36 protein-coding genes and 2 pseudogenes (2 of these 38 cut by a window edge) are annotated in these 50000 nt (G+C 40.1%); 22 read left to right on the top strand and 16 right to left on the bottom strand.

What is annotated here, in order from left to right; genetic code table 11:
• The 4 genes from CLV95_RS00245 to CLV95_RS00230 all read right to left on the bottom strand — a co-directional run.
• A protein-coding gene (locus CLV95_RS00245) for a long-chain fatty acid--CoA ligase (RefSeq protein WP_002731899.1) crosses the window boundary here: on the bottom strand, nt 1-1924 show its 5' portion. It extends 14 nt beyond the left edge of the window; the window shows 1924 of its 1938 coding nt (coding positions 1-1924); the start codon lies at nt 1922-1924; its stop codon lies off the left edge, out of view.
• 5 nt (nt 1925-1929) lie between these two features.
• The gene (gene argC, locus CLV95_RS00240; protein WP_002727366.1) at nt 1930-2946 is read right to left on the bottom strand and encodes an N-acetyl-gamma-glutamyl-phosphate reductase; all 1017 of its coding nucleotides are present in this window, start codon (nt 2944-2946) and stop codon (nt 1930-1932) included.
• 125 nt (nt 2947-3071) lie between these two features.
• Nucleotides 3072-4175, bottom strand: a complete 1104-nt coding sequence (gene recA / locus CLV95_RS00235; RefSeq protein ID WP_002727388.1) for a recombinase RecA — start codon at nt 4173-4175, stop codon at nt 3072-3074.
• A 222-nt stretch (nt 4176-4397) separates the two neighbouring features.
• Nucleotides 4398-5132, bottom strand: coding sequence for a hypothetical protein (locus CLV95_RS00230; RefSeq protein WP_243406605.1), 735 nt, complete (start codon nt 5130-5132; stop codon nt 4398-4400).
• Nucleotides 5133-5694: 562 nt separating this feature from the next.
• On the opposite strand from CLV95_RS00230, the gene CLV95_RS00225 reads away from it, so the two are divergent.
• The 8 genes from CLV95_RS00225 to CLV95_RS00190 all read left to right on the top strand — a co-directional run bounded on the left by CLV95_RS00225 (nt 5695) and on the right by CLV95_RS00190 (nt 19426).
• Nucleotides 5695-6084: an HIT family protein gene (locus tag CLV95_RS00225; protein ID WP_002731877.1), complete on the top strand. Its 390-nt coding sequence runs from the start codon at nt 5695-5697 to the stop codon at nt 6082-6084.
• Nucleotides 6085-6116: 32 nt separating this feature from the next.
• Nucleotides 6117-6494, top strand: a complete 378-nt coding sequence (locus tag CLV95_RS00220) for an LIC11742 family lipoprotein (RefSeq protein WP_002722589.1) — start codon at nt 6117-6119, stop codon at nt 6492-6494.
• Nucleotides 6495-6544: 50 nt separating this feature from the next.
• On the top strand, nt 6545-7930 hold the full coding sequence (locus CLV95_RS00215) for a TldD/PmbA family protein (protein ID WP_002722556.1): 1386 nt from the start codon (nt 6545-6547) through the stop codon (nt 7928-7930).
• Entirely contained in the window at nt 7927-9261 is a 1335-nt protein-coding gene (locus tag CLV95_RS00210) for a TldD/PmbA family protein (RefSeq protein WP_002722579.1), read from the top strand. Before CLV95_RS00215 ends, CLV95_RS00210 begins: the two co-directional genes overlap by 4 nt.
• Before the next feature lie 148 nt (nt 9262-9409).
• The gene (locus CLV95_RS00205) at nt 9410-15286 is read left to right on the top strand and encodes an alpha-2-macroglobulin family protein (protein WP_002731732.1); all 5877 of its coding nucleotides are present in this window, start codon (nt 9410-9412) and stop codon (nt 15284-15286) included.
• A 7-nt stretch (nt 15287-15293) separates the two neighbouring features.
• Complete coding sequence (gene pbpC, locus CLV95_RS00200) at nt 15294-17375, top strand: penicillin-binding protein 1C (protein ID WP_002722535.1); 2082 nt, start codon at nt 15294-15296, stop codon at nt 17373-17375.
• Between the two features lie 58 nt (nt 17376-17433).
• On the top strand, nt 17434-18231 hold the full coding sequence (locus CLV95_RS00195) for an AAA family ATPase (RefSeq protein ID WP_016749700.1): 798 nt from the start codon (nt 17434-17436) through the stop codon (nt 18229-18231).
• Between the two features lies 1 nt (nt 18232).
• The gene (locus CLV95_RS00190; protein WP_002731873.1) at nt 18233-19426 is read left to right on the top strand and encodes a hypothetical protein; all 1194 of its coding nucleotides are present in this window, start codon (nt 18233-18235) and stop codon (nt 19424-19426) included.
• 648 nt (nt 19427-20074) lie between these two features.
• Here the strand turns inward: CLV95_RS00190 and CLV95_RS00180 are convergent.
• From CLV95_RS00180 to CLV95_RS00150, 7 genes are all read right to left on the bottom strand, one after another.
• The gene (locus CLV95_RS00180) at nt 20075-20263 is read right to left on the bottom strand and encodes a hypothetical protein (RefSeq protein WP_002722529.1); all 189 of its coding nucleotides are present in this window, start codon (nt 20261-20263) and stop codon (nt 20075-20077) included.
• Between the two features lie 30 nt (nt 20264-20293).
• Nucleotides 20294-21049, bottom strand: coding sequence for a SprT family zinc-dependent metalloprotease (locus CLV95_RS00175; RefSeq protein WP_002731824.1), 756 nt, complete (start codon nt 21047-21049; stop codon nt 20294-20296).
• A 5-nt stretch (nt 21050-21054) separates the two neighbouring features.
• Entirely contained in the window at nt 21055-23052 is a 1998-nt protein-coding gene (locus CLV95_RS00170) for an ATP-dependent helicase (protein ID WP_002731925.1), read from the bottom strand.
• A gap of 5 nt (nt 23053-23057) precedes the next feature.
• On the bottom strand, nt 23058-23528 hold the full coding sequence (locus CLV95_RS00165) for an FKBP-type peptidyl-prolyl cis-trans isomerase (protein WP_002722543.1): 471 nt from the start codon (nt 23526-23528) through the stop codon (nt 23058-23060).
• Nucleotides 23529-23644: 116 nt separating this feature from the next.
• Nucleotides 23645-23989 carry an LIC14007 family protein gene (locus CLV95_RS00160; protein WP_002722504.1) on the bottom strand — a complete coding sequence of 115 codons (345 nt, stop codon included), beginning with the start codon at nt 23987-23989 and terminating at the stop codon, nt 23645-23647.
• A 254-nt stretch (nt 23990-24243) separates the two neighbouring features.
• On the bottom strand, nt 24244-26613 hold the full coding sequence (locus CLV95_RS00155) for a SpoIIE family protein phosphatase (protein ID WP_002731801.1): 2370 nt from the start codon (nt 26611-26613) through the stop codon (nt 24244-24246).
• Nucleotides 26614-26699: 86 nt separating this feature from the next.
• Complete coding sequence (locus CLV95_RS00150; RefSeq protein ID WP_011671738.1) at nt 26700-28709, bottom strand: oxidoreductase; 2010 nt, start codon at nt 28707-28709, stop codon at nt 26700-26702.
• Nucleotides 28710-29521: 812 nt separating this feature from the next.
• Between CLV95_RS00150 and CLV95_RS00145 the strand changes: the two genes are divergently transcribed.
• Entirely contained in the window at nt 29522-30088 is a 567-nt protein-coding gene (locus CLV95_RS00145) for a peptidoglycan recognition protein family protein (RefSeq protein ID WP_002731844.1), read from the top strand.
• A gap of 97 nt (nt 30089-30185) precedes the next feature.
• Here CLV95_RS00145 and CLV95_RS00140 read toward each other — a convergent pair whose 3' ends face one another.
• Complete coding sequence (locus CLV95_RS00140) at nt 30186-31697, bottom strand: 2-isopropylmalate synthase (RefSeq protein WP_002731903.1); 1512 nt, start codon at nt 31695-31697, stop codon at nt 30186-30188.
• Nucleotides 31698-31830: 133 nt separating this feature from the next.
• Here CLV95_RS00140 and CLV95_RS00135 point away from each other — a divergent pair, with 133 nt between their 5' ends.
• Nucleotides 31831-32187, top strand: a complete 357-nt coding sequence (locus CLV95_RS00135) for a hypothetical protein (protein WP_032850693.1) — start codon at nt 31831-31833, stop codon at nt 32185-32187.
• A gap of 30 nt (nt 32188-32217) precedes the next feature.
• On the opposite strand, the gene CLV95_RS00130 is transcribed toward CLV95_RS00135, so the two are convergent.
• Both CLV95_RS00130 and CLV95_RS00125 read right to left on the bottom strand, forming a co-directional pair.
• On the bottom strand, nt 32218-33180 hold the full coding sequence (locus tag CLV95_RS00130; protein ID WP_002722517.1) for a cation diffusion facilitator family transporter: 963 nt from the start codon (nt 33178-33180) through the stop codon (nt 32218-32220).
• Nucleotides 33180-34202, bottom strand: a complete 1023-nt coding sequence (locus CLV95_RS00125; RefSeq protein WP_002722584.1) for an OmpA family protein — start codon at nt 34200-34202, stop codon at nt 33180-33182. Before CLV95_RS00125 ends, CLV95_RS00130 begins: the two co-directional genes overlap by 1 nt.
• 138 nt (nt 34203-34340) lie before the next feature.
• Between CLV95_RS00125 and mgtE the strand changes: the two genes are divergently transcribed.
• The 4 genes and pseudogenes from mgtE (at nt 34341) to lvrB (ending at nt 41110) form a co-directional block, all read left to right on the top strand.
• Nucleotides 34341-35732, top strand: coding sequence for a magnesium transporter (mgtE, locus tag CLV95_RS00115; RefSeq protein ID WP_002722569.1), 1392 nt, complete (start codon nt 34341-34343; stop codon nt 35730-35732).
• Between the two features lie 37 nt (nt 35733-35769).
• A complete protein-coding gene (locus CLV95_RS00110; protein ID WP_002722587.1) occupies nt 35770-36450 on the top strand; it encodes an LA_2219 family laminin/E-cadherin/plasminogen-binding protein in 681 nt (226 codons plus the stop codon).
• Nucleotides 36451-37427: 977 nt separating this feature from the next.
• Nucleotides 37428-39947 (top strand): hybrid histidine kinase/response regulator LvrA, encoded by a 2520-nt coding sequence (lvrA, locus tag CLV95_RS00100; RefSeq protein WP_002731734.1) that lies wholly within the window; start codon nt 37428-37430, stop codon nt 39945-39947.
• Nucleotides 39948-39963: 16 nt separating this feature from the next.
• Nucleotides 39964-41110: pseudogene (lvrB, locus tag CLV95_RS00095) on the top strand (hybrid histidine kinase/response regulator LvrB).
• Nucleotides 41111-41440: 330 nt separating this feature from the next.
• Here the strand turns inward: lvrB and fbp are convergent.
• Nucleotides 41441-42469 carry a class 1 fructose-bisphosphatase gene (gene fbp, locus CLV95_RS00090; protein WP_002722592.1) on the bottom strand — a complete coding sequence of 343 codons (1029 nt, stop codon included), beginning with the start codon at nt 42467-42469 and terminating at the stop codon, nt 41441-41443.
• Nucleotides 42470-42624: 155 nt separating this feature from the next.
• On the opposite strand from fbp, the gene CLV95_RS00085 reads away from it, so the two are divergent.
• The 8 genes and pseudogenes from CLV95_RS00085 (at nt 42625) to CLV95_RS00050 (ending at nt 49310) form a co-directional block, all read left to right on the top strand.
• The gene (locus CLV95_RS00085; protein WP_002722601.1) at nt 42625-43068 is read left to right on the top strand and encodes a hypothetical protein; all 444 of its coding nucleotides are present in this window, start codon (nt 42625-42627) and stop codon (nt 43066-43068) included.
• A gap of 308 nt (nt 43069-43376) precedes the next feature.
• Complete coding sequence (locus CLV95_RS00080; protein WP_002731714.1) at nt 43377-43589, top strand: hypothetical protein; 213 nt, start codon at nt 43377-43379, stop codon at nt 43587-43589.
• A 193-nt stretch (nt 43590-43782) separates the two neighbouring features.
• Nucleotides 43783-44000, top strand: a pseudogene (gene rpsU / locus CLV95_RS00075) (30S ribosomal protein S21).
• 57 nt (nt 44001-44057) lie between these two features.
• Entirely contained in the window at nt 44058-44504 is a 447-nt protein-coding gene (locus CLV95_RS00070; RefSeq protein ID WP_002722519.1) for a GatB/YqeY domain-containing protein, read from the top strand.
• A gap of 18 nt (nt 44505-44522) precedes the next feature.
• On the top strand, nt 44523-46322 hold the full coding sequence (gene dnaG, locus CLV95_RS00065; protein ID WP_002731906.1) for a DNA primase: 1800 nt from the start codon (nt 44523-44525) through the stop codon (nt 46320-46322).
• Between the two features lie 15 nt (nt 46323-46337).
• The gene (gene rpoD / locus CLV95_RS00060; protein ID WP_002736775.1) at nt 46338-48095 is read left to right on the top strand and encodes an RNA polymerase sigma factor RpoD; all 1758 of its coding nucleotides are present in this window, start codon (nt 46338-46340) and stop codon (nt 48093-48095) included.
• A 95-nt stretch (nt 48096-48190) separates the two neighbouring features.
• Nucleotides 48191-48685, top strand: a complete 495-nt coding sequence (locus CLV95_RS18555; RefSeq protein ID WP_002731828.1) for a hypothetical protein — start codon at nt 48191-48193, stop codon at nt 48683-48685.
• Nucleotides 48633-49310 (top strand): hypothetical protein, encoded by a 678-nt coding sequence (locus CLV95_RS00050; RefSeq protein ID WP_016749702.1) that lies wholly within the window; start codon nt 48633-48635, stop codon nt 49308-49310. The genes CLV95_RS18555 and CLV95_RS00050 overlap by 53 nt, the downstream gene beginning before the upstream one ends.
• Before the next feature lie 666 nt (nt 49311-49976).
• Here the strand turns inward: CLV95_RS00050 and CLV95_RS00045 are convergent.
• Nucleotides 49977-50000, bottom strand: partial view of a glycerol-3-phosphate dehydrogenase/oxidase gene (locus CLV95_RS00045; protein ID WP_002731820.1) — the 3' end only. The gene runs 1629 nt beyond the window's last position; only the last 24 of its 1653 coding nucleotides appear in the window; its start codon lies off the right edge, out of view; the stop codon is at nt 49977-49979.

Genomic DNA, 50000 nt, shown 5'->3' with positions numbered 1-50000 from the left:
TTTCGTACAAAGATTGAATCACGTCGTGATATAAGGTAAAAATGACGTTACGTTTGAGTTTCATTGTTTCGGTCATTTCTTTTCCTTTTTCAAATTCTTTGGGAAGAATGTGAATATGGGCGATTTTTTCGAAAGATTTAAATCCGGCTTTTGTGGAGATTTTATCCTTTACGATGTTTTTAAAAAATGAACTTACTTCTTTGGAAGAGTTCCATTCGGTCGGATCTTTTGGAAGTTTTTTTCCTTGCGATTGAAATTCCTCGTAGACACGATCGAAGAAGGGAACGATCAAAACTCCGAGATTCTTTTTATCCTGTCCCACGACGATCACTTGGTTGATGAATTCCGATTCTGTGAGTTTTGCTTCGATCGGGGCAGGCTCTAAATTTTCCCCTCCGGAAAGAACGATCGTGTCTTTCGCTCTTCCGGCGAATTTTAATTCTCCGGTATGAGTCCAAGTAAGAATGTCTCCGGAATCGAGCCATCCGTCTTGTAAAGTTTTGGCGGTTTTTTCGGGTTCCTTATAATAACCAACGGTTACGTGCGGCCCCTTATGCCAAGCGATCCCTTTTTCACCGGGGGCCGTTGCGATTTTACCGTCTTCTCCTACAAGTTTGATTGCAGTTCCGGGTAATGGAGCGCCGATGGCGCCGTTTTTTGGAAGAGGAAATTCGCCGATTGCTCCGATTCCTGTCGTTTCCGTCATTCCGTAAGTTTCGATGATTGGGATTCCTGCGCTTCGAAAGAAAAATTGAATATGTGGGGGCATAGCTCCCGCACCACATAATGCGAAACGAATTCTTCCTCCGAATAAATCTCTCACCCTTTGTAAAATTTTGTAGGAAAGAATTTTAATCGGATAAAGAAAAAGAAGGAATGCGCTTGCTACAAAACGATCAATCGTCTTTTGCCTTGGATTTTCGATTTCGATGGTTGTATAGGAATCTCGAATCGTATCCTGAAGGCTCGTTGTGATTTCCGCCATTCTCACTGCAATGTGAAATAACTTTTGTCTGAGTGGGGGCGCTTTTCGAACTGTGTCGTGGATTCTTTTATAAAGTCCTTCCCAAAGTCTCGGAACTGAAACGAGTACGGTGGGCTTTACCCTTTGCATATCTGCAGGAATTGTGGGAATGGAAGAACATGCCATAGAGGCTCCCCAGGCTATAAGGGCCGTTTCCAAAAGTCTTTCGGCAATATGCCATGGTGGAAGGAAAATAATGGTTCTATCGTTGCAAGAACACGGAACGAATTCTTGAAGTTGATGAATTCCCCAGGTAAAACTTCTATGGTTCAACATCACACCTTTCGGCGTACCTGTCGTTCCGGAAGTATATATGATGGTTGCTAGATCTTTACCGATTAGAATCTCACCTCTTTGGGTGTATACTTTGTCTCCTTTTTTAAGTCGGGATTTTTCCCCTTCTAAAAGTGCATCTTCTAAAAAGAAGAACTTTACACCGGGAAGTGTAGTGCGGGCATTTTCCACATCCTTCCATTTTGTGGGAGGATCTATGAGAAGAATCATTTTTACATTTGCGAGGCTCGATTTATCTTCCAGCAGCTTTTTTAGGACTTTCTCATTCTCTAAAAAGAGTAGTTTGGCTTCGGAATGTTCCAAAATATATTTCAGATCGTCTAACGTGGCGTCGCAACCGCGAGGAACATCCACACATCCGATCGTGACCAAGGAGAGAGAACAAAGAGACCATTCGTATCTATTATCACAAATGAGTCCCGCCGTGTTTCCTTTTTGCATTCCAAGATCGATCAGGAATACAGAAAGGTTCTTGAGATTCTCATACCAATCCTGATAAGAAATTCCACGAAAATCGCCGTCTTCTTGCCGAACCCAATATAGGGGACGATCCGCATAAACGGAAGCTACGTCTCTGAGTAGATGGTAAAGACTTACTTTTTCCATAAAAGTCAGGGGAGTAATCCCAAAACCTCCTTCGTTCCGGTCATGAGATTGATGTTCTGCAGTGCTTGTCCGGCGGCGCCTTTTATGAGATTGTCCAAAGCGGAAACGATGACTAACGTATTCCCTCTTTTTCTTACCGAAATATCCAAAAAGTTCGTATGTTGAACTCTTTTCAGTTCGATCTCTTCCGGAGTTTTTAAGATTCTAAGGAAAGGTTCGTTTTTACAAGAGTTTTGTAGAATGGAAATCGGGTCAGAGAAAGATTCGGTATCAAGTTCTAATACAATCGTCGAAAGAATTCCTCTATAAACCGGTAATATATGGGGAGTGAAAATGACTTCCGGTTCGGGAAGTCCCGAATTCGCGTAAATGTACTCTTTAATTTCCGGTTCGTGTTGATGGGAAAGAATCTTATAAGCTCGAAAGTTTTCGTAGACTCCTGTATAGGAGTAACCTGCGTCTTCGGTTCTTCCACCCGCGCCGGAAACACCCGATTTGGAATCGGCTATAATCCGAGGTCTTAGATTTTTTCTAAGTTCGTTTAATAAAAATACCGGAAGAATTACGGAAGTGGAAAAGCAACCCGGGTTGGAAACGAAATCTGCATTTTTCAATTTGTCCCTAAAAATCTCAGGAATCCCGAAAACGGCTTTATCCACATAGGAGAATTGGGTGTGTTTTAATTGATAAGCTTTTTCAAATATTTCTTGATTGTGAAGTCTATAAACTCCGGAAAGGTCGATTACTTTGTGACCGGAGTCCAAAAATTTAGGAGCTGACTCGATTGATACACTATTGGGCACAGCTAGGACGACTAAGGATTGGGACGGGATTGCGGCTTCATGGTTGTGGAAGGTAAGATTTTTTGGAAAAGGAATTTCGGGAAAAACTTCGGCAAGTGTTTTACCCGCAAGCTTATCACTCGTGATATGAACGACTTCGTGTTCCTTTTGGCGGGAAAGAAGCAAAAGTAGTTCCTTTCCGGTCAAACCGCCTGCTCCTAAAATGCTAATCTCTGCCATGATCTTTGTTGTTTTTTACCCTCTTATAGAAAGATTTTAATTTTTGGAAAATACTGTAATTAAAAAAAACGCCGAACGATTTCTCATTCGGCGGTCAAGGGTTCCTAAAAAGAAAGCCATTTATTTTAGCCAACGGCCTGTTCTAATTTTTCCTCTTTCTCTTTGCGTGGCTTTTTGTTTTCCTGAGCCTGCAAGGGCAGGCTATTTAAATCTCTGATCATATTTTCAATGGTTAAAGCAATTTCGGGATTGTTTTTCAGGTACTCCTTGGCGGCTTCTTTTCCCTGTCCGATTTTTTCCGTATTATAGGAATACCATGCCCCAGCTTTGTGAATGATATCATGCTTTACACCAAGGTCAACCAGAGAACTTTCTCTACTGATGCCTGCATTGAAGATTATATCAAACTCTGCCTGTTTAAATGGAGGGGCACATTTATTTTTGACTACTTTGACCCGGACTCTGTTCCCAACCGATTCTTCTTTTTCTTTGATCGTTTCGATTTTTCGAATGTCCAAACGAACCGAACAGTAAAATTTCAGAGCGTTTCCGCCTGTGGTCGTTTCCGGAGAGCCGAACATGACTCCGATTTTCATTCGAATTTGATTGATAAATATAACCACGGTTTTAGATTTCGCAATCGTTCCTGTGAGTTTTCTAAGAGCCTGGGACATGAGTCTCGCTTGTAAACCCATGTGTGAATCTCCCATATCCCCTTCAATTTCAGCTTTCGGAACAAGCGCCGCTACGGAGTCGATTACAATCAAATCAATTGCATTACTTCGCACTAAGGATTCGCAGATTTCCAGGGCTTCTTCTCCATTGTCCGGTTGAGAAACTAAAAGTTCATCAATATTGACTCCGAGTTTTTTTGCGTAGGAGGGATCCAACGCATGTTCCGCATCGATGAATGCTGCAACCCCGCCCCTCTTTTGAGCTTCTGCGATTGCTGAAAGAGTAAGGGTCGTTTTTCCGGAAGATTCGGGTCCGTAGATTTCCACAATTCTTCCAATCGGATAACCTCCGATTCCAAGTGCAATGTCCAAATCTAAAGAACCGGAAGGAATCACCTGAACGGTTTGTTTGGAAGTATCCGAACCCAATTTCATAATCGAACCTTTTCCAAATTGTTTTTCAATTTGGTTCATCGCTTGTTCGATCGCTAACTTTTTAGAATCATCTACATTTTGAGCTTCTTCTTTACTTTTCTTCATAATACCTTCTCCCATGTTTTTGCCTCCTCTCCTTATACAGTTCTGAGAGGAAACAGACCGTCAAAATAACGGTTATCTTTTTTAAGTATGGCTTCTGATCCGGACAAAAAGATGTACTTTGGGCTCAAAAAAACGAGCCTGTTTCGATTTTTTTCACAAGCTCGGGTTTATGTCACCCGGTTTTCTGAAAACGAATGTAAAATATATGTAATTATTTGTATAGCAAAAATTTGAGTATTATTGAGAAAGAATCGATTTTTTTTCTTGATCCAAGTTCTTTTTAGTTTGGATTGCTTTTCGGAGTGTTTCCCTATTGCGAATCCAAAAATTTCGAAAGAAAAAAATAGTAAGAATAAAGGCACAGACAAAAAGAAAAAAATTGATTCCCAAGCGAAACCAAAAGGAAATTCCCGACTGGGAGGGAAAGAAAAATAACGTGCCGTCAACCAATCGAATTTTTTCACAACCCTGACAATTTGTATTTCGAATTTTGAAAAAGGAGTTCAATTCTCCTAAGGATTTTTCAGTTTTAATTTTCCATTCAGAAGATTCTTGAGAGTAGAGAAGGGTTTCATTTTCCGAGAAATAATAAAATGCACATGTTAAACCGGTTTTTAGGAATTCCACAGGTACAATTCCGGTTTGCCTTCCGAGATAAAAATCGACGTAGTAGCCTTTTATCGTAAAACTACGAATCTGGGAAAGATTCGGAAATTCTGCTCCATAAGAAACCTGATAAAACAGAGTGGACTTTTGATTTCTAATTCGTATTCCGCCTAAATTCGGGATTTTTTTGAGTTCGGTTTTAAGCTTTTCTTTGGGAGGGAAAGAAGGGTTTTTCAATTGGATAGAAAGAATTTTTTTTAAATATGTTTCTAGTCTGGATTCTTCCTCTTTTTTCCAAATGGGAATCCACTCGACGAGCCAAGATTTTTCCACGGCTGTCGGATCTCCTCCTAACAACGTTATCATCTCAATAGGAAACGCTTCCGACGCTATTGATTGGTTCCAAAATAACAGGAAGAAAGTAGATACAAAAAAAAATGTTTCATAGGAGCCTCTGAATGATGTTACGATAAGTTCAATTCTTGTCTAAAACATGAGAATTCAATGTTTCTCCTAAAACTTAAAGAACGGAAATGAAGATGAATCAATGATCGCAGTAAAATCGATTTGTACAAATTTATTTTTCTGAGATTTAAGGTTTCATTTCAAGTAATTTTCAGTCGGTTGGTTTTGTCGGAAGAGCGAAAAGAAGAATTTGTTGCATCTATGGATATATATAGTTCTTGTTTCTAAGGGGCCGATATAGAGAGGCGTTTGTCTCAATCGTTCTGATTTCTTTTACGTCTATACAACTTAAGGGTACCTTTATAAAATCCAAAGATGCGATTCTAAAATCAAATTTCTAGATGAAATCACCGTTTTCGAAGCGATGTCCGATGAAAAATTCATTTTATAGAAGTGTCTTTTAAAATATTTCTAACGATCATTTTCTCCTATACAAGAGGAGAATCTTGGAAATTATTATGGAATGTCCGAATGCCCACTTTGTAAATTTCATCAGTCCGGTGATCTCTCGGAAGTTCTTATGAGATTCGGAGAATTTTCGGTACGCCAATGTGAGGAAGAAAAAAAACTCAAAGGTTATCTTTATATAGAACCCCGTTCTCATTGGACTTCGTATCAGGATTGGACTAAGGATTCTTTTTCCGATTTCGGAAAAGCCTTAGAATTTGCGACAAAATGGATCTATAAAAACCATGTTCCGATTAAGGTTTATACTGTGATGGTTTCAGAGGTGGTTCCTCATATGCACTTTCATTTGATCCCAAGGTATTCTGACGATTTAAAAGGGATTGATTATATTCGGCTAGCATTGCAAGGAAAATTGTCGGAACAAAGTTATATTCGAAATTTATAATGGGATTCGTTTTAAGGTGTTGAGGGAAGTATATGGACGTTTTGAAATTTAAAGGTATTCTATTTTTGTTTTCCGTTTCCTTTTTGTTGGGTGGTTGTGTTTATAGAGATGTACGTATTCCAGGGCTAAGTACCAATTTCACTCAATACGTTTTAAACTCGGACGATTTTCAAATTTTAGGAACCGTGGAAACCGAAGGAATTTATACTTCCTGGCTCATGCTCTGGGTGACGGGTGAAACCGGTTATAGAGAATTGTTGGATAAATCCAAGGCGCTCGGAGGGGACGAAATCATCAATTATCGTTTTGAAGTGGAAGAAACGAGTATTTTGCTGGTCGTCTGGAATCGAATCAAGTGGAAAGCAACCGCACATGCGATCAAATACAGAGAAAAAATCAAAAAACCTTGATCAAAGAAGAATTACGGACTCTGAATTTTTTAGGAGTCTAAAAGGATAGAATGCAGACAAACAAAGCCCAACTCATCTTGGAAGCTGGACTTTCCAGGAAAGCGGATTTCGTAGAAATATTTGAGGAAGAGACAAGATCTTCTTCCGTAAGTTTAAGAGATCAAAAAATAGAACAAAGTTTTGCGGGAATCGATTACGGAATCGGAATCCGACTTATTTACGGAACCGATGTTCTCTACGCACATACCAACAACGAAGACTCGGAACATTTGATTTCTCTCATAAATCTTTTAGCGGATTCCAGAGGAACCGCGAAAGAAAAAGGACAAACGCTCGTACTAAAAGGCAATTTGAAATCCCCTTCGTTTTCGGCAAACGTAAGAGATCCTCGCAAAGTTTCTCCCCATGAAAAATTAGAAATTTTATTTCGTGCGGACCAAAACGCCCGGAGCATCTCTTCAAACATAGTTCAAGTCAGCGTTTCCGCATTTGATTCCGTTTCTAGAATCGGAATTTACAATTCGGAAGGATTGTTTCTTGAAGATTTGAGGGTAAGAAGTCGCTTTAACATCAACGTCGCCGCGGAAAAAGAAGGAGAACGATTCGTTGCTTCCGAAAATCCAGGAGCTAGAAAGGGTTTTGAATTTTTCAACGAACTTCCCGTAGATCAACTTTCCAAAACTGCGGCTGAAAGAGCTCTTTTGATGTTGTCTGCTGGATATATTCAAGGAAAGAAAATGCCTGTTGTGATGGGGAACGGTTTCGGCGGAGTCATTTTTCACGAGGCCTGCGGACATCCGTTGGAAACAGAGGCGATCCGTAAAAAATCTTCTCCTTTTATGGATAAACTCGGGAAAAGAATCGCTCAGTCCTGTTTGACCGCTATCGATGACGGAACGATTCCGGATTCTTGGGGAAGTATCTCTGTGGATGACGAAGGATCGGTTCCTCAGAAAACAGTTTTGATAGAGAATGGAATTTTAAAAAGTTATCTCGCCGATCGAATCGGAGCGGAAGAAGTAGGAGTTCCAAAAACCGGAAGCGCTCGAAGAGAAAGTTATATGTACGCTCCCGTTTCTAGAATGAGAAACACATACATCGCTGCGGGAAAAGACTCCTTTGATTCCATGTTGTCCGGAATCGAATACGGACTTTTTGCTAAAAAGATGGGAGGCGGTTCGGTCAATCCGTCTACGGGAGAATTTAATTTTTCCGTAGAAGAAGGATACGTTATCCGAAATGGTAAGATTGCGGAGCCGGTCAGAGGCGCGACGCTCATCGGCAAAGGAGACGAAATTCTTCCTAAGATCAGTATGGTAGGCAATGATTTGGAACTCGCGGCCGGAATGTGCGGTGCGGCTTCTGGCTCGGTTCCGGTCACAGTGGGCCAACCTTCCTTGAAAGTGGACGAGATTCTCGTGGGAGGTCGTTCATGAATTTGGATAGTTCCGTTGAATACGTATTAGATATTTGTAAAAAGAAAAGATTGGATCAATACGATCTCGTTGGTTCCGAGTCCAAAGAGGTGGGAATCGAACTCTTTCGAAAAAGAGTGAGTAATACCGAACTTTCCAATTCCAGAGGGATTGGAATCCGTCTTATCCAGTCCAGAAAACCGGGTTATTCGTACAGTGAAAAATTATCCGAAGAAGCATTGTCTCAGATGGTGGAGGACGCGCTTGCACAATCTAAAATTTCGGATCCGCTTGATATCGATCTTCCGGGACCATGCGAACTTCCCAAAATCAATATTCGTTCTTACGAGGAATCTTTGGAATCTCTCGGTTTTGAGTGGTTGAAATCCACGGGTGAGAAGTTGGATGATCTTGCTTGGTCGGTCGGAGGTAAAGTCGAGAATGTTCCATATTCTTATGCGGGTAAAACTTGGAGCCGATTCATATTAGCAAATTCGAATGGACTTTATCATAGCGAAAAATCGAACCTGATTTCGGCGGGAGTCGCGTTAGTCGCGACCGACGGAAAGACCAAAAAAATGGGGGGATATACACGTTCCGGTTTGGATTTAGATCGTATTGATCCTAAGTCGATCGTGTCCACTGCGGCGGAACGTTCTTTGGCTCTTTTGGGAGCAAAACCCGTAAAAAGTGGTTTGTACAATATCGTTCTTTCTAATCGAATCACTCCTCAAATTTTTGGAATGTTTTCTTCTCCGTTCTCGGCTGATAGTGTACAAAAAGGTTTGTCTAGACTGGAAGGCAAAATCGGTTCACAAATCGCATCACAAAATTGGAACGTGTTTTGTGATCCGCATATTTCGGATTATCCAGGTTCGAGACTTCTGGATGCGGAGGGGGTTTTAACGAGTAAAAAAGCGGTAATCGAGAATGGAATTTTGCAAACTTATCTCTATAATCTGGAATCCGCTAAAAAGGAGGGAGTTGTTCCTACCGGAAATGCGGTTCGCTCATATGGAGGTAGGGTTGGCACCTCGTTTAACAATTACGTTGTACCTAAGGGAGATAAAACTCTCGAAGAATTATTGAGTGGCTTTCCGGAATGTATTTACGTTTTAAAGCTCGAAGGAGGTTCGGGATGTAGCGCGGTTTCCGGAGAAATCTCGATCGGTGTACAAGGGATCTATTATAAAAATGGAATCCCCGTTCATCCAGTGGATAGCATAACGATGAATCTGAATTTTTTTGATCTTCTTTTTAGAATCGAGGGAATCTCGAACGAATACAATGATTCCTATTCTTCCATCAAGGTTCCGGATATTCTCATTAGGGAAGCAAGCATTGCAGGTTGAGTTTTCGCTTGCTTCTCTTTTTGAATTAGGGTTTTTTGTTTGAAACAAACTTTTCTATTTCGGGAGAAACCTTTTGAACTTTTGGACCCATCTTTTACAAACCCGATTTCTTTTTTTACGGACCGGGAGCGCTCGTGGAAAAAACTCTTTGCATATTGGGGTTGTGATTCGGTTTTTAATTGAAGTCTATTTTTTAAATTTCCATTCTAGGACGATCCAAACCCAGAGATTCAATTTCGAACGTTTTAAGGTTAAAAAACGAAAACGGTTTCATTTCCGAAACTTGGTACAAAATCTTTTGAGTTCTCTATGTTCTTTCTTATGGGAAATTTTATCTCCTATAGTCGGTCGGGATTTGTGTCAGATTCAACAATCCTTAAAGACGAATACCTTTGTATTTTTTTGGGGAATTGTGTCTCTCTTTTTTGGGTTCACCAGTTTAAACGCTCAAGTAAAGATCGAATTTAGTCCGGTTGGAGAAGTCAAAAAACCTTCCCAAGTAAGAGCTCGTTTTTCCGAATCGATGATTCCTTTGGGAAATCCAAAATTTTCTTTGTACCCATTTGAGATTCGATGTCCTTTACAGGGTGTACAACGTTGGGTGGATGATAAAAATTGGGTTTTTGAATTTACCGAACTTCTACCCGGCGGAGTGGAATGTACTTTTGAAACGAAGAAGTTGAAGTCGGTCGCAGGAAATTCTTTGGATGAAGGGGAAAGATTTTCCTTTCATACGGGAGGTCCCGAAATAGATTCTTCCTCTCCCTATGAAGGAGGGATTATCGACGAGGATCAGGTTTTTATTTTGGATTTGGATTCTGAGCCGGATTTTTCTTCCGCAAGCGATCATATTTATTTCGTGGTCGAGGGACTCAAGGATAAAGTCGGTTTTAGTAGAATCAAAGGTTCGATCGAAAGTGAAATTTTGAAAGCGAATTATAGGGAAGGAAAAACCGAAAAAACGATTCTTATCAAACCAGATCAGAAGTTTCCAAGTGGAAAAAAAGCCTATCTCATTTTGGAACAAGGGCTGAAATCAAAATCGGGAATCCCGAGAAGTTCTACAAGAAAAATTGAATATACCGTAAGACAACCTTTCCGAGCGGAATTCAACTGCGATCGAGTCAATGCAAGGGCTGCTTGTATTCCCACTTTGCCCTTGAGATTGAATTTTAATTCTCCCGTATCCGTAGAAATTCTTCGAAAAATTCAGCTTCAAACGAGTGATGGGAAAAAGATTCCTTCCAAGGTCGCTTCCGAGAACGGAAATTATGACTATGGGGTCAGTTTTCCAGTTCCTATTGCTCCGAATTCTAAATTCCAAATCATCCTTCCATCAGGTATAAAAGACGACGCGGGGAGATCTCTTGCCAATCAATCCTCGTTTCCTCTCACGGTTTCCACGGACGATTATCCTCCTCTTTTGAAATTCTCTTCCAAGTTCGGAATTTTAGAAAGATTTCCAGAGGCGATTCTCCCCGTTACGATTCGAAATCTGGAAGCGGAGAATCCGGTGCGTATCTATCAGGTGAAAACGAGTCCCGACACGGAAAACGTTGTCAAAGAACAATTCGATAAATTGAAAGAAAAGGGAAAAGAAATTTTCAACTGGGCTACCGGAAAGGAAGAGCCCCCAAAACAATTTACCGGAAAAGAATTGATTCTTGGGTCGGGACAGATTGCGGAAATCGTTCGATTCCTCAAAACGATTGAAAATTTAGAACACCGCCATTCTATTTTTGATTCTTTTCAGAATCCGTCTTTCACGAACGAGATCAAACTCCAGAGCAAACAGGGAGTTCGTCGTTTTGAAGTCGTGGGAATTCCCTTGAAAAAACCGGGTTTCCACGTGGTCGAAATGAAATCGGACGTATTAGGAAATTCTTTATTAGGAATCAATCAACCGTTTTATGTCCGTACGGCCGCTTTGGTAACCAACCTTTCTCTTCATTTTAAGTGGGGAAAGGAATCCTCTCTCGTTTGGGTGACAACGCTCAGTGATGCGAAGCCGGTACCGGGCGCCGACATTCAGATTTTCAATTGTAAGAACGAAAAAATTTTTGTAGGTAAAACGGGACCTGGAGGAACTCTACTCGTGAAAGGAATTCCTTCCCGAAATAAAGTTCCGCATTGTTCTTGGAAATCGTACGAAAATGGTCTGCTTTTAACCGCGGCTTTCGAAGACGATTTTACTTTTACTCATACTCGTTGGCAGAATGGAATCGAAAATTGGAGATTCAATCTTCCGGGAGATTCCGGAGACGACAACGTTTTATTTCACCCGATTTTGGATAGAACCTTGTTTCGTGCCGGAGAAACCGTTTCCATAAAACTTATTTCAAGAACTAAAAGACAGTTCGGTTTCGAGGTTCCGACACGAAACGAATATCCGGCATTTGCGAAAATCATTCATTCCGGTAGTGATAAAGAATATTCCATTTCCTTAAAGTGGAACCAAGAGGGAACAAGTTCTTTTCAATTCAAAATACCGAAAGAAGCCAATTTGGGTATTTATCGGATTTTATTAAGCGAATTTGCAAATAAAAATAGTGGTTTGATTCCCATCGGAGAATTCAGGGTGGAAGAATTTAGAATTCCACTCATGAAAGCGGATTTTCAAGTTTCCGGCCCAAGTGTTGGTCCTTCTAAGTTGGAACTTTCCGGAAACGTTCGTTATCTTTCAGGCGGAGGAGCCGGTAAACTTCCGGTTCTATTGAGAACTCGGGTTACGACCGGAGGCGGGGTGTACTTTCCCGATTACTTTGATTTTTCATTTAGCAACGGTTTGGTGAACCGTAAATCCGAAGAAAATGAGGAGCCGACTTCGATAGTCGGTTTTACAAAAACGCAACTTACGTTGGACGAAAAAGGCTTTTTCGAAACGACAGTAAAGTCGATTCCAAAATCCGATACGATTCAAAAGCTCGAAGCGGAACTTGAATACAAAGATCCGAATGGAGAGATTCAAAGCGCGTTCAGATCTTTTCCGATTTATCCTTCCGAATATCATATCGGAATCGCTCCTGAGAGTTGGGTCGCGGTTCAAGACTCGGTTCGGTTTAAGGTTGCGGTTCTTGATTTAAAAGGAACTCCGATAGAAGGAAAGAAAATAAATGTAATCGCGTTTACGAAAAAATATTATTCCAATCGAAAGCGTTTAGTCGGCGGTTTTTATAGTTACGAACATAAATACGAAGTGAACGAAGTGGGGGAATTCTGTTCTGGTAAAACGAATGCGAAAGGGATTTTATTTTGTAATGGTCCTGTAAATGCGACGGGGGAAGTCTATTTCGAAGCTTCCATTTCCGGAGAAGATGTAAAAGCGAATTCTTCCGTTTGGATCAGCAGCAGTAAGGAAGATTTTTGGTTTGCGGCGAGTGATCACGATCGTATGGATCTTCTCCCTGAGAAAAAGGAATACCAAGCGGGTGAGAAAGCTCGGTTTCAAGTGAGAATGCCGTTTCGAGAAGCAACCGCTCTCATCACCGTCGAAAGGGAGGGAATTCTCAATTCGTATATCAAAACTCTCAGCGGTAAAGAACCGGTCGTCGAAATTCCTGTGGAGAGTTCGTTTGCTCCGAATGTGTTCGTTTCCGTTTTGGCGGTTCGGGGAAGAGTGGGTCATCCGAAAGAAACCGCGTTTGTCGATTTAGCAAAGCCTTCTTTTCGATTGGGAGTAGCTCAAATTCGAGTCGGTTGGAAACCTTTCGAGATTCCTGTTCGTGTGGAAACGGATAAGACCGTTTATCAGGCTAGACAAAAAGCGAAAATAAAAGTTCAGATCGACCATCCTTCGCTACAGGTAAAAAAAGATTCAAGAATCACATTAGTTGCTGTCGATCAGGGTCTTTTGGAATTAAAATCCAATGATACTTGGGATTTACTTCGAGCCATGATGCACCAGCGAGGAAACTCGGTGGAAACTTCCACCGCTCAACTTCAGGTAGTCGGTAGAAGACATTTCGGATTAAAAAGTTTACCGTCGGGAGGCGGAGGTGGAGGAGCGACAACCAGAGAGTTGTTTGATACTCTTCTTTACTGGAAACCGGATTTGAAACCGGATGGGAATGGGTTTTTAGAAGTGGAAGTTCCTTTGAACGATTCTTTGACTTCGTTTAAGGTAGTTGCGATCGTTCACTCGGGGAAAGATAAGTTCGGTTCCGGTTCGACTCAGATTCAAACCACAAAGGATGTTCTTATTTATCCTTCGGTCGCTCCTTTTGTTAGGGAAAAAGACAATGTACTGAGTGGCATTTCTCTTAAAAATACGACGGAAAGAACCTTGGAACTTGAAATCAGTCCAAAAACTTTGCCTGATCTTAAATTAGAAATTAAGAATATTCAATTAAAGCCGGGGGAATCCGCAAACGTTCATTGGAATCTTTCAATTCCTACAAAAAAAGACGAAATCGTCTATGAATTCCAAACCAAGGAAGCGGGGAACGGACCTTTTACGGATACGCTTCGTTTTCGTCAGAGGGTAGGAGAATCGGTTCCCATTCGGATTTTACAATCCACTTTTCGACGTTTGGAAGACGGAACACTCAGTCTTCCGATTCAGGAAAATCAGGAAGCGATTTTGGGAAGCGGAGAACTTGAGATCAGTTTAAAATCCTCTCTTACCGGCGGAGCGATCCTTTCTTCTACCGAATATATGAGTCGTTATCCGTATTCTTGCCTGGAGCAAAAACTTTCCAAAGCAGTTTCGGTCGGATCTCAGAATGATTGGGATCGGATTATGAATCAATTGAATGTTTATCTGGACGGGGATGGGCTCTTGAAATTCTTTCCGATGTCTTGGTACGGAAGCGAAATCTTAACGAGTTATGTGCTGATCCTTTCCTCCGAATCCAGTTATAAAATTCCAGATTCGATTCGGGAAACTCTTTTAGAGGCTCTGAATCGATATACTAAGGGTTTGATTTATAGAAACGGTTACATCTCGAATACCGATTTTCTTTTAAAAAAGATCATTGTCTTAGATGCGATATCTCGTTTTCAGCCGATCGGAGACGATGTAATTCGATCTGTTCGGACGGATCCGAAAATCCTTCCTACTGATATTCTGATCAGTTTGAGAAATATATATTCGAAATCCGGAATATATAAAGATCAGATTTCCCGGTTAGATGCCGTTTTGAAATCTAGATTCAGAATCCAAGGAACCTCCTATAATTTCGTAGATGAATCTAGTCTTTGGTGGCTTTTGTCTTCCAACGATTCGACCGTGATGAAGATGATTCTTTCCGTAGTGAAAGACCCAAGTTGGAAAGAGGATCTTCCTCGATTGGTCCGCGGAGCGATCACAAGGCAATCCAAGGGACACTGGGATATCACACCTGCAAACGCTCTCGGAATTCTTGCGTTTCAAACATATTCGAAACAGTTTGAAAGGGATTTCGTAGAAGGGAACACTACAATTACTTTGGAAAATAATTCAAACACTTTGGAGTGGAAGAATAAAAAAGATCCCCCCACGGTTTTGATTCCAATGCCGAAATATGCACAAAATCTAAAATTCGTTCAGAACGGAAGCGGAAGACCGTATGTCGTAATTCATACAAAAGCCGCCTTACCATTGAAGGAAAAATTGGAAAGCGGGATGAAAATGGAAAAGGAGATGTTGGATGAGTCCGGAAAGAAGAAGTCTTCATTTCGAGAAGGAGATTTGGTACGTGTTCGTCTGAAAATTTATACCGAGTCCGATTTATCTTGGATTGCCGTTAAAGATCCAATTCCAGCGGGGGCTAACATTTTAGGTACCGGACTTGGGAACGATTCAAGCAGTTCCGAACTTGCAAAGGATGATAACGGATGGTCATCTCCTACTTTTGTGGAAAAAAAATGGGAAGGTTATACCGCGTATTTTGAGCATTTGCCTGCGGGCTCTGTTATTCTCGAATACGTATATAGAATCAATCATGCCGGAAAGTTCGTCTTACCTCCGACTAGAGCCGAAGCGATGTATCTTCCGGATCAGTTTGCGGAAATTCCAAACTCGGATCAAATCGTGACGAAGGAATAAATGCCTCATGTATGATAAGAATATATTGGTATTTTTGTTCATTAGTATATTCTTTTGTTCGAATGTAGTTTTTTCCGAAGGGGTCCCTTCTTACAGGGAAATTCGGGATTCGTATCATCCTTCTGACGGGACGATTTTGGATCTTCACGGAAGATTTTTACAAACGATTCGGTTTAACGTTCGGGAAAGAAAATTAGCTTGGACGGAAGAGGGAGAGATTCCGGAAACCTTATTGCTTGCCTTATTTGTGCAGGAAGACAAACGGTTCTTTGAACATTCCGGAGTGGATCTACTTGCGATTTTAGGTGCAATGAAGGATAGAATCTTAGGGAATTCAAAGAGAGGTGCGAGTACACTTTCCATGCAACTCGCAGGAATTTTTCTCGGAACCAAACCGGGGCGTAGGAACATTTTCGATAAATGGGAACAGATGAGGTTCGCTCAAAAAATAGAACAGACCTGGAGCAAGAACGAAATTCTCATCGGCTATCTCAATCTGATTCAGTTTCGTGGGGAGCACAAGGGGCTCAGAGCAGCGAGCCGAGGGCTTTTTCAAAAGGAGCCTTCCGCATTGAGTGATGCGGAGTCGGTTCTTCTTGTTGCGATGCTTCCGTTTCCGGGAGCAAGTCCTTCCGTTTTAGTCAAACGAAGTTGTGCTCTTGCGAAAAAAATTCAAAGAGAGGAACTTTGCTATTTGTTTGAAAGTGTGGTTGATCGGATGACCACAAAGATGAGTGCTTTGCCTGCTGTTGGAGGAATCGCGTTTCATGCGGCTCAAAAAATTTTTAGAGAGAATCCGGAATTTCTTTCCAGAGACGGGAAAGTAAAAACGACTTTGGACTTCGATCTTCAATGGAAGGTTACCGAACTTGCAAAAAATGTTATGGACGGGTTGAAAAAACAAAACGTAGCTGAAACCGGAATTCTCGTTTTAGACAACTTATCCGGTGCGATTTTGGTTTACGTCGGAAATCTTCCAGATAGCTCTTCTTTTTATGTAGACTCGATTCCTTCTAAAAGACAAGCAGGTTCCACGTTGAAGCCGTTTTTATACGGACTTGCATTTGAGAAGGAAGTGTTAAAGCCGAATTCCATTTTGGAAGATACTCCTGCCGAATGGAATGCGGTTTCCGGAATTTACAGACCTTCGAATTACAGTGACATGTATCATGGAAACGTGCAGGCAAAATATGCACTTGCTTCTTCCTTGAACATTCCCGCGATCCACGTTTTAGATCTTGTAAGTGTTTCTAGTTTTGTTCAGAGATTGAAGGACCTTGGTTTGAGCGGATTGAAACGAGCGGATTTTTATGGATCTTCACTGGCTCTTGGAAGTGCGGACGTTACACTTTTTGAATTGACTAACGCTTATAGAACTCTTGCGAACGGAGGGATGGGGTCTAAGCCTACTTTTTTTCCTTACGAAGCAAAACAAACACTTGAGGAAAATTTCCGAGAAGGAAATCGTTGGAATAGAATTTATACGAAACAAGCCGCTGAAACGTTAGGAGAAATTTTATCCAATCGGGAATACCGTTTTCTTTCCTTCGGTCTCAACAATCATCTTAGTACTCGGTTTTTTACGGCGGTAAAAACGGGAACCTCCCAGGATATGAGAGACAATTGGTGTGTGGGGTATTCGAAAAATTATACGGTCGGTGTTTGGGTCGGTAACTTGGACGGAAGCCCTATGTGGGACGTGAGTGGAGTTACGGGAGCGGCTCCGATTTGGAATGCGGTGATCGGCCTACTTCAGGAAAGAGAAAACCAACCGGGTAACACGCTCTTCGAGGCCTTTCGTGATTCGCACGTAAGTCGGCTTGTGGAATCGTTTTCCATTCCTAAGATTTTGATTCCTGGAAACGAAACAATTTACGCATTGGATCCCGATATCCCTGAAGGAAGGCAGAAACTCTATTTTTCTGCGTCCGCGTTTATGTCCGGATTTCGATGGGTTTTGGATGGAAAAAGAATTCAGGAAGCCAAACAAAAGGATATATTTTGGAAGCCCGAGCGCGGATTTCATATTCTTTCCTTACAAGATAAGGATGGAAAGATCATTGACAGCGTAGTTTTCGAAGTCAGATAGAGAAAAGGTTTTTCTCTTGCAGGGAACCACCTTCGCGTTAGAATCAATTTCAGACTCCATGAAACTATCCACTGAAACGTATCTTTTATCTCCTGCATTGGAAGAGGCAATTCTTCTCGCCGAAGTAACATCCCGTCCTTTACTTTTAAAGGGAGAACCCGGAACCGGGAAATCTCTTTTAGCCGAGTATCTCGCGGATCAAAGAAAACTTTCCCTATATACCTGGCATATAAAATCCATCACCCAGGCAAAAGAGGGTTTGTATTTTTATGACGCGGTTTCTCGATTGAACGATTCCCGTTTTTCAGAGGACTCCGAAAAAGTAAAAAATATAGAAAATTACATTCGGCTTGGTGCGCTTGGAGAAGCGTTTAGTGTGGATAAAAAATCGATCGTTCTCATCGACGAAATAGATAAGGCCGATATTGAATTTCCGAATGATCTACTTTTAGAGTTGGATCGAATGGAATTTTTCATTCCCGAAATTTCGAAACGTATTCAAGCAAAACATCGTCCTTTGACTATTATCACTTCCAATAACGAAAAGGAACTACCTGCGGCTTTTTTAAGGAGATGTATTTTTCATTATATAGAATTTCCGGATCCAGAATTTATGAAAAAGATCATTCTTTCTCATTATCCAGGGGTGGGTCATACATTGCTCATCAAAGCTCTCGAGATGTTTTATCTCATCCGTAGAATGGACGATTTGAAAAAGAAACCGGGGACGAGCGAACTTTTGGATTGGATTCAGATTTTAGTACACCAGGGAGCGGTCTTGAAAGACGAGGTTCGAATCCCGTTTCTCGGTGCACTGATAAAAAACGAGGAGGATCTGAGGTTATTCAGAAATTAAAATGTTTATCCCGTTTTTTTATAGGCTTAAGGCGGAAGGGATACCGGTTACGACGGGAGAATTCTTGGATTTTTTGAAAGTCGTGGATCATTACACGACTTATCAGAAAGTATGGATTGATCTGAACGAACTCTATCGCTTTTCCAGAGCTTGTATGGTAAAGGACATCAAGTATTTCGATTCTTTCGATCTCGTTTTTTCCGAAATTTTCGGGGAAAAGGGTGCACTCAAACCCGAACTGAAACAAGATTTATTGAATTGGTTGAGTCAGATATTTGATAATCCGAATAAACTTCCTCCTTCCCTGATTCCACCGGATCAACTTTTGGAAGAATTTAAAAAACGCCTTGAAGAACAAAGGGGAGAACACCACGGAGGAAGCAAGTGGGTTGGAACAGGAGGATCGTCACCTTTTGGACACGGAGGAAAAAATCCGGAAGGAGTTAGGGTGGGTGGGGAGGCGGGAAATCGTTCCGCGGTTTTTCAAGCATTAGAAAGACGTTATAAAGAATATAGGACAGACGAACAGCTCGATGTACGTCAGATCAAAACCGCTCTCAAAAAACTCAGAAACTTAAGAAAAGAGGGCATATCCGAGTTCCATCTTCCGAAAACGATCGATTCCACTTGTAGAAACGCGGGTGACATTCAGATCGAGTTCGAACGTTCTAGAAAGAACGGACTTAAGGTTCTTTTGCTGATGGATACGGGAGGAAGTATGACTTCGCATGCGGAGAGGGTTAATAAGCTCTTTTCAGCAAGTCATCAGATAAATCATTTCAAAGAATTTCATTATTATTACTTTCACAATATTATCTACGACGCGGTTTATCCGAAGGCAAATATGAGGACCCCGATTTCTCTACAGAGAATTTTTAAAAAACATAGTGATGACACGAAGTTGATTTTGATCGGTGACGCGTACATGGCTCCTTATGAATTGCTCGATCCCACATATGGCTTTTATCACAGTCGATTCCGGATGGATTTTCGACTTCCCGAAAATCCGGAATCCGGCTTGGATTCCTTAAAACGAATTCGAAGACATTTTCGGGATTCGATATGGTTGAATCCCGAACCGATCAAATACTGGGATGCACCTACGATTCGAGAAATCAGGAGCCAGATACCAATGTACTTTTTATCCTTAGACGGATTAGAAAAAGGGATTAAAAAACTTCTCAATTCATTCTAAAATCGATTTTATAGAGGTGTTTCCTTATTATTATGAAGATCTATAAAAATAAAGATCAAAAATCAAAAGTATCGTCTTAGAGCCCGTCTAAATCTCGTCGAAGCGACCCTAGGAGTGATGCGGCTTGAGTTTAACAAAAATGTAGGAACTATTACAGTCTTAAATGACAGGAAAAAGCCGCCAATACGACGTAGTTTGTAGGAACTCTCACATTCAAAAAACTAATGACAGTGTCGGGGCAATGCCGTTCTTACAAAAGATAATTTTGAGAGGGGTTCTGGTATGGTTTCATCATTTGAAAAAAGGTTTCTATTTGAATACCGGGATTTCGGTTCCGTCGAGTTTGGAAAGTTTTGAACTTCTTTTGTTATTTCAATTACGAGCTTCCCGGATTCATTTTCGTATTTTGGGTCGGAACTCCGGCCTTACTTAGAGCCTTAGAGCCCGTCTCAAAACCTTAGGAATGTAGGAGCTATTACAATCTTAAACGACGGGAAAAACCTTCAATACGACGGTTTCTGTGGGAACTCTCACGTTTTTTAAAAACTTGCCGGATCGTTAAGAGATATTTTTCTTCAGGTTTTGAGACCGGCTCTTAGATTTGGCTCCGATCTCTAAAACTAAAATTCGAAACAATCTACTCAAAGTCTACGAGAACTTTCTTTCTATTTTTTTTAGGATCTCCGTGATCGCCTGAACATAACCGTCGTAAACCCCACGGTCGTATTCTCCGAGAGAATGATAATTCAGGCTTTGCATTTCTTTTAGGTGGCCCTTTAACTCTTCGTAAACGTAGTTCTTACGTATATAAAGAGTTTCAAATACTTTAGGATGCATTGTTCACCTCTTTTTTAGAATATAATAAAATCAGAGAATTCGATGTAAAAACATCGTTCGGTAAAATTCGGATTTTAGCCACGCATTTGCCCGTATATAATCCGAAAATTTTTTTTCGAATGTTTTGAATTCCCTACTGTGGATAACGTTTCTTCCCTTTTTTCGGATGATCGGAAAGTGAACGTGCAGTAACTCATGGAACACAATGTATTCTAAAACGAAATTCGGAACGGACTCAAGGGATAAAATCGGATTAATTACGATCATTTTATGTGTCGGATCATAGTGGCCGAGTCTTGTGGTCGACTTGGATTTCCCCCAAAAAATTTCGAGGTCGGAAAGGTCGATTTTCAAATAGGATTCGTTTATGTTTTCCAAGATCAATCTTAGTTTTTGATTCCGAATAGGAGAACGTTCGATTCTTTTTTTATTTTTGCTCGTACAATTTTGTGTCGTATGACTTTCATAAAATTTTCGAATCATGGATTCCAATTCATCCGGAATCGGTTGTTTTAGTAACTTATAGAGAAGAAGGTCGATCACAGCTTCCAAGTTTCCCGGCTCCGACTTCAAATAAAACGAATGAATTTTGAATTCAAGTTTTCCGGACGAAATACGGATGGAACTTCCTAGGTTAGAGTAGGGAAAAAATTTAGCTTCGATTTTTTTTCCTACTAAAAGTTTCCCTCTGGGAAGTTTACGAAATTCGAATGTTCTTTTTTCCAGTAAATTCAGTGCAGTCGACTTTATCGATTCTTCTTCTGATTTTTCGGAAAGGGAAGACATGAATTTTAATTCCCGAAGTAGTCTTGTATTCTGGAAAAAGAGTCGTTTGCGGTTTTAGAGGAAGAGGCTTTCGTCGAAAAGAAATTTTGCGGCACTGATTTTCCAGGTATAAGTTTTAATTCGTAGACTTTTTCTGGAGATTGAATCTCGCTCAAAAAACGGGATAGTTTTGTATAATATGGCCCGGATCTGGAATGAGCCAAGGAAGGTCTTGTAAAATATAACTCTTTTCTGGCTCTTGTAATCGCCACATAAAAAAGTCTTCTTTCTTCTTCGGTGTCGGTGTTTTTGCTCGAGGGAAAAACTCCTTCGGTTGCATTTAAAATGAAAACGAGATCGAACTCCAATCCCTTTGCGGAATGTACGGTGGATAAATTAAGAAGATCGGTTTCGGCATCATCCGGTTTGATTTTGTCCAAACTTAGGGACGCGTGATCCATCGTAAGGTCCGATAAAAAATCCCCGAGCGAGGTGTATTTCAAAGAAAATCCTAGAACAGAGTCTAAATCTTCAGATCTTCGTTTGGAATCGTCGTAATTCTTTTCCAAAAGAACTCGGTAGTAATCGATAAAATCCGAAGTGACCTTTTTTACTTCCGAATAGGTTTCTCTGTGTTTTTGATAGAGATGATAAAGGGGGGAAATATATTTATCGATTGCGGTTTCGTTTTCTCCTAAAAGAACTTCGAAAGAACCGGAAGATTTCCGGATCTTATCTAAAATACCGTTCGCTTTAGAATTTCCAATTCCGGGGATCAATTTTAAAACTCGAATCCAAGAAACCGAGTCCAAGGGATTGACGAGCACCTTTAAAAAGGAAAGCAGATCTTTGATGTGAGCTGTTTCTATAAACTTCCTTCCACCGAATTTTACGAATGGAACATTCCGTTTGGCGAGAACAAGTTCGAGCTGATTCGAGTTCCATCCGGCGCGGAAAAGGACACACATTTTTTTAAAGGGAATCCCATCTTCTTTTTTTTGTAGAAGAATTTCGGTGATTCCTTCGGCTTCCTCTAATTCGTCTTCGAATTGTAGAACATTCGGAATCGATCCGTTTTCGTTATCCGTAAAAAGGTATTTATCGTATTTTTCGGAAAAGTTTTGAAGGACTGCGTTTGCGAGGTTTAAGATCGCGGTTGTACTTCTATAATTTTTTTCCAAAAAAATCGTTTTTGTATTCGAAAATATTTTAGGAAAATCTAAAATGCCGCGCACGGAAGCCCCGCGAAATGTGTAGATACATTGAGCGTCGTCTCCGACCACCATCAAATTGGAATGCTCCGAAGCTAGGAGACAGGCGATATGTGCTTGGACCTTATTCGTATCTTGAAATTCATCCACCATGATAAATTTGTATTTTTCGGAAAGTGAGTTTCTGACCCCCGGGTGATTGGTAAGAAGATCTCTAGTAAAATAGAGTAGGTCGTCGTAATCCAAAAGGGATCGTTCTGTTTTATACGATTTATAATCTTCAAAAATTTGGGAGATGTCTTTCGTTCTTTGTAAAAACAAAGGATAATCTTTTTCTAATACAGTTTGGAGAACTCTTCCAGTGTTTTGAATTTCACCGTAAATTGAAATTAAAGTTTCATTGGAAGGAAAACGGGATTTGGTTTTGCCGAAATCTTTTTCGTTTCTTAGAAATTGGAACACGTCTAAGGTGTCCGATTCGTCCAAAATCGTAAAACCGGAGGATAATCCTAGAACCGGGGCAAATTTTCGTAGGACTCCACTACAAAAAGAATGAAAAGTTCCACCTTGAACCTCGGTACACCTTTTGTCTCCGATAGAAGACGCTCTAAGAAGCATTTCTCTGGCGGCTTTGCGAGTAAATGTCAAAAGTAGAATGGATGAGGTAGGAACGCCCGAGGAAACTAATTGCGCCAATCGACTGACGATGGTTTTTGTTTTACCGGTTCCGGCACCTGCTAAAACAAGCACCGGTCCCTCCTGGGTAAGGACTGCTTCCAATTGAGCGGCATTTAATTCTTCTTTCCAGGACACAACTTTCAATGGTGGTGGTGACCACCTTCTCCGTGAACGTGCCCGTGTGAGATTTCTTCTTCCGTAGCTTCACGAATTCCAGTCAATTCTACGTCAAAGATTAGATTTACTCCTGCAAGAGGATGATTTCCATCTACGATAACCGATTCTTCTTGAAGTTCGGTAATCGTAAAAACCTTATCCGGTTCGTCGGTTTGAAACATCATTCCTATTTGTAAATCTTCATTGGGTGGAAACTGGGATCTGGGGACGTCAAAAATGAGATCGGGATCTTTTATGCCGTAAGCATTCTCTGCGGAGACGTTGATTTTTCTCTTTTCGCCGGTTTCCATTTTTTTCATTTCTTCTTCCAGACCCGAAATGATATGCCCGACTCCTTCCAGATAAGAAAGCGGAGCTTTGCCTTCGGAGGAATCGATTAAATTGCCTTCTGTATCATGAAGGATGTAATGAAAAGTAATCACTCTGGTTTTCATAAATAGCTCCCAATGAGATAAAATCAAAATTCTGGCAGGAATCGGTTTGAGAAAAATACCGGAATCTAGAGGTACTTTTCAGGGTAAATTCAGGGTGGTTTAACTCAATCAGAATTTTATTTTGAAATCGTGGTAAAAATTAGATTCGTTTGTTCTCTTTCTCTGAGAAAGGTTTCGATTCGATTGGATAAAAAGAACCAAGAATCTTGAATGAAGATTTCATAAAACCTGGCGGAAAATGGAAGATAACCGCTTTCTGCAAGATTTGAATCTCCAGTGTGATCTAAAAGTAGGTTATAAGAAATGATTAAAACATTTTTTTCAAAATCATAAGCCAAAGCGGTTTCTAAGACTTTCTGAGGTTCGTACAATGGAATTTTTCTTTTGGATCCGTTTTTCGTTACAAATAGAAACGGATGATTGGACTTCGAGGAGCTAATTGCGCCCGAATATATTTTCATGCATTCTCTTTATTCTAAAAGCTAAAAATTCCGGGATGGAATCCAAACTTTCTCCTTTTACAGAAAAAGATTGGATTCTATCCCAGCAAACGAGCTGGCATTAAGAGATATCCGGAAGAGCGGAATAACTGATTTTCCGGAATTATTCTTTCCTGCAAAGCTGCCCGAATCTTCGTTAAAGAATGGATTAAGTATGTCTTTTTGGTTTATTTTGAAATAAATTCAACAAAATTTTCTTATAATTTTACTAATATTTAATTTTTTTTAAAATTTGAGTCTATTTTTGAGTTCTGTATACTTTCAACTTTTAGATGGATCTCTGTTCGGGGAGAATTTTTAGGTGTTTGAATTTCAAGTCCATTGGCTCTTAAGGCAATTTTTTCGGAAAATAGACGAACAATTCTTAAATTCCCGGACTTTTTTGCTAAAAGTAAAACGAGCCTTGATAACTTCAAATCTCCGGGATTTTGGATCGAAGCCCTTGCGTATTGAAAGCAAGCTTTTTGAAATTCTCCCTTTTGAAGGAATTCGTTTCCTTCTTGGACCAATGTTTTGTATTCGGAAAGACTTTTGTTGAAACCAGTTTCGAAACCGGTTTCAATTCTTAAAAAACTCAAGTCGTCTGAAAGAATACCTTTTTCGGTAATTTTAATCTCCAGATCTTTGGGTTCTGGTATGGAATATTGGACCAACTCGAAAAATAGATCCGGAACCGAAAATTTTAGTTTTCGAGAAGAACACAATGGATCTTGCATATATAAATCTTCTCTTCCATCCGAACCGTAAAGAATGGTGTCCTCCGGCAAAAGTTTGTAGTATTCGATTTTTACCTTCTCATTCGAATCAGGAAAGCCGATCTTTCGTAGGATAGCTGTTTCTAAAACATAGCTTGTTTTCCCGTTTCGAGAAAGAACAATCGGAGGATGTTCGCAATTGATAAAGAATAAATCTCCGGTTTCAATTTGGTATAAGGAAAGAATTCCAGAAACGAGCATACTTCCGTCAAAAGATTCGAAAACGGCCTGAAGATTGGAATGGAGAAGAAAAAGCCAATTCTCCGGATTTCTGAATTCATAGTCTTGAGTTTGTAAAAAACTTTTTACGATGGAACAGAAAATTAACGCCCCACTTGCGCCTTGAAGCGATTTTCCCATCGCGTCCGCATTGATTAAGACTTGATACGGAACACCTGATATGAGGACCTGCTCGTTTAACACAATATCCCCTCCGATTTCGTAAGACCGATTCTTAAATTGAAAACTCTTAAACTGTTTTCTATGGACATCGATCCGTGCGAAATCCGTTTTAAGACTTTTGGATAGAAAGGGTTGAAACAGAAGGGTGATTAAAAAATAGTCTCCATCTTGTTGTTCTTTAAGACTTCGAATTTCCTCCAGACTCAAAGAAAGCTCTTGGGTTCTGTTTCGAATTGCAGTTTCCAAGACCCGATTCCAAGATCTTAATTTTTCTTTCATTTTTACGAATTTGTTCGCGAGAATCAAAGTTAAAAAAAATAAAAATCCAGAAACTCCTAATCCGGAAAGACGGGCGATTTCGAACATTCCCCTTTGGGAAAATACGTCGATTCCTACACAGGTCAATAAAAATAGAATTCCGGCAAGAATCATCCTGGATTCGAAATTTGTTTTCAGGTTAGGAATAAGAATTTTAAAACTAAAGTAGACGAACCCGATCCAAGAAACTTGAAGAACATATCGATTGATTGTATCTAAATGTGAGACGGTTGGTGCAAACAGGATCCAGATGAATATCGCCAAGGTTACGATTTCCAAAAGAATATGAAATTTGGTACGCACCTTTTTAAAAAGAGAGTTCAGAAATCTGCAAAAAAGGGGAAATAAGAACGTAAGAAAAGAATATTCGATTTTCTTTAAGTAAAGTATTTTCCATCCGGTGAGGTATTTTAAATCCGAAAGGAAAATCTGAAATAGGGCGAATAAAATCAAAAACAGTCCGAAGTAAAAATTTTCTCCCCTTTTTTTTTCTCTCAAGGAAAGAAATAGAAAAAATCCGCCGATTAGCAAAAAGGAACCGGACATCAAAAGTCCGCCGATTTCGCGAAGATAAAATCTTTTCCAGATTGTTCCCGAAGGGCCGATTTCAATCGGTCCGGAAAGAATCCCGTATTCATAGTCGAAGTAAGGCCGAATGAAAACGAGTATTTCGTTTTTTTGTAGGATTTTTTTTTCAGAAATTGAATAGATTCTGGTTCGATCGTAACCTTGAGGCGTTGAATTTTGATAGTCCTCAAACAATTCTTCTGAAAGTTTTTGTCCGTTCCATCGGACTTGCACATGATCCGAAATTTTTCCTAAGGAAATGGAAAGCGGAAAATCGATGGAAGTCTTCAGTTCGAAATGTTTTCGAAGTACGATCGAATTTGCTGGAAAGTTTACGAAATTTTTTAGATTGGATGGAACGGGAACGGTTTTCCAAAGACCCAAATTGAATTCGTTTTTAAGTATGCTTTGAGCGGACCCGGTATATATTTCCCAGGAACCGGAAAGATTTTGAAAATCTTTCTCGTGATTTGCGGATTGCAGATCGGAAATACATTCGACAAAGGTTGAGACGGAAAGGACAAAGATAAGCTTATAAAACAAGGAATTCTCCTCCTACTCAGGTACGGTTTTTGTACCACCTAAGAGGAGAACTCAAGTGAAACGAAAAAAGCCGAAAACCGGCAATTTTAATTTACTCCGATTCCAAGCGCCGCCTCAAATCCTTCCAACATCGCACGTTTTGCATCGATTCCGGAAGCATCCTTTGCACCTCCGATCAGATACGACGGAATTTCCGGGAATTTCGCCTTGAATTCTTCGTAAAGGGAAACCTCGCTGAGTTGTCCCGCGCAAAGAATGATAGAATCGCATTCGATCGTGATCGGTCCGTCTTTTTTGGTTTCAACGACCAATCCTTGATCCGTGACTTCTTTATAATTAAGAGAAGTGTAAAATCCGACATCTTTCGATTCCAGTTCTTGAAGTAAGGCCCAGGCGGTTGTCGCTCCAAGGCCGGATCCGATTTTTCCGGATCTTCGAAAGATGGAAACCTTGCGATTCGGTTTTTCTTTTTGGATCTGCGCGTTCGTATAAGATTTCACATTGTAGCGATGGAAGTAGGAATCAATCGTAGGAGAATCTTCTTCCGTAAGTTTATGAGCTACGTCACAACCGATTCCTCCTCCTCCGATAATCGCCACCTGATCACCCGGCTTGAATTTTCCGGAAAGATAGTCCGCGTAAGAAGCCGTTTTCTTTTTTTCCATTCCCGGAAGTGAAAATTCTCTTGGTTTGACCCCGGTCGCAAAAATGACGGCGTCCGGTCTGAGTGCCAGAATGCTGTCTAACGTGGCATGATGACCAAATTGAATTTCCACTCCTAAGTTTTTAAGTTCGTTTTTGAAATAACGAATTGTTTCAAAGAATTCCGATTTCCCCGGTATTTGTGCGGCGAGATTGAGTTGTCCTCCGATCTTATCGGTTGCTTCTAACACGGTTACTTTATGGCCTCGGATCGCACTGATCCTTGCCGATTCAAGTCCTCCAGGTCCGGAACCGACTACTACCACATGCTTTTTGTCTGCTACTTTCAATTTACCGATTTCAAGTTCCCTATTGGCGGAAGGATTGACCAAACAGGAGACCAATTGTTCTTTGAATGTATGGTCTAAGCAAGCCTGGTTGCAGGCGATGCAGGTATTGATTCTTTCTTCTTGATCCGCTCGAATCTTGTTAACAATATCAGGATCCGCTAAAAAAGGTCTTGCCATGCTTAATATGTCTGCTTCGTGGTTTTTTAGAATCCGAGTCATAACTTCCGGCATATTGACTCGATTCGATGCGATGATCGGAATATCCTTGATTTTTTCTTTGATTTTTCCGGAAATTTTTGCCCAGGCCCCTCTGGGAACAAGCATGGAAATTGTAGGGATTCTGGATTCGTGCCAACCGATTCCTATATTGAGTGCATCGGCACCTGTTGCTTTTAGTTTTTCAGCAAGAAGGATCACTTCTTCAAAAGTCGGATTGCCTGGGATCAAATCAATTCCAGACATACGATAAATTACTGGAAAATCTTTTCCCACCTTTTTGCGTACGTTTTTCATGACTTCGACCGCAAAGTTCATTCTTTTCTCGGGACTTCCACCAAAGAAATCCTCTCTATGATTTGTAACGGGAGAAAAAAATTGGTTTATTAAGTAACCTTCGCTTCCCATCACTTCTACGGCACCGAAACCTATTTCTTTCGCTTTGAGCGCAGAGTCTCCGAAATCTTCTACGGTTTTCCAGGCTTCTTCTTCAGAAAGGGCTTTTGGAATAAAGCGATTGATAGGTGCCCTGAATGCAGAAGGAGCGACTAGGTCTCTATGATATGAGTATCTTCCTGCGTGAAAGAGTTGAGCGCAAAAAATTCCTTTTGGTTTGAGTGTGTTTGCCACGATGGATAGTTCCTTACAGTCCTCTTCTTTCTGGAAATTAAAGAAAATATTGGCCCCCCTTCCCGCGTGGTTAACGGCGATTCCTCCTGTCGTGATAAAACAAGCACCTCCATCAAAACGTCTACCGTAGAAGGCGATCATTCTTTCCACAGGCATTGGCATTCCTTCCAATCCTAAATGCATAGAGCCCATGATAACTCTGTTCGGAAGAGTGATCGAACCGATTTGGATCGGTTGGAAAATTTCTAAATATTTCATAACAAACCTTTTTTATGGAGAATCTTTCCTTTCTATCTTGAAAACGGATTAGAAAACGGGCAAGAGAATTATGTTTCATCTTTAAAAATCGTTTTCGATTTTTACGCAGATATACATCGCGATATTTTATGCCGATTTTATTTGATATCATAACTTGACCGATTCTTATTTGATGAGATGCATTTTCCGGACCAGGGGCTGATCGAAGCGCGAAAATCAGGGACGAGGCCAATCTTTGTTTCTTATTATTTATCTTATCGAAGTATCGGATAATTTTTTGAGAATTATGATGAGGAAATCCTCCGAGATGAAACAAGTCTTAACATCAGAACAAAAACCAACCTTTAATGCAGATGACAATGGAATCCAAGCGAGTTTAGGTAAATCTTATATATTATGAATATTGAATTTTATGGTAATTGTGATCTTGTAGTTGATTCTTTTGTATTACTACTTCGAAGCATAAAAAGAATGCTGTGTTTCTTTGAATCTTTCTATTTGTATTTCTTTTGTTGTGTTCGTTTTGGTGCTAAAAAATTTATAGAAATGAATAAAAGAAGTTTATTATAATTTTTGAAAATAAATTCTCCATCCGTTTCTGTTTTATAAAAACGGTTGATTGAAGCAGCTTTGTTAGCCTAAACTTTTTCAAAAACTCTATTTAATGTTCTAATTAAATCTGGAGATGTGTATGGATACTTAAGTAATTTATTATGGAATATTTTTCGTTAAAATATTCAAAACATAAAACTTGTTGTCGGTTCGTTTATGGTCTATAATTTATTATAATTCCAATTATAGAGGGGTTATGCATGATTCAAACCGACTTGCATATAAAACAGGATTTTCTGACTCCAAATCCACATAGCAGACCGGGGGATAAAATAAAGGAAGTGAAAGGGATCGTGTTGCATTGGACGGCTTTACCGAATGCCACGGCTCAGAACATTCGCGATTATTTTGAAAGTTTGAAAGCTCCGGAAGGTCGTTTTGCAAGTGCACATTTTGCAGTAGGGCTCGTTGGGGAGATTGTACAATGTATTCCTCTAGATGAAATCGCATATCATTGTGGTAGTAAAACTTACACTCCTGAAAAAGAAAAACGTTTAGGTCCGGATAGTCCTAATTTTTATACGATTGGGATTGAACAGTGTGTTCAGGATATGACGGGAAAGTTTACTGAAAAAACTCTAGATAGCGCGGCTAGACTAACCGCTCAGCTATGCTTTAAATACAATTTAGACGTAAACGACCTGTGGACCCATCAAGGTATAGTCGGATGGAAAGATTGTCCTCGCTGGTACAACACTCATCCGCAGGACTGGATCGGCTTTAAAAAAAGAGTGGAAGATCTATTAAAAAGACAACGTAAGGATTAGAATACAATAATTCGCGCGGATAAGTCTTTGCCGCATGGTCGCGATTAGATTGTTTTGTTTTGGATTCCAAAAGTGAGTTTTTGAATATTTTAAAAAATTAAAATCGATTCAGTGCAGAAATATAAGCCCTGGAGCAAGCCTCGATAATGTCTGTGGAACTTCCTTTGCCAACGACACGATCTCCTTTGTATTGCAAGGTCACGGAAGCTTCCGCCATTGCATCTTGTCCTTCGGTAACGGGAGAAATAACGAGTCTGGAAACTTCCGGGTCCATTCCCGTCGTTTTCTGAATCGCTTTATAGATAGCGTCTACGGGGCCGTCCCCAGTAGAGGATTCTTCTCTGACATGTCCGTCGATCAAAATTCTCACACCCGCGGTTGGAGTACTTTTGGTTCCTGTGGAAACGGTAAAACCTTCCAATTGAAAACGATCTCCCGTTGACTTTCTGGTTTCTTCGGAAAAAAGAGCGCGAATGTCTTCGTCATAGATTTCCTTTTTTCTGTCCGCAATTTCCAAAAACCTTTGGTAAGCGGCCTCTAGTTCTTCTGCTTGAGGAGAAAAGCCGAGTTTTACGATCCGATCCTTGAATCCTGCGCGACCGCTATGTCTTCCGAGAACCATTCTGTTGGAAGAAAGTCCAACGGTTTCGGGTTTCATAATCTCGTAAGTTTCTCTGTGTTTGATGACTCCATCTTGATGGATTCCGGACTCGTGTGCGAAAGCGTTTGCTCCTACGATCGCTTTGTTCGGTTGAACTAGCATTCCCGTAATCGTCTTTACGAGATAGGAAGCCCTTGCGATTTCTTCCGTTTTGGTCCGAGTCTGAATTCCGAACGTGTCTTTTCTAGTTCGCATTGCCATGACGATTTCTTCCATGGCGGTATTGCCGGCTCTTTCTCCGATACCATTGATTGTGCATTCTATCTGGCGAGCGCCGTTTTGAACTGCTGCCAAAGAGTTTGCGGTGGCAAGTCCTAAATCGTTGTGGCAATGTGCGGAAAAAATCGCTTTTTCGGCTCCTCTCACGTTCGTAAGCAAGAATTTAAAAAGACCGCCATATTCGGATGGGGTGGTATAACCGACGGTATCCGGAATGTTGATTGTAGTTGCACCGGCGGCGATTACTGCTTCGCAGAGTTCTCTTAAAAATTCCGGTTCACTTCTGGTTGCGTCTTCGGGGGAAAATTCGACGTCGTCTACGAACTGTTTACAGAGAGTCACTGCCTCCACGGCCATTTTTAAAACTTCTTTAGGTTCTTTTCCAAGTTTGTATTTCATGTGGATCGGAGAGGAAGCAACGAACGTATGAATTCTTCTTTTTTTTGCAGGTTGTAGGGCTTTAAATGCGGCTTCAATATCGGCTTTCATGGCTCTTGCAAGAGCAGCGATGGTCGGTCCTTCCGTTTCTCTTGCAATTCTTTCCACGGCTTGAAATTGAACGGGAGAAGAAATTGGAAATCCGGCTTCTATGATGTCCACTTTCATCGCTGCGAGTTGAGCGGCGATTTCCAATTTTTCGTTTTCCGTCATTGCGGCTCCGGGACATTGTTCTCCGTCTCTGAGAGTGGTATCGAATATGCGAACATAGTCCTTTTGATCTGTTGCCATTATGATTCTCGCAAAAAAATTCTTCTTCCAGTTTTTTGGGTTTTTACTCTTTAGACAACTAATTAAACGGATGGAATTTGTATTCTTTTAAAATGGAAATAACGAATTGGAAAATCGAGACTCCTTTTTTAGAATGATCGTATTTATTAAAAGAATGATTCAATTTTACGCATCTAACTTTCAATCCACGGATTGCTCCGTATCTGCAAATCTTTACTCCGAGCTTTTCGGTTTAAAAATAGTAGTCAGTTCCGGAACACACTCGGAACTTCTCTGGCCGGACGAAAAAGGAATTTTAATTTTCAGCAAAGAGTCCCAAAATTGTCCCGTCAATCCCGGAACATTAACGTTTCGAATAGGGAAGGTAGAGTGGGAGAATTTAAAGGTTCTTTTGCTTTCCAGAGGATTTACGATCGAGGTTCAGGATTCAAAGTATATTTCTGTTTTAGATCCTTGGAAAAATCGGCTTTGGTTTTATTTCGAAATGTAGGAGACCGGCGTTTCTTTAAGTGAATAAATTTCAATGTGGGTGGAAATGTCCATGGCCGTGTTCCTGGGTCCCGTGAAAGTCTGCGAGAGGTAACCCTTGGATTTTTTCAATTAGAGCCGGGGTTTCGCATTGAATGGTAATGTAATCGATCCCGAATTTTGATTTTAAGATTCGATTGGAATTGAAAATGACTCCTTCCGTATGTTTTAGATCGACAACCGAGACTTTTAAAGTACAAGCGTAAACTCCTCTGGTGATCGCCCAAAAATGATAGTCCAAAATTTGACGAATTCCTTCGATTTCACGAATGTGTTCTAGAATATGCAAAATTTCGAATGTTTGAGGCGAAGATTCCAAGAGAATGGAAATACTTTCCTGAAAAATTCCCCAAGCGGAACGTAGAATCAAAATCGAAATCAAGATGCTGATCAAAGGATCAAGCCAGTTCCAGTTCGTAAGATAAATCAAAATGGAACCGATTAAAACACCCGCAGTGGAAAGAAGATCGCTTAAAACGTGAATATAAGCCGATTTGATATTGATGTTTTCGGCGCTAAAGCGAAACAAGATCCAAGCGTTGATTAGATTGAGAACGATTCCGGAAACACTGTAAAAGATCATAGGAAAACTCAAAACCTCTTTTTGATTTTGAAATCTTTCCGTGGCTTCGTAAAAAATATAAAACGAAATCCCGAAAATTAAAATCGAATTGAGAAGAGAAGTCAGTATTTCGATTCGATAATAACCAAAGGAAAATCGATGATTTGGTTTTTGAGAAGCGAGCAGCACGGCGATCAGAGATAAGGACAATGCGATCACATCTGTAATGATATGACCCGCATCGGCAAGAAGGGCGATACTTCCACTTTGGATCCCCCCGAACACCTCTACTAGAAAGATGGAAAAAGAGACTAAAATCGCTAGCAGGATCGATCTTTTCAGCCCTTTCTCCTGGCTTCTTTCTACATGATGAAGTTGAAAAAAATCATCCATCAACGTGGAACGACTACAATGTCCACTCTACGATTGAGAGCCCTATTTTCAGGAGTGTCGTTGGAAACGATTGGTTGGAATTCTCCATAACCTGCTAGAGAGAAGTTTCTAGGATCTAAAATTTTACTTTCTAAAAAGTAATGAAGCACAGAGAGAGCCCTTTCTCCGGAAAGTTGCCAGTTATCGGAGAATTTTCTGGTTCGAATCGGAACGTTATCCGTATGACCTTCTATGATGATCAAATTTCCCGGATAGTTGCCCAGGATTTCTTTGATCTTATCCAAAGCCGGGAGGATTTGTTTTTTTAAGTCGGCCGAGCCGGAATCGAAGGAAATTCTATCGTCGATATTGATGACGAGACGATTGTGAAATCGTTTGAGGCGGATTTGGCCTTTTTTAATTTCGTCGCCGAGTTTGTTCTCTAATTCGTTCGCTTGATCTGCTAGACGATCCAATTCTTTTTTCTGGTTTTCCGAAAGATTTTTCAATCTGGAAATTTCATCGTTTAATGCAAGAATTCTAGCTTCAAGATACGCAACTTTTTTCTCGTATTCTTTTTGAAGGGCCTCGGCCTTTTTTTGACAAGCGGTTTTTTCTTGTTCCAATTCATCCTTTAAGTTATCCAGGAGGTCTCTGAATTTTTTGCCTTGTCTTTCACTTTCTTCGATCAGCTCTTTTTCTTTACTGGAACTTTTCGATTTTAAAACCGCGATTTGATTCTCTAATACCTTAAGTTTTTCCTCGTTCAGGTCGTTGTCCTTCTCTCTGAATTCCTTTTCTCTTGAAAGCAATTCGTTCAAAGATCGGATTTTAGAATCGAATTCCAAACGTTCCTTTTTGGAATTTTCGGTTTCATTTCTGTATCTGGTTCTCAAAGAATCTAACTCGATTTCCAAGGCGATTTTTTCGTTATACACTTTGTTGTATTCCCAAGGATAATAAAACGTATCCGCGGAAACTGGGTTTGTGGAAAAAATCAAACCGAAGAAAAAAAGGAAATGGAATTTCAAAAACGTCTTCATCGTGATTACACTTTCTTTCTAAGATGGAGCGGTTTACGATCGGGTCACTCCTTTTTTGAGGCTTGTTTGGAAATTCATTGATCGGGTCGTTCGGTTTTCAATTCTGTTCACTAAAAACCGTTTCTTGGAGAGAAGTTTATGGAAGAAAGAGGAATCGAACACGGATTATTTTCTGAAAAAGCGAATCCTTCCTCTCAAGAATGGATCGAATTTTTCTCGGAAAAAATCAAAGCCGGAGAAAATTCTTTTTTAGATCGTTTTCTCAAACGGAATCATCCTGCGGACATAGCGGAGGTTTTGGAAAAATTAGAGGAAGACGAGGCATTTTCCGTATTCAAACGGTGTGATTCCGAGTTGCAGAGTTCGATTCTTGTAGAATTCGACGAGGAATTCCAAGCGGACTTAATCTCTCGTTTCCAAGTGAAGGAAATTTCTCCGATTTTGGAAAATTTAGAAACGGATGAATTATCAAGTCTGATTTCCGAATTTCCAAAAGACAAAGCCGAAGAAATATTGAATTCCATCGACGCGGAGGATTCTTCCCAAGTCAGAAAACAACTTACGTTTCGGGAATATTCCGCGGGACGTTTGATGAACACTTTGTTCGCTTCGGCTGTGGAAACCGATACGGTTCGAAAGGCGATCATCAAGCTCAGAAAGATTGCAAGGGATACGGACGATATCTATCATTTATACATCACGGATGAGAATAACATACTGAAAGGTTACGTAAAACTAAAGAACCTATTTTTGGCGCCGCTCAATACAAAAGTAAATCGTCTGATGAAAACCGGATTCACTTCGATTCATTACGATACCGACCAGGAGGAAGTTGCAAAGATGTTTCGTAAATACGACTTGGTCTCCGTGGCGGTACTTGACGATCTTGGAAGAATTTTGGGAAGAATTACGGTGGATGATATTTTGGATATCGTTCATGAAGAGGCTTCGGAAGATATTCTTCGTCTGGGAGGAGTATCTGAAGAGGAGAGGTTGTCTTCTTCCGTTCTTACTTCGGTGAGAAGGAGGATGGTTTGGCTTTTGATCAATTTGGGAACGGCTTCTCTTGCGGCATCGGTCGTTTCTTTTTTCGGAGGGACGATCGAAAAATACGTGCTCCTGGCCTCTCTTATGCCGATTGTCGCGGGTATGGGAGGAAACGCGGGAACACAATCGATCACATTGATCGTGCGGAATCTGGCGACCGGGGATCTTACCACCGGAAATTGGAAATCTGCCATAAGAAAGGAAGGGCTTGTAGGAATTCTCAACGGATTTATGGTTGGAATCGTTGCGGGTCTAATGGTTTATTTTTTTACCGGAAATTTCACTCTTTCTATGGTCATGTTTATGGCTTTGCAGGCAAATTTAGCGGTTGCGGCGGTGATAGGGACTTCGATTCCACTGCTGTTGCGCGTTTTGGGAATCGATCCTGCAATTGCTTCCTCGATTTTTGTAACCACCTTTACGGACGTGTTCGGTTTTTTCTGTTTTTTGGGATTGGCTACAATTTTCATTCAAATATTATGATATTTTAAAATAAAAATAATCGGAGTCTGTCCTAGTTATGTTCGAATTTTTTCATCAGAAGTCGGTTTCGGAGAAACAGAAATTAATGTCTATTTTAAAAAAGATGATCCTACTTGGGGGAACGAGTTTCGGTTTATTTTTGGTCTTTTCTTGTTCCAGTGCGGAAATTTCGGAAAACGAAAAGGCAAAATATACGTCGGTTCCAAATCCTGCTGGAGAAAACGAGATTATATTAGACGAAGAAGGAAAAGAAGTTCGTTTGAACACCGGCGATCCGGATTCTTTTTTAAGGCCCTCTAAGGATCCTCTGGAGTATTTCCGAGTCTATATTTCAAGCGACAGCTATCAACTTCGTCAATTGAGGGGTTCCAAATTTATCAGAAGAAAAGTGGATAAGGGCGGAGACGCCCTTATCAGCGAAGAGTTGGTCCGTTTTAACAAAATCAATTTTATAGACGATGGAATTATCATCGTTGTGCTCAATGGAAATACGGGGGCTTTTGAGACGATTCGCTTTAATACTAGGGTGCCCAGAATCAACGACCTCGCTAAGATCGTTCAAAACGACGTGACGCGTTGGATTATGGAACATTCCGAGGAAAAACCGATCATTACCAAATTTCAGATCCACTATTCTTTGGAATTAAAAAACAAAACGGGTAGTACACGCGATGCAGTCAAAGAAGAGCTAAAAAAGGAAGTTATCCGTAGGAAATAATTCTTTCAAGTTGCATTTTAAAGAATTCTAAAACTCTAATATCTAAAAAGCTCTACATTTTTTTAAAACTCAAGCCGTCTCGCTTCTATTGACGCTCGAAGAAACTCAGCGTCTTGCTTATATTGGCGCTCGAAGAAACTCAGCGTCTCGCTTCTATTGGCGCTCGAAGAAACTCAGCGTCTCGCTTCTATTGGCGCTCGAAGAAACTCAGCGTCTCGCTTCTATTGGCGCTCGAAGAAACTCAGCGTCTCGCTTCTATTGGCGCTCGAAGAAACTCAGCGTCTCGCTTCTATTGGCGCTCGAAGAAACTCAGCGTCTCGCTTCTATTGGCGCTCGACAGATTTGGGACAAGCTCTTGATATTCGGACGAAATCTTCCTTGTATTTTTTAGTTTTTCATCTCAGCCCGATGACTTTTACGAATCTATAAATTTATCAAGATTGTTTCTAAATACAAACTCGGGAATTTTAGAAAGATTCTTTTTTTATTTCTATCATTTTCGGATTTTCTGAGTTTAAAATAGTTCTTAAGCGCAGAGCGGGTTTCATCATAAAGTTTGGATTGTGGAAAAATTGATTGAATAACGTAAGTGTACACTTTTTCAAAAAAGTGTACTAGGATACTGCAAAAGCTCTTCGTTTTTGTCTCTTTCAAAAGACGGAGTAAGACACTTCATCCTACCTTAAAACGTCGTTGTGTCTTAAATGGGATGAAATATTGAACTTTCGACGATAATTTCTTTCCAAAAATGCATCTATCCGAGTATGGAAAGATTATTGGGAATAAATTTTTATTTTAGAAAAATTGACTTCTTTTTAAATAATTATGTTACACTTTTTTATTAAAACGAATCTAAATATAAATTTCAGTAAAAAAAGTTTGAAATTCCATTTAATTTTTGATACTTTTATGTCCTCATGACCCGAAATAAAGTTGGGTATGACTTTGAAGTGATTTCGAAATGGAATTAGAAATTTATGATGAATTCGACCGATTTAAAACAAGGTGAATATCGGCTCATTTTTGAGTCGCTTCCTGGGCTTTATTTAATCCTTAGTCCCGATTTTCGAATTGTCGCGGTAAGTGAATCCTATTTGAAAGCAACAAATACAAAACGGGATGAGATTCTCGGTCGGGGAATTTTTGATGTTTTCCCGGATAATCCTTCGGATCCAAATGCGGACGGTGCAAGTAATTTGTACGCTTCTCTTTTACTCGTTTTGAAAGATAAAGCTCCGAACACAATGGCAGTTCAAAAATACGACGTTAGGAGACCAGAATCGGAAGGGGGTGGATTTGAAGAAAAATACTGGAGTCCGATGAATTCTCCTATCTTAGACGAAAAAGGAAGAGTGATTTATATCGTTCATAAAGCGGAGGAGGTTACCGAGTTTGTTCGACTCAAGAACAAGGGAAAAGAGCAAAATAAACTCACGGAGGAACTTAAAAATCTGACAGCCTCCATGGAAACCGAGATCTATCAAAGAGCTCAGGAGATTCAGAATAACAATAAAAAGCTCCTCAAACTCAATGAAGAGCTGACTCAGAGAGAAAAAGAAATTCAGGAGATTTACAAACGTTTGTTTGATATGGATCAATTGAAATCTCAATTCTTTGCCAACGTGAGTCATGAGTTAAGGACACCTTTGACTTTAATCATAGGTCCGACTCGAACTTTGCTGAAGGATCAAAAAATCTCCGCGACTCAACGTGCATTTTTAGAAACCATAGAGAGAAATTCCTATACACTTCTAAAACATGTAAACGATCTTTTGGATCTTTCCAAATTGGAAGCCGGTAAGATGACATTACGATATTCGAATGCAAATCTATCCGATATGATACGGGACATAGCTGCCCATTTTAATTCCGTAGCCGACGAAAGGAATATAGATTTTGTATTGGATCTTCCTAAAAATTTTCCAATTCAGATAGACGTTCCTAAAATGGAACGAATCATTTTGAATCTCATTTCAAACGCGTTTAAATTCGTTCCCGATTCCGGTAAGATCCATTGTACTTTGAAAATGGAAAGTGCGACGGCTTACATTTACGTCGCCGATAACGGTCCAGGAGTTCCGGTTCATCTGAGGGATCAAATCTTCGAAAAATTCAGACAGGGAGAAGAGGGAGATTCCCGTTCTTTCGGAGGAACGGGGCTTGGACTTGCAATTGCGAGGGAATTTGTGAATCTACATCTTGGTTCTATCGGAGTTTTTGACTCTTTTTTGGGTGGAGCACTTTTTAAGGTCCAGATTCCGATTTATGCTCCGGTTCATGTCGAAGAAATTCAACAACCGATTGAAACGGAAGAATTGATTCCCGCTTTGATGAGTGATATCAATGAATTGAAGAAAAACAAGGTCGAAACGAAGGGATCGTCCACTATTTATAATCGTCCTAAGGTTTTAATCGTGGAAGACAACGCGGAAATGAGGGAGTACGTTTTTAATACGTTATCCTCTGATTTTAATCTTTGGGTTGTTTCGAACGGAAAACAAGGTTTAGAAAAAGCGATTCTTGAAAAGCCGGATGTTATTGTCACCGATATTATGATGCCTGTGATGAGCGGGGATCAGATGGTAAAGGAGATCCGAAAGATCCCGGAACTTTCCGGTACATATATTCTTTTTTTAAGCGCAAAGTCCGACCAAAATTTCAGGATTAAACTTCTTCAGGAAGGGGCGCAAGATTATCTTATCAAGCCGTTTACTCCGGAAGAGCTGAGCATTAAAGTTCACAATTTTGCCGTATTAAAAAAAACGATTGAAGCTTTGGAAAACGCGAATAGAGATATGGAATCTTTCAGTTATTCCGTATCGCACGATCTTCGCGCTCCGATTTTAGGGATAGAAGGTTTTCTCCAAATCGTTTTAGAGGATTTTTCCGAAAAAATGGATTCAGAAGCGTTACGATTGCTTAAGACCATACAAAAAAATGTGATTTATATGAATAATCTTATCCAAGACCTTTTGAATTTTCATAAAATCTCTAAGATAGATCTGAATACTAGAATCGTCGATATGAATAGGATGGTCGAGGAGGTGATCGCAGCTGTTCTTCAAAATTATCCGAAAAAGAGTTATTCGTTTCAACTGAATGAATTGCCGAACGCCCTTGCAAATGGGAGCGCTCTCAAACAGGTATGGATGAATTTGATTTCAAATGCGGTCAAGTATTCGTCTACGAAAGAACGTCCCATGATCAAAATCGGTTTCGAGGAAGTCGATGGATCCAACGTTTACTTCGTAGAAGACAATGGGGTCGGCTTTAATAAGACTTATTCGAATAGATTATTCAAGGTATTTCAAAGATTGCATACACAGGAAGAATTTGAAGGGACTGGAGTTGGTTTGGCAATTGTAGCGAGAATTGTACAGCGTCATGGTGGACAGGTATTTGCAGAAGGAGAGGTGAATAAGGGTTCCAAATTTTCATTTACTCTTCCGAAACTTTCGGAGAACGAAAATATTTATGAAGGCATCATAAAAATATAGAAAAACGGTATTAAACATGAATAGATGGAAATTCCTTTTTTTAGAAGATTCCTTAGTTGATTTGGAATTAATTCAAAGACAATTGAATCGTGCTAAGATTGATTACTACCCGATTCATGTCAGTGATTCGGAAGGATTCTCACAAGCGATCCTGGATCAAAAACCTCATCTAATCCTGTCCGATTTCAGTCTTCCAAAATACGACGGGTTTTCAGCTTTGAAATTGGCTAAAAAAATCTGTCCTACAACGCCGTTCATATTTGTTTCGGGAACTTATGGCGAAGATGCGGCTATACAAACGCTTACCATGGGCGCGACTGATTATGTTCTCAAGGACAGGATTGAAAAACTTCTTCCCGCGGTAAAGAGCCTTACACGAATTAGAAGATCATGAATTACGAATCAAGGCGGAAAAAGAAAGATACGAATTGGAAGAACAACTGAGACAAAGCCAAAAATTAGAAGCAATGGGTGTGATGGCGGGAACCATGGCACATGAGATCAACAATCCTTTGATCGCGATTTCGGAATACGCGGCAATAATAGCAAAAGGGGAAGTGGACGCCGATAAAACAAAACAATTGGCTTCCAAGATTCGAGACGAAAGTGCACGAATCTCCACCATTATGAAAAATCTTCTTCGGTTTTCCAGGGACGATAAGGGTTCTCTTCGTCCCGTGGAAGTCGGCGAAATTCTTGTGAAACTGGAGTCGATCACACAACAAATTTTTAAAATGAATCGAATCGACGTTTCTTGGAAAAACGTTGAACCGGGGCATTTGATTCAATGTAGGGAAGGACAAATCCTTCAAATCCTCGTAAATCTTGTGAATAATTCCGTAGATAGTCTGAATCAAAAATATCCGGAATATGACGAAGAAAAGAGAATTATCTTAGAAAATTCCATTGTAAAAGAAGATAACAAGAGATATGCGGAATTTGCAGTTCAGGATTTCGGCACAGGAATCCCGATCGATATTCAAAAATCCGTCTTTAAAACCTTTTTTACTACGAAGGCGGCTGATAAAGGGACTGGTCTGGGTTTGTCAGTCAGTTTAGGGATTGCAAAGGAACACGGAGGAAATCTTGACTTTGAAAGCGAACCTGGCAGATATACTCGTTTCTATTTAAGAATTCCGATCTTTGACCCGAACAACCAATAAACTTTGTCAAAACATAATTCTGTATTTCTTAGATAAGGAAAACTTTTTCTTAAAGTTGGGCGTATTCCTCGCACTTTGGTGATTCAATCTGTGAGAGATCTACACTACTTTATAACAACTGCTGGCAAGAGTGATTGTGTTTCAAAAACACAGATGAAAATAATTCATTCTAAATCAAATTCCTCAACGATTTATCGATTAAAAATCGAAAAGGATTTAATTAAGAGTTTGTTTCCAAATTGGTATGTTAAGTTCTAACCATTCATATTGGCGCTCGAAAAAACTAAAGTGTCTCGCTTTTACGGTCGCTCGATAAGATTTAGGACGATTCTAAGGTTTTTTCGGAGCAAACTTTAAAAAGTGTTCCACTTCTTTTTTACTTCCAACAACCAAGGTTGTGCGTTCGTGGAGTTCCTTTGGAGTGAGATCCAGGATTCTTTCTCCATAAACGGTAACAGCCATCCCACCAGCTTGTTCTGCGATAAACGCCATAGGAGCCGCTTCATAAAGGAGCCTTAATTTACCGTTTGGATATTTTGTGGACTTGGTGTCATTTGGATAAAGGAAAATTCCACCTTTCAAAAGATTTCTGTGGAAGTCAGCAACTAAAGAACCGATGTAACGACCGGACTGAGGTTTTTTCCCACCTTCGATCGATTTGATGTCTCGGATATAGTTTTTCACTTCATCGGACCAATAGTTATAATTTCCTTCGTTGATGGAGTAAATGCCTCCAGTCTCTGGCATTTGCATATCGGGATGCGAAAGGATAAATTCTCCACAAGAGGGGTCCAACGTAAATCCGGAAACTCCTTTGCCCGTACAGAGCACAAGCATCGTGGAGGATCCGTACAAAACGTAACCGGCGGCTCTTTGGCCGGAACCTTGTTGGAGAAGGTCACTCAATGTTCCTGGAGTGTCGGCCGGGCTTTTTCTCAAATGAACGGAGAAAATAGTTCCGATGGAAACATTTGCGTCTATATTGGAAGAACCGTCGAGTGGATCGATTGCGATCGTATATTTTCCAATTTTATACCCACTCGGAACAGAAACGGTTTCTTCATGTTCTTCACTTCCTAAGATACAAAGATGGCCAGAACGAGTCAAGGTATGATTGAAAACCTTATCCGCATATTCGTCCAATTTCATTTGGGTTTCTCCCTGAACGTTTACAGTTTCGTTAGAACCAAGAATATTTTCTAAAAGTCCCGCTTTTCGAACCTCTCTGGAAACAATCTTGGCTGCATAGACCAAATGGCTCATCAAAGCCGTAAAATCTCCGGTTGCTTGGGGTAATTTGAGTTGTTCCTCGATCAAGTATTGGGAAAGACTCAATGTTTGTGTAGGGTGAACAGACATAGATTCCTCTTGGAAAATGATTCCAACAGAGTTTTTCGAGCACCTTCGAATTCAAGCGAAAAGCTTTTTTAAGAAGTCCATTCTTACTTGAAAAAAAGAATCTTGCGATTTTTCGGAAGATTCTCATCCGATACTATGAGAAGAAGGAGTCTCCCATGGAATCCGTAGTCAAACCGATCGCGTATAGGTATAAAATTACAGAAGATCCTTTCGAAGAATTTTCGGATCAGATTATAAAAGACATTCGGAATTCTTTGAGTAACGAAATTGTAATCACACATTTTCATTTTCAGGATTTGTATTCTTATTTCAAATTACTGGGGGAGCAGAGATCCGGTGAAATTATGAAGGAGCTAAAATCGATCATTCAAGCTTATCTTCGCCCTTACGATAAATTGTACGTCCTGAACCCACGATCGGTTCTTACCCTATCTCCTGACTGTAAAACGGAAGTTGTTGAAGCGAGATTTGATGAGGTTGTCTTTCAAGTAAATCATCTTATTGTGGATTATGAGATTCAATTTATGGAACTAAATTCCCCTATCGATTCTATCGAACCAATCTGGAAACATTTACTCGTTTCTTCCAAAAGTACATGACGTTTGTTAAGCGAATTGAATGAAACAAATGTATATAAACCCGTCGAGCGCCAATAGAAGCGAGACGTTGAGTTTCTCGAGCGCCAATAGAAGCGAGACGTTGAGTTTCTCGAGCGCCAATAGAAGCGAGACGCCTGAGTTTCTCGAGCGCCAATAGAAGCGAGACGCCTGAGTTACCAACTTGATCTTTCTGATAAAGCAGAATTAAGTTTTGGGACGCGTTGTAAGTTTAATCTTTTTTAAAAAGTTCTTCAGAGAATGAACGTTTGTACCGTAAATTTTCACGAGGACAATCCTCGGAGGAAGAAATGGATCAAGCAGAAAAGTTTAAGAACACCTTGGCACGATACATCGATTACAGAGGAATCGACATCATTCTTCATTTGAAAAACGGAACTGTAATCGAGCTAGATAAAAATAGAAGATTGAACGGAGACGTAGTAATTAAAAATGGGAAGTCCGGTGTTGTTGCTCAAATCGAAATTTCCGAGATCCAAAAAGCAGAATTCTTTGCCGCTTGAACCGAAATTGTAGGAAAAACGACTTCTTTTTGAGATTTTGTCGGAAAACTCTTGACATAATACCCTTCTTTTCTGATATCGTAAATCTATCTATTTATTTTATACAAAAATAGATAGTTCTTTTATACACAATTTAGTCTTCAAATGAAATCGTTTGGAGAAATCCAATTCAACGAAGGAATCTAAAAATCGAATGGTAGGAATCATTGTAAAAGACGGAGAATCGATCGAATCTGCTTTGAAACGTTTCAAACGTGACTGTGCGAATGCAGGTATTATGAGCGAAATTAAACGAAGAGAATACTTTGAAAAACCGAGTATCAAAAAGAAAAAAGCGATCGAGTCCGCAAAAAGAAAAGCAGAAAAGCAGAAAAGAAAAAACGTCTTTTCTCAAAAAAAGATAAGGCTTAACGTTTAGATCTTGTTGAATCGGAATCTCTCCATTTCACTTATTTAAATCTTAAAAATATGTCCCTGCAGAGAAGAATCAATGACGATCTGAAAGAGGCGATGAAAGCAAAAAAAGAACCTCATCTTTCCACGCTTCGCCTTCTCAAATCCGATATTCAGTACGAATTAACCAAAACCGGAGCTAAAGAACTCGCGGACGACCAAGTCGTTTCCGTCATCAAAAAGGCTTATGCAAGACGTCTGGATGCGATCCAAATGTATCAAAAGGCGGGAAGGAACGATCTTTTAGCTCAGGAAGAAGGTGAGGCTTCCGTTCTGAAAGAGTATCTTCCACCTGAGCTTCCAGAATCGGAAATCATTGCAACGATTGATCAAATTTTTGCGGAATTACAACCGACTGCAAAGGATATCGGAAAAGTTATGGGTCGAGTCATGGCCGCATTCAAAGGAAAAAGCATCGACGGTACTAAAGTTTCGGCAATTGTGAAATCCAAGCTTTCCTGAATCTTAAGTGAGCCCCCTTTGTCTAACAAAAAGGATTTCATCGATCGAATTCACCGGGAAGTCCCCATTGAGTCCTATATTTCTCGTTTTGTTCCGCTTAAAAAACGAGGAAAGAATTTTTTAGGACTTTGTCCATTTCACCAAGAAAAATCTCCTTCTTTCAACGTATCCGCGGAGAAACAATTCTATTACTGTTTCGGCTGCAAGGCCTCCGGCGATCTCATCCGATTTGTGATGGATTACGAGAGGGTCGATTTTTCAAGATCTCTCGAAATCCTTTCCGAGTATTCCGGAATTCCGATCGAAGAAAAAAACGCGAAGGTCTCGGAAATATCAGACTTTCTTTATAAACTCAATCAAAAGGTTTCCGAATATTATCAACATCTGTTGCACACTCCGGTCGGAAAGAATGCGCTCGATTATTTACGATCCAGGGAGATCGAAGATTCCGAAATCCGTCTTTTCGGTCTCGGTTACACACCCGAAGGTTTTGATACACTCGCCAAAGAAGTTCTCAGGACCAAAGAGGAGATCGCGGGTGCGATTCAGCTCGGACTTCTCCGTGAAAAAGAACCCGGAAACAATCGACCTTACGATTTCTTCCGCGATCGAATCATGTTTCCGGTCTTGGATTTATCCGGAAGAACGATCGCATTCTCCGGGAGAATTTTAGGTCCGGGTAAGGAAGCAAAATACATCAATAGTCCCGCGTCCGTGGTCTTCGATAAGAGTCGTACTTTTTATAATTTTTTCAGAGCGAGAGAGGGAGTACGTAAGACCGGAGAAGTGATGCTCGTTGAAGGTTATCTGGACGTCATCGGACTTGTGAGAAGAGGCTACGAAAACGTGATCGCTTCAATGGGGACTGCGATTACGGAAAACCACATCCGTACTTTGAAGAAGTTCGCCGAAAAAGTGGTCTTCGTTTTAGACGGAGACATCGCTGGTAAAAAAGGCGCACTGAGAGCCACAGAAATCTGCCTCAAAGAAGGAATGGAATCTTCCATCGTACTGTTACCCGAAGGAAAGGATCCTTTCGATCTAGCGAAATCTTTGAGTCGTCCCGAACTTCACGAAATCATTTCGAATCAAATTCAAGGTTCCGAATTCGTTGTGGAAGAATTGCTCGAAAATGCGGATTCAAGGGCTTTACCTGAGAAAAAAAGAAGATCTCTTCAAAATCTGTATTCTTTTACTCAAACTTTAAATCGGGAAACGGATAAACAGTTTTTTCTGGGGCTTGGCGCGAACAAACTGGGGATCAGCATGGATGCGGTCCTTCGTGATTTTAAAGGCGGGACCGGGGGAAAGAATGGACCCTTGAATGCCGATACTAGTTCTAACGTAAAGGAAACCCAAGGGATCTCAGCTCCGGCGTTGGATTGTGAGAGAAAAATCATCTCTATGCTGGTCAAACACACGGGACTTTTTTCTTATTCAGAAGAAATCTCTTCGATGGAATTCATGGATATTACGAGTTCCTTTCTTTGGGATTATTTATACACGATTTATACGGGAGAAGGTGAAATTTCTCCCGTGCAGGTTTTGTCTTCGGAACTTCCCGAGGATTTAAAACAAACCCTGGCTCCTTATCTTTTGGAAGAGGATTCCGAAAAGATAGAGCCGGGAGAACTGCATAAGGTTTTTCGACTTCTTTTGTTGCAACAAAAGAAGTTTCGGATTGAGGAAAGAATTCGGGAACTCGATCAAAAAAGAGAACGTTTTTTTACACCCGAAATCTTTACGGAACTGAGTTTCTATCGTAAAGAAAAAGAAAAGATTCTGGAGCATATCCGGAATCAATCGGCTACCACATAATTTAGAGGGAATGGAATGGAAAATCTGCAAAGCATGCCTGAGGTTCAGAAGATTATATCTCTTGGAAAGGCAAACGGAGAAGTTTCTTATGATGATATCAATGAGATACTTCCCGACAAAATTCTGAACTCAGAAAAGATAGACGATTTTTTTACCCTATTACACGAAATGGGAATCGAAATCGTGGAAGAATACACCAGAAACACTCTGGAACCCGCTTCCACTCTCGTTCCTAAAGACGATTCCAAACCGGCGAGAAAGAAAAAAGAATCCTCCGCGTCCGCGAGCGGTTCCGAAGATCCGATCAAACTTTATTTAAGAGAAATCGGAAAGGTAAGTCTGATCTCCGGTGAAACCGAGGTCTTTCTTGCAAAAAGAATAGAGAAGGGCGAGAAGATCATCGAAGAGACGATCTTGAGTTCTTCCATTCTCAGAGCGAACTACATTAAACTTTTACCGAAGATCCGCAGCAAGAAGATCAAAGTTTACGATCTGATTCGTGTCGATAAAATGTATGCTTTAAATGCGGAAGAAGCCCATAAGCTCGAGGAATTATTTTTCAAAAATATTCTAGTAATCCAAGAACAGGAAAAGGTTCTTCAGGAAGCCGTTTCCAAAATTCGAAAGTATTCTGAAACTTCCAAAAAATTCAAAGAGTTTAAAGAGAAAATAGACGCTTCTACGGAAATCATTCATAACGCGATCCAAGAACTCGGAGTTTCCCAAAAAGAGATTCAAAAAATTTCCCAAAAAATCAAGTCCATGGTTTTTAGAATCAAGGAAATCGATCGCCACTTTTTGAAAATCAAGGCTCAGTATGGCCAGGACGTTCGGGATATCAAGGCGTTCAACAGATTTATCGAAAAGAACGAGAAGTTAGACGACATTGAAGTCAAGATGGGAGTTAACATCGATGAAGTTCGAGAGGTCATCAAAGACATTCGAAACAACGAAAGAAAACTTCGTCGTATGGAACAGGAAGCGGGATCCACAGTTCAAGAGATCAAGGATTGGGGCGAAAAGATTATTAAAGGTGAAAGGGAAATCTCCCAGGCTAAAAAGGAACTCGTTAAGGCAAATCTCCGACTCGTAGTTTCCATAGCGAAACGTTATGCGAACCGTGGAATGCACTTCTTTGATTTGATCCAGGAAGGAAACATAGGCCTTATTAAAGCGGTAGATAAGTTTGAGTATAAGAAAGGTTATAAGTTTTCCACATACGCAACTTGGTGGATCCGTCAAGCGATCACAAGAGCTATTTCCGATCAAGCTAGAACGATCCGCGTTCCAGTCCATATGATCGAACAAGTCAATAAGGTGATTCGTGAAACCAGATTATTCATTCAAGAGTTCGGACGCGATCCAAACAATGAAGAAATTGCGGAAAGGCTCGGTTGGCCCGTTCAAAAAGTAAAGATGGTCAAAAATGTTGCTAGAGAACCGATTTCTCTTGAAATTCCCGTCGGTTCCGAAGAGGATTCAGAACTCGGTGATTTTATTCCGGATACGGAAGTGGAAACTCCTGTGAATGCCGCCGCGTCTAGTATCCTTGCGGAGCAGATCCGTCAGGTACTTCATACTTTGCCCGCACGGGAACAAAAAGTGATCCGTATGCGTTTCGGCTTAGACGACGGTTATCCTCAAACTCTGGAAGAAGTCGGTTATCAATTTAAAGTTACGAGAGAGAGAATCCGTCAGATCGAAGCAAAAGCGCTTAGAAGACTCAGACACCCATCTCGTTCTAAGAAGTTGAAGGATTATATCGACGGTTGATTTTGATTTGAAAGAATTGAAGTTTTGTAGGAGTTTCTACGATTCTCGGAAGAGAGAATTTTACTTCCAAAAGTAAGAACACAACCAGCGATAAGATGACGAGACGAATATTTACAATTTTAGGGTTATCAATTTTCACTTTTATTTCTTGTAGTGACAATAAATTAGGAGTTAAAAAAGCAGAAGTCATAGCGACTGATGGCGAAAATAATACCGAAACAAAAAAAGTGGAAATCGTAACTTCAGACGAACTTACTTTTAATAACTATTCTAAATTAAACGCTACAAGAACACACACTAAAGAGCTTGGCTTACATTTGATAGAAGATTTAGAACAACTTGCACACAAAAAAGTCGGTTTTATACCACTGCCTGATATAGATCCGCGTTTACCACCATTACCCGAAGTTCCAGACTGGTTCGCTATTTCAAATCTTAAAAATTTAAATAAGGACAGTTTTCGATATTTTAAATTAAGCTCAACGGATAGAAAAAGATTTCTATCAAGAACAAAAATTTCAGAAACAGACAACGTGTTTGTTTACGATTATTCAACAGACGTACTACATTCTTTTTCTGTTAAAAACTAAAGGTAGTCGCCTTTCTACATCCTTATATAACTATAGAAATGGTCCTTGTGGGCAAAGCGGCTATCTGATAGGGTTCGAAATAAATGAACACTATTTAAACGGACTTGGGAGAGATTTTACCGACGCGTTGGTTTTTATTGGTAAAGAAAATCCTTTTACGCAAGGACAAATGAAACCTATTGTTTGGCAAAAAATCAAAACTAAAAAATTTCCAATAGGAAAAAGTAATTTATCCGAAAAGGAAAAACAATATAAACATAAAAGTGCGATAAAAGAACAAACATATTTATACGAAACAAATACTTATCAAATTTTTATAAAAGATTATACAGAACCAAATGATCGTCAGATTCAAGACCGACATTTGATTGTTATAGATAAGAAAAAGGATAGTGCGGTTCTTGAGAGAATGTTCAACGAACGTGAGGGAACAGTTATAGCATCATTAAACTTTGGTATAAACGATCCCGAGGTTCCTAACTCAAAAGAACAATGGATAGGAAAACTTTTTAAAGACAAACCCGAAGTTATATTTCGTTTTGCATGGTATTCCTTTAGTTGTCCACACATTGACTTCGTAAATCCACAAGATAAATATGTTGGTATAAATTGTCGAATTAATTGAAAGCAAATAACGAACGTAATCGCCGCTTACCGAATGATTCCCTCTCTCAATTTAACGTATTGATTTGAGATTCGATTGTGATTCTATATCGAGCGGATAATAAACAAAAAAATATTACATTAGAAAATATATTAACTGAAGGTTTTTTTCAAAGTTAATATATAACGGCGATCCTTCTTATATCCGTAAAGCAGGATTGTTGAATGCTATTCTGTCCTATGTTTCGCCGACTGAGAAACAAAAATTTATCTACGACACAACTAAAAACCCGTCTCAAACCTAGAGAAAAATATCTTTAAACGATCCTGCAAGTTTTTAAAAAACGTGGGAGTTCCTACAGAAACCGTCACATTGGCGGTTTTCTCCCGTCCTTTAAAATTGTAATAGCTTTTACATTCCTAAGGTTTTGAGACCGGCTCTTAGTTCCTTTCATTTACTTCTGATTATGAAATAGCAAAGTATTACCTTGCGTGGAATCTCAATTCGAGTTCGATCCAACAGATAGAATCAGGTAGTCGCATTTTATATTCAGCATAGATATATCCAACCCTAAAAACAGTATAGAGAAAGGGGCTTCTCTGTAGCTATTATGTTTGCCTTCGGAATTGCGGCGGAAATTCCTCATTTTAGAATTAGATATTTCTAATATTCCAATTTTCGCTTCCGTCATCGATACGAATTTTTCAAACT

The sequence above is a fragment of the Leptospira borgpetersenii serovar Javanica genome, from assembly GCF_003046425.1.
GTDB lineage: Bacteria > Spirochaetota > Leptospiria > Leptospirales > Leptospiraceae > Leptospira > Leptospira borgpetersenii.
This window is presented reverse-complemented; position numbering and strand designations above follow the sequence as displayed.

Excerpts from the sequence above, each read along its gene's own strand:
- CLV95_RS00140 (WP_002731903.1), bottom strand. The coding sequence starts at position 31,697 with ATGGCAACAGATCAAAAGGACTATGTTCGCATATTCGATACCACTCTC.
- CLV95_RS00215 (WP_002722556.1), top strand. The coding sequence starts at position 6,545 with ATGCAGACAAACAAAGCCCAACTCATCTTGGAAGCTGGACTTTCCAGG.
- lvrA (WP_002731734.1), top strand. The coding sequence starts at position 37,428 with ATGATGAATTCGACCGATTTAAAACAAGGTGAATATCGGCTCATTTTT.
- CLV95_RS00220 (WP_002722589.1), top strand. The coding sequence starts at position 6,117 with ATGGACGTTTTGAAATTTAAAGGTATTCTATTTTTGTTTTCCGTTTCC.
- rpoD (WP_002736775.1), top strand. The coding sequence starts at position 46,338 with ATGGAAAATCTGCAAAGCATGCCTGAGGTTCAGAAGATTATATCTCTT.
- pbpC (WP_002722535.1), top strand. The coding sequence starts at position 15,294 with ATGTATGATAAGAATATATTGGTATTTTTGTTCATTAGTATATTCTTT.
- CLV95_RS00230 (WP_243406605.1), bottom strand. The coding sequence starts at position 5,132 with ATGATAACGTTGTTAGGAGGAGATCCGACAGCCGTGGAAAAATCTTGG.
- CLV95_RS00130 (WP_002722517.1), bottom strand. The coding sequence starts at position 33,180 with ATGGATGATTTTTTTCAACTTCATCATGTAGAAAGAAGCCAGGAGAAA.
- CLV95_RS00110 (WP_002722587.1), top strand. The coding sequence starts at position 35,770 with ATGTTCGAATTTTTTCATCAGAAGTCGGTTTCGGAGAAACAGAAATTA.
- CLV95_RS00225 (WP_002731877.1), top strand. The coding sequence starts at position 5,695 with ATGTCCGAATGCCCACTTTGTAAATTTCATCAGTCCGGTGATCTCTCG.
- CLV95_RS00080 (WP_002731714.1), top strand. The coding sequence starts at position 43,377 with ATGGATCAAGCAGAAAAGTTTAAGAACACCTTGGCACGATACATCGAT.
- CLV95_RS00210 (WP_002722579.1), top strand. The coding sequence starts at position 7,927 with ATGAATTTGGATAGTTCCGTTGAATACGTATTAGATATTTGTAAAAAG.
- mgtE (WP_002722569.1), top strand. The coding sequence starts at position 34,341 with ATGGAAGAAAGAGGAATCGAACACGGATTATTTTCTGAAAAAGCGAAT.
- CLV95_RS00160 (WP_002722504.1), bottom strand. The coding sequence starts at position 23,989 with ATGAAAATATATTCGGGCGCAATTAGCTCCTCGAAGTCCAATCATCCG.
- CLV95_RS00145 (WP_002731844.1), top strand. The coding sequence starts at position 29,522 with ATGATTCAAACCGACTTGCATATAAAACAGGATTTTCTGACTCCAAAT.
- CLV95_RS00135 (WP_032850693.1), top strand. The coding sequence starts at position 31,831 with ATGATCGTATTTATTAAAAGAATGATTCAATTTTACGCATCTAACTTT.
- CLV95_RS00125 (WP_002722584.1), bottom strand. The coding sequence starts at position 34,202 with ATGAAGACGTTTTTGAAATTCCATTTCCTTTTTTTCTTCGGTTTGATT.
- recA (WP_002727388.1), bottom strand. The coding sequence starts at position 4,175 with ATGGGAGAAGGTATTATGAAGAAAAGTAAAGAAGAAGCTCAAAATGTA.
- CLV95_RS00175 (WP_002731824.1), bottom strand. The coding sequence starts at position 21,049 with ATGTCTTCCCTTTCCGAAAAATCAGAAGAAGAATCGATAAAGTCGACT.
- CLV95_RS00190 (WP_002731873.1), top strand. The coding sequence starts at position 18,233 with ATGTTTATCCCGTTTTTTTATAGGCTTAAGGCGGAAGGGATACCGGTT.
- CLV95_RS00195 (WP_016749700.1), top strand. The coding sequence starts at position 17,434 with ATGAAACTATCCACTGAAACGTATCTTTTATCTCCTGCATTGGAAGAG.
- CLV95_RS18555 (WP_002731828.1), top strand. The coding sequence starts at position 48,191 with ATGACGAGACGAATATTTACAATTTTAGGGTTATCAATTTTCACTTTT.
- CLV95_RS00070 (WP_002722519.1), top strand. The coding sequence starts at position 44,058 with ATGTCCCTGCAGAGAAGAATCAATGACGATCTGAAAGAGGCGATGAAA.
- argC (WP_002727366.1), bottom strand. The coding sequence starts at position 2,946 with ATGGCAGAGATTAGCATTTTAGGAGCAGGCGGTTTGACCGGAAAGGAA.
- CLV95_RS00180 (WP_002722529.1), bottom strand. The coding sequence starts at position 20,263 with ATGCATCCTAAAGTATTTGAAACTCTTTATATACGTAAGAACTACGTT.
- fbp (WP_002722592.1), bottom strand. The coding sequence starts at position 42,469 with ATGTCTGTTCACCCTACACAAACATTGAGTCTTTCCCAATACTTGATC.
- CLV95_RS00085 (WP_002722601.1), top strand. The coding sequence starts at position 42,625 with ATGGAATCCGTAGTCAAACCGATCGCGTATAGGTATAAAATTACAGAA.
- CLV95_RS00165 (WP_002722543.1), bottom strand. The coding sequence starts at position 23,528 with ATGAAAACCAGAGTGATTACTTTTCATTACATCCTTCATGATACAGAA.
- CLV95_RS00150 (WP_011671738.1), bottom strand. The coding sequence starts at position 28,709 with ATGAAATATTTAGAAATTTTCCAACCGATCCAAATCGGTTCGATCACT.